Genomic DNA, 45905 nt, shown 5'->3' with positions numbered 1-45905 from the left:
GGTGCGCATTCTACAGAGTTTCTAAACCCTGTCAAGCAATTTCGAAATCGTTTTTAGGAAAACCAAAAAAACAACCACAAAACCACCTGCGCAGTGCCAGCTCGAATCTCTTCAAACCAACACCCCCCTCCACATCACCAAACCCTCTCAGACACTTCTTTTTTTCTGAGAACGTTTCCGCCTGCAGCGAAAGAGCTGCGCAGTATAAACACCCACAGAAAAACGTCAACACTTTTACAGAAACAGGTAGGAGCACTTTTGTAGGAGCGTGTAGAGAGCACATAGTCTATCCAGACTTGTAGCACGTGATCTGTCCGGTTTCATTGCCCGCCCAAGAGGTGGCGATGAGACGGACAGAATTGCTACAGGAGATCCGGGCGATACGGTTCGAAGAGGCGTATTCAGCCTGGCAAGGGGGCGGTTGCGTCAGGAGGAAGCAGCGCGGTTGCTGGGGGTGTGCGAGCGGACGTTTCGGCGCTACATCGACCGATACGAGGCGTCGGAACTGGAAGGCTTGATCGACCGTCGCCTGGCCCAGGTGTCACACCGTCATGCGCTGGAAGATAAGGTGATGGCGCTGTGCGAGCGGTACCAGTGCCGGCACATGGGCTGGAGCGCGAAGCACTTCTACGCCTGGTATTGGCGTGAGAGCGGCGCTCGCAGCTACAGCTGGGTGAAGAGTCAACTGCAGGAAGGCGGGCTGATCAAGAAGGTGCCGGGCCGGGACAAGCACAGGAAGAAGCGCGAGCGCTCGCCATGGCCGGGAATGATGCTGCATCAGGATGGCACTAGAAGCGGGAGAAGACCCAACACTCAGATAGAGCGTGGATCAAAAGCATCACGTACAACATCGGCAAACACATTGGCAGCAAGCACCAGGCCAAACATGAAGATAAACGCAGCGATGAGACTCCACCACACCATCGGCTCGCGCGCCAACTCCATCCGGGCTGCATTGATCATGGTGCCAAAGCTGACAGTACCAGGGTCCACACCGATTCCCACATAGGACAGCACTGCCTCCGCCAATACCAGACCTGAAAAATCCATCACCAGGGCAATCAAGACCAGATGCATCAGGTTGGGCAGAATGTGCCGGGAGAGGATAACCGGTGTGCTTGCTCCGAAGGCCTGGGCAGCTTGAACGTACTCCAGTTCTCGCAGTTTCAGTGTTTCGCCCCGCAGAAGCCGGCACAATCCCGTCCAGCTAGTCATCCCAAGAATGAGACAGAGAGAGAGAAGTCGTGCATCGGCCCGATCCGCCGCCGTCTCGAACCATTCGGGATGTGTGTCGATCAGAACTTGCATCATCAGTACCGCTGCCGCAATCAGCAGAACACCAGGAATGGAATTGAGCACGGTGTAGGTGTACTGGATCGCATCGTCCACCCAGCCTCCCAGATAGCCGGCCAAGATACCCAGAACCACCGCCAGGGGAAGCGTAACGAGGGTCGTCAGAGTACCGATGACCAGCGCGGTCCGGATGCTCTTGAGGGTCAGGAAAAGAACATCCTGACCAACCTTGTCGGTGCCAAAGACATGATATGCAGTGGCCAGACTGGCCACTGGACCGGCCACCACCATGACAGCGGCCAAGGTCAGCAGCACAGCGCGCCAGGCCAATCCGCCGCGCCCCCGCCAAACGGCCCGCCAAGCAGGCCCGAAGGGCACCCCCCGGTGGCGAGCGACGCACACGACCAGCAGGGCTGCCAGCAGCAACCAGCCCAGGCCGGCCAAGGCAAGACCGATGCCGACCCGACCCAACACATCTCCGGAATGATCCGCCTCCGGATACTGCAGATGGTCACCTCCGAACTTCAGACGAGGGAAATCCCTCGCCTGAACACCATCGGGCCGCTCCACGGTCTGCTGGGCAAACAGTTGATAAGCCAAGGGCGCCGAGTAGGTTTTTTCGACTTGATTGCGCAGGGGAGCGGCCAGTGCGTCCAGAGCACTGCGCACCTCCGAGGAAAGAGGACGCGTCTCAGCACCTACCCCCAACTCCGCAGTGGCCGGCAAGCGCTCCCGGTAATGCAGGCTGTCCAGAAATCCTACACATAGAAAGAGACTCAGCAGGGTCAGAGCACTCATGCCCACCGCACTCTGCCCCACCCTTCTCCAGGCTGACCGCATGGGTTCGTTGCGACGGGCGTTCCAGGCAGCAAAAACCGTACAGGCCAGCAGGCCAAACAACAGCAGATCTGTCCATAACAGAACCGGTTGAATCTCAGCCATCACTCCAACCTCACCCGTGGATCAACCAACGTGTAGGACAGGTCAGTCAGGATGAGGCCCGCAATATAGAGCAGCGAACCGATGAAAACCATCACCCGCACCACCGGGAAATCCTGGGCATTGATCGCATCAATCGTATAACTTCCCAAGCCGGGGATGCCAAAAAAGGACTCCGTGATCAGACTTCCCATGAAGAGGGAGGGGATCACCACCACCACGCCAGTCAGGATCGGGATCATGCCGTTCTTGAGAACATGCCGGAACAGGGCCTGGAGTTCCGAGAGCCCTTTAGCCCGGGCCGTCCGCACATAGTCTCTGCCAGCCTCCTCCATGAAGATCGTCCGGTACCAGCGGGTACTGGCTCCAATACCTGCGACCACCCCGATCACCACAGGCAACACCAGAAAGCGTCCCGCATCCACTCCCTGACCATAACCGGAGATGGGCACCAGATGCAGGACCTTGGAAACCAGCCACTGCCCTCCGATGATGTAGAAGAGCCCTGAGATGGACATCATAGCCACGCACAGCACTACCCCCTGAAAATCCAGATAGGAACCGCGAAAGAAAACGAGCAGCAGGGCGAAGGATACCGTGACCAGCAAGCCGAGCACGAAGGTAGGTAGAGCAATCGCCAGGGAGGGCCCCATCCGGGTCCAGATTTCGTTGGCAATATCCCGACCATCATCCGCACGACCAAAGTCGAAAACAAACATCCGGAGGGACTTCTCGAAGAAGATGGTACGGCTTAAACGCTCCCCCCCTTCTGCCCCTGCATTGAAAAAGAGGGGTTTGTCGTAACCCCGCTCAAGCTTCCAGCGCTCAATGGCCTCAGGGGTAACCCGCTTGGCCCCCAACTGCATCCGGGCCATGTCGTCGGGAGTGTTCACCACAAAAAACAAGGCGAAGGTAAGGAGGTTCACCCCAAACAGAATCAGCGGCGCATAGAGCAACCGTCGGACGATGTACGCAAGCATGACTTTCTCCTACATGTGCCAGCGCCAATGACGAAGCCTCCAGTCCGTCAAAGGACGTTTGAAAACTCACCGCCTAGCTATGCTCCCCACCAAACCACGGACGGCCTCCTGCAGGTCAGCGGGTAGCACAACCACCTTGGCATTGTCGTGGGAGCCCAGACGCTCCATGGATGCAATGTATTTTTCCCCCAGCAGGAACATCATTGGGGCCGTCTCTGTTCCTACTGCAGCCGTTACCCGACGGATGGCCTCGGCGGACGCCTCAGCGAGCATCACCTGGGCATTGGCATCCCGCTTGGAGGCCTCCAGCCGTGCCTCGGCTTCCAGGATCGCAGCCTGCTTGGCGCCTTCGGCCCGAGTCACCACCGCCTTGCGCTCCCGCTCGGCAGAGGCCTGCTGCTCCATCGCCTTCTGCATGGACTCGGAAGGACGGATATCCTGAATCTCCACCGACTTCACCGTCAGCCCCCAGTCCACCGCTTCATCGGCGATGCTTTCACGCAGACGTGCCTTGATTTTGTCGCGGTTGGACAGGGCCTCGTCCAGTTCCATCTCGCCGATGATGGAGCGCAGAGTGGTCATGATCAGATTGCGGATGGCCTCGGAGAAATCCACGACCCCATACACCGCCTTGACTGGATCGGTCACCTTAACGAAGGCAATCGCGTTGGTCAGGATCACCGCATTGTCACGAGTGATGACTTCCTGCTCCTGCACGTCCAGGATGATGTCTTTGGTCACCAGTTTATAGGCCACCCTGTCCAGGTAGGGAATGATGATGTTGAGGCCTGGCCGGAGGGTTCCGTTGTACTTGCCCAGGCGCTCGACAATCCATTCCTCCCCTTGGGGCACGATGCGCACCCCCTTGGCAATGGTCACCACCACGAAAACCAGGATCGCCAGCACCACCACCATTGCGTCACTCATCGTCTTCTCCTCAGACCTTGCCCACCTTCAGAAAACTACCCTGCACCGCCAGCACACGAACCCGTTCCCCCGCCTGTATCGGTTCATCCACCACGCACTCCCACTCTTCCGAGCCCAACAACGGCTTCTGGAAGCGCACCCGACCACGGGCAAAGGGCGCTGCAGCCCGCGCCATCAGACCCACCTCACCGATGACCTCCCCATCGGATTGCCCGACCCGCGTCTTCTGTTCGCTGCTGCGGAAGATGCGGAACCACAGGACCACCATGGCCAGGGAGGACGCAATCCATAACAGGACCTGGAGTACCGGCTCTGCGGCGGGCGCCAGACCCAGCATGAGCCCCACCAGCAACGCACCGATCCCGAACCAGATCACAAAAAAAGCCGGGAGGACCAGTTCAGCCAGCACCAGAACCAGACCCAGCACAATCCAGTGCCACCATTCAGGAATCATCAGACGGTCTCCTTCTCCGACTATTGTGCGCCCTTCGGATGGCAGGCTCCAGATTTTGAGAACACGAGATCAGCGCAATGGCCGTCCTGATCTCGGCACACTGCAGCTGGATCCGTTCTAAAAGAAAGAGGCCGGAATGTCCGGCCTCTCGCAACATCAGACGACGTCGGCAGACGCCTGCAAAACTTACTCCTTGGTATGGGCGGCAAGCTTCAGCCAGGTATCCACCACCGTGTCAGGATTGAGAGAGATGGTCTGGATGCCCTCATCCATCAGCCACTCGGCGAAATCAGCGTGATCCGAAGGGCCCTGCCCGCAGATGCCCACATACTTGCCAAGCCTGTTGGCACTCTGAATCGCCATGGAGAGCAACTGCTTGACAGCCGGGTCACGCTCATCAAAGGCATGGGCTACGAGGCCGGAGTCCCGGTCGAGACCGAGGGTCAGCTGGGTCAAGTCATTCGAGCCGATGGAGAAACCATCGAAGTGCTCCAGGAACTGGTCCGCCAACAGGGCATTGGACGGGATCTCGCACATCATGATCAGCTTGAGATCGTTCTCGCCCTTTTTAAGACCATGCTTGGCAAGCAGGTCAACCACCCCGGCAGCCTCATCCACGTTCCGGACGAAGGGCACCATCAGCTGGACGTTGGTCAGACCCAGTTCGTTGCGCACCTTCTTCATGGCGGCACATTCCAGCTCGAAGCAGTCGCGGAAGCTGTGGGCAATGTAGCGGGATGCACCGCGGAAGCCCAGCATGGGGTTCTCTTCCTCCGGCTCGTAGATCTCGCCGCCCAGCAGCTTGCGGTACTCGTTGGACTTGAAGTCGGACAGGCGCACGATCACAGGCTTCGGGTAGAAGGCCGCAGCGATGGTGGCGACACCTTCCACCAGTTTCTCGATGAAAAACTGCTTGGGCGTGGAATAGCCACGGGAGCGACGGGTAATCTCGGCACGCAGGCTGGCAGGAACCTGGTTGATCTCCAGGATGGCCTTCGGGTGGATGCCGATCATGTTGTTGATCACGAACTCCAGGCGGGCCAGACCGACGCCGCCATTGGGGATCTGGGCGAACTCGAAAGCCAGCTCCGGGTTGCCCACGTTCATCATGATCTTGACCGGAATATCCGGCAGGTTCCCCATGTCGGTGGTCACCACCTCGAAGTCGAGCTTGCCGCGATACACGTAACCGGTGTCCCCCTCGGCACAGGACACGGTGACTTCGTCGTTCTCTTCCAGAACTTCGGTGGCATTGCCGCAGCCAACGATGGCGGGGATACCCAGCTCACGGGCGATGATCGCCGCGTGGCAGGTGCGGCCACCGCGGTTGGTGACGATGGCGGCAGCGCGCTTCATCACCGGCTCCCAGTTCGGGTCGGTCATGTCGGTGACGAGCACGTCGCCGGCCTTGACGCGATCCATCTCGGAGGCGTCCTTGACGACGCGGACCTGCCCGGCACCAATCTTCTGGCCGATCGCGCGGCCATGGGTGAGGGACTTACCGTACTGCTTGAGGCGGTACTTCTCCATCACATGCCCTGCCTGCTGGCTCTTCACCGTTTCCGGGCGGGCCTGCAGGATGTACAGTTTGCCGTCATCACCGCTCTTGCCCCACTCGATGTCCATCGGACGACCGTAGTGCTGCTCGATGACCATCGCGTAGCGGCCGAGCTCGAGTACGTCGGCATCGGTCAGCGAGTAAACATTGCGCTCGGCTTCGGACACATCAACAGTGCGGGTGGACTTGCCGGCTTCCTTCTTGTCGGCGAAGACCATCTTGATCAGTTTGGAGCCGAGGTTGCGACGGATCACGGCCGGCTTGCCCTGAGCCAGGGTGGCCTTGTGCACATAGAACTCGTCCGGGTTCACCGCACCCTGAACCACAGTCTCGCCGAGACCGTAGGAGGCGGTGATGAAGACCACGCCGTCGAAGCCGGATTCGGTGTCCATGGTGAACATCACGCCGGAGGCACCGATGTCGGAGCGCACCATGCGCTGCACGCCAGCTGACAGGGCGACTTCTGCGTGGGTAAAGCCCTTGTGCACGCGGTAGGCGATGGCACGGTCGTTGTACAGCGACGCGAACACTTCCTTGATGGCGTGGAGGATGTTCTCGTAGCCGTGGATGTTCAGGAAGGACTCCTGCTGCCCGGCGAAGGACGCGTCCGGCAAGTCCTCGGCGGTGGCGGAGGAACGCACGGCGAAGCTCCCTTCTCCTTCCGCGGTCAGCTGCTCGTAGGCTGCCTTGATCTCCGCTTCAAGCTCGGCTGGGAAAGGCGTCTCAACGATCCACTGGCGGATCTGCGCCCCCGTCTTGGCCAGGGCCACGACATCATCCACATCCAGGCTTTCCAGGGCGGCGCTGATGCGCTCGGCCAGCCCCTGATGGGACAGGAACTTGCGGTAAGCATCGGCGGTGGTGGCAAAACCACCCGGAACGCGGACGCTGGAGGGCAACTGGCTGATCATCTCGCCGAGGGAAGCATTCTTGCCACCGACCTGATCCACGTCGGACATGCGCAGTTCTTGGAAAGGAATGACGTTACGAGTCATGGAGTGTTTCCTGGAAGAAAGGGACAAATTAAAAGTGCAGAAATATTATTGATCTGAACGTATTGTAAGGGGTTTTGTTGCTGTGCCGCATGCAGGGTTTATCCTAACTCCCTAGAAGTGCGCGCGCAGTCAGGAGAATCCTGGGCACAGCCGGGTGGCAGCCTGGCGGAATTCCACGCGTCCTTCCAGAGGCTGCCGGACCAGAATGGGATAAGATGCGCAACCGGGCCCGCCAGGCCGGGCCGGCGACAACGTACTTTCCTGTTGGCACTTCCATGACCCAGACCCGCCCTGTCTTTTTCATTTCCGATGGCACAGGCATCACTGCCGAAACCCTCGGGCACAGTCTTCTGGCCCAGTTCCCGGAGACCCGCTTCCGTCACCATCGCCTGCCCTTCGTGGACTCCCCCGAAAAAGCCCGCGACTGCGCCTACAAGATCCAGGATGCCGCAGCGGAAAGCGGCATCCGCCCCATCGTCTTCAACACCCTGGTGGATCCCGCCGCCGTGGCAGCCCTGCGGGAAGTAGACGCGCTCTTCCTGGATCTGTTCGAGAAATTCATAGAGCCCCTGGAGAGTGAGTTGGGCCAGCGCTCGACCCACACGGCAGGCCGTTTCCATGGAATCGCCGACAGCCAGGACTACAAGCGCCGGATCGAAGCCATCAACTTCACCCTCGCCCACGACGATGGTGTTTCCAGCACGGATCTGGCCGAAGCGGATGTGATCCTGGTAGGTGTCTCCCGCTCCGGAAAGACGCCCACCAGTCTGTACCTGGCCATGCAGTTTGGCATCAAGGCGGCCAACTACCCCCTGATTCCCGAGGATTTCGAACGCAACAAGCTGCCTGGCGAACTGGCCCGCTACCGCCACAAACTCTTCGGCCTGACCATCGGCCCGGACCGCCTGTCCCAGATCCGTCAGGAGCGCCGCCCCAACAGCCGCTACGCCTCCATGGAAAACTGCCTTGCCGAGATTGAGGCAGCCCAGCGCATGATGAAGCGCGAAGGCATCAAATGGCTCGACTCTACCGCGAAGTCCATCGAAGAAATCTCCACAATCATCTTGCAGGAAGTACGTCTGGATCCGCCCTCTTACTGAGGTCCGGGGATCCCTGGACGCTCCGACCTGTCCAATTCCCATCAACAAGGAGAGCCCCGATGAAACGCAATCGACTCGGGCGCCGCGGCGGACTGCCGCGTGACGCCGAAAACCTCCTGTGGCTCGCCAATGGTCTTGCCGACTCCAACAGCCGTGCCGAGGACCACTTCTGGGACCTTCGCCTCGCCGACGCCGTGGATGGACTTCTGCGTGGCGAAGATGAGGACGCACTGACCACGGCCCTCGACCACCTGAGTGCAGCTACCTCAAGCATCCACGCCTACGATGAACTGGCTGACATGATCGAGTCCCGGGCCGAGGGAGCCCTTGAGTCGGGCGAAAACCACGACCTACTGCTGATCGCAGCCCCGGTGATGGCCTGGTCCCGCTACCGGATTCCTGCTGCGCCGATTTCCGCAGCCGTGATGGCCAACCTTAGGGTCCAGCTCAAGGCTCACATCCTGGCCAAGGACGTCAAACTGGCTCTGGCCGACTTCCTGTTCAGCCCGGATCAACTCCCCCAGGGTTACTGTGCAACTGCCGACTTCGCAACCCACCTCGGCCAGGCCGCCGAAAGCGATGCAGACCTGCACATCAAGACTGACAACCTGCCGGAAACTGCCCAGTTCCTGTCTGACAACCGCTACCTGCTGGGTGCTGTCGTCGTCCCCAAGGGTGCCCCCATCTTTCGCTGGCAGGAAGTGGACTGCAGTCGGGACCAGGCCCTCGAGCAATGGCGAGCCCAGGGAGGAGCCTGCTTCGCCCCGCTTCTGACCGGTTGCGCCTTTGAAGTGGTACTGCCCAACGCCTACTTCGCAGCCAGCCGGGAGGCCGACAAGGCCTCCCGGCCCTACTCGATCCAGGCATCCGTCGCCTTTCTGAGCACCACGCTGGACGCGCCAGCCACCGGCCTGCGTGCGGTGGTTGCACCGTTCTTCGAACGGCAGGTGGAGGAATACCGGATCGGCTTCACCCTGCGTGGGCAAAACGACGTGGTGCACGGCGTCGTCTGGCCCCTGCTCGGTGCGGAAGATGAAAGCAACGAAACCCAGGGCCAGATCGAAACCACCCTCCAGACCTGTGGCATCACTGACATCCAGGTGCTCGACAACGAATTCCCGATGGAATACTGCGACGACTGCGGCGCTCCCATGTATCCCTCGCCTGAAGGCGAGGCTGTTCATGCCGAACTGCCGGAAGAGCAAGCGGAGCAGATGCCCAAGCACCTCCACTGAGGAACCCGGGGCGCCCCTTGCACAGGCCCCCCACCAACGGAGATCTCCATGAGCCGAAAAATTGAAAAGAGCGATGCTGAATGGCGTGAGCTCCTGAGCCCCGAGGAATACCAGGTGGCCCGCCAGAAGGGCACTGAGCGCGCCTTCACCGGGCGTTACTGGAATTGCCACGAACAGGGGCAATATGTCTGCGTGTGTTGTGGCGCCCCCCTCTTCTCGTCCGAGCACAAATTCGACTCCGGCTGTGGCTGGCCCAGTTTTTACACCCCTGCCGCCCCCGAAAACATCGAGGAGGCAGAGGACCGCAGTCATTACATGCTCCGCACTGAAGTGCTGTGCAGGGACTGCGGGGCCCACCTGGGGCACGTTTTTGAAGATGGCCCCGCCCCCACCGGCCTGCGCTACTGCATCAACTCGGTGTCGGTGAAATTCACCGGGGACGAGTGATCACCGTTTCATCGCAGCGAAGGTTCTGGAGAGGAAATCCCGGCGATACAAAACCGCCACGATCAGCGTGGTGACGGCAATGAACAACCAGGGCTGGATGAACCAGAAAACGGCCGCCAAACCAAAATAGTAGGCCCGGATTCCCCGGTTGAACTCATCTCCTGCCAGCGAGTTGATCCCGGCAAAACGCCGGGCGTCCTCCGGGGTCCCTTCGCCAGGCAGGGGTGCAGCACCGATCAGGATGGACAGCATGTTGAACTGGCGCAGGGCCCAGGTGAACTTGAAATAGGCCACCACGAAGACCGTCAGCAGCAACAGCAACTTGACCTCCCACACCTCCCGGGACACCTGACGGGCAAAAGGCAGGTCGGAGGCGGCATCGATCAGCTTGTCGATGGTCCCCAGCAGCGCCAGCAGGCCGGCAATCACATAAATTGTGGTGTTGGCGTAGAAGGATACGTTCTGCATGAGGTTACCAATCAGCGCCGCATCGGCCACCCTCACTTCCCGACGCAACATCTGACGCCCCCACTCCTCACGGAACCAGTGGCTGGCCCCCAGCAATCCTCGCATGGAGCCTCCCGGACCGTGCTCCACCACCCAGCCATAGCCAAACCAGCACGCCAGAAACCAGGTCAGGGCCAGCCAGTCCACCGCACTGAACGCAGTCAGCCAAACCCCCTGCATCAATCCCCCGCCAGCAAGAAATCCCGGATCGGGACAATCTGGGCTGTATCCATCAACACCGGAGCATGGCCAACCCCTGCCACTTCAAACAGTTCAGCCCGAGGACCACGGCGCGTCATTTCCCGTGCGGTGGCGGAAAGCAGGAGATCAGATTCGGCCCCCCGGACCAGCAAGGTCGGGCAACGGATCGCTTCATAAATGGACCACAGATCAATGTCGGTCCCACCGGCAGCAGCCCGGTAAGGCTCGGCCAGACCAGGGTCGTAACGCATGGCCCACCCTCCCTCCACCTCCTTGATCGAATGAAGGGTCAGGTGGCGCCACTGCTCATCATGCAAGGGGCCAAAGGTGGCGCTCACCGCCCGGGTGTAAGCCTCCGCGGCCTCAACACTCGGAAATAGCGGAGCATTACCCAGGTATTCGCCAATCCGCTGCAAGGATGCAACCGTGATCTCGGGCCCCACATCATTCAGGACCAGCCGCCGGATCGGTGTATCGGGCAAGCTCGCCAGGACCATTCCAATCAGCCCCCCCATCGACGTACCCACCCAATGAACGGTCTCCACATCCAGTCGGGCAATCAACGTGACCATGTCAGCCACGTAGACCGGAAACTGGTAATCGGACTTTACGGGCAGCCAGCTGCTCCGCCCTCGGCCCACCACATCCGGGCACACCACACGGTAGTCTGCAGCCAGAGCCCGGGCCAGATCATCGAAATCCCGCCCGTTACGGGTCAACCATGAACGCACAGGAGGACCCGGGGATTACGTGAATCCCCCCACTCCGTATAGGCCATGCGGTGAAGTCCATGGGGACCAGCACACTGAACACTACGAAATCGAGGCCCGACGGAGGTTTCGGAAGAGCGAGCAACAAGGGAATCCATGATGTTTTTCGAAGCCGGGATGTTCCTTGAAGGATAACACTCCGGTCCAGCATCAGCGTCCGTGCCAGTAGCGGGGACGCACCTCTCTCCATCCCACCGGCGAGATCGTACCTCCCCCCATCTGGAAGCGGACCGCTCCGCTGGCATCGGTACGCAACAGGCCCGCTCCTGTCACAGCCCAGCGAGTCCAGACATCCGGATTGGGATGACGGAAGCGATTGCGGTAGCCCACAGGAAAAATCACCCACTGGGGTGCTACCGCAGCAACGAAGGCCGGGGATGAAGACGTCCGGCTTCCATGATGGGGAGCGATCACCACCTGACTCACCAATCGACGTCCCTCGCCAGACACCAGACGGGATTCCGTGGCCGCCTCCATATCGGAAGTCAGGAGCAGGCGCTGCCCACCCACCTCCATCTGGATCACACAGACAGTCTCGTTGTCCCGGCCCTTGAGCGGTTCAGCCCCCTCCGGCGGATGCACGACACGAAAGACAACCCCGTCCCACTGCCAGGCCAGATCCGCCGCACAGGCCCGGTTACGCAAACCGGCCATCAACCGTACCGGATGATTGACGGGCAGCACGCTGTACACCTCACCCACCGGGAGTCCCGAGAGCACGGCCTCAGCGCCACCCGCGTGGTCCGTGTCCTGGTGGGTGACCACCAGGACATCCAGGCTGCGCACACCGACTGCCCTCAGGTAGGGCAGCAGGATCCGGTCCCCACTGTTGGCATCAGAGGAAAAAGCGGGCCCCGTGTCATAGAGAAGATCGCGGGAGGCCGTCTGCACATGGACTGCCAGCCCCTGTCCAACATCCAGGACCGTCACCAGAGCCTCTCCCGGCGCAGGGCGGGGCGGAGCCCAAAGCAACAGGGGCGCCAGGGCCAGCAGGCCAGTCGCCCGAACAGGCGTACCGCAGGGAAGCAGCGCCCACAGACACCCCAGGCACGCCACCAGGGCCAAGGGCACCGGCGGAGCCGCCTGCTGCCAGGTTGCCCAGGGAAGTTCCGCGAGCCAGCGCACCGGGACCATGGTCAAGGCAAAAGCTCCGTGAGCCAGGTCGGCGAAAATCTGGAAGGGAAGGATCGCAAATACCAGCGCCAATGGGGTGACCACGAAACTCACCAGGGGAATCGCAAGAGCGTTGGCCAGGGGCGACACGAGGGAAAACTGCTGAAAGAGAAGCAGGAGTACCGGGATCAAACCCAGGGTGACCGCCCACTGGGTGCGCAGCGCCTGACGGAGTCGTCCCTCCGTTGCCAGCCGGCCACTCCCCACCAGAAACAAGAGGCCCACAGCTCCAAAAGACAACCAGAACCCTGCGGCCGTCACCGCCCAGGGATCCATCAGCAGGACCACCGCCAGAGCCAGGGCCAGCACCCGGGTCGGTGCCGTTTCCCGCCGCAGGACCAAGGCAAGGGCGACACATCCGAGCATGTACAGAGTCCGCTGGGCCGGCACGCCCCACCCTGCCAGCAGGCAATACCCCAGAGCCGTCACGAACCCCGCGACGACAGCCGCCTGCTGGGCAGGCATCCTCAAAGCCAGCCCAGGCAGCCGGCGCCACCCCCAGCCCACCACGCCGGCACACAGGGCAGCGATCATGGTCACGTGCATGCCGCTGATGGCCACGAGATGGGAAATGCCGCTGCGCGCAAAGATGCGCCACAGATCAGGATGAATGGCACGCTGATCACCGATCGCAAGGGCTACAAGGACACCGGAGTAAGGCGCGTCGGGCAAGGCCTGCTGGAAACGGGCACGAATGGTTTCACGCAGACGCTCCACCACCGCACCTGGGCCGGGAACAAAAGCGGCGAGGCGCCGGTTGTCCGGCACGGAGCGCACATAACCGGTCGCCCGCACCCCCTGCTCCAGCAACCATCCCTCATAGTCGAAGCCGTGGGGATTGAGATTGCCATGGGGTCGCTTCAGCCGGACCGTCAGGTGCCAACGCTCACCCGCACGGATTTCTCCAGGCCCAGGGGCTTGTCCCTCCCGGAAGCTCCGGTACCAGGCCAGGGAGAGCCTGGAGGGCAGCGGAACAGGCGCCTCCTCAAGATGAAACAAAAAACGCTGTCCCCGCTCAAAACTCTGGGGTAAGGATTCAATGACGCCAACAACCGGGATATCCTGCCCCTCAAGCTCAGCAGGAAGGAACTCCGACAGGCGAAGTTCAGCACGCCCGGCAGCAAACAAAAAACCAAAGAGGGCTGCAGTCAAGCCGATCGCCCCACGCCGGAGCCAGTCGGCAGGAGGACGAAGATACAGTCCCAGGACCAGCAGTCCTGCCACCACTCCCCCAGCCGACAGCTCGGCCAGCGTGGGCAAGCGGGGGGAGAGCTGGATCGCAAGAATCCCGGCTAAAAATCCCAATGACATTATCCGCATCTCTGGAATCTAGCCTGCCCGGTGGAAAACACCAAGATTTTCCCTTGGACTGGAATCTGGTTGAAGCGCCCTGTGCCCAGACTGACGACCGATGAAGAAGCTTCTCAAGCACTATCTGCCCACCCACGAGAGTCTCGCCCGCAACCGCTGGCTGGCCCCCTTTGGCAACACCTTGTTTCACCCCCGCCTGTGGCATCTGAACCGTCACTCGGTGGCCGGAGCCGTAGCGGTAGGCCTTTTCTGCGGATTGATCCCCGGCCCTTTCCAGATGCCCAGCGCTGCGTGCTGCTGCATGCTGCTGCGGGTTAACCTCCCCCTGGCGCTGCTCACCACCCTGTACACCAATCCGCTGACCATCGTGCCCCTTTACCTCCTGGCCTTCTCCATCGGTGCATGGATCATCGGCGGGGAAGTAGGACAGTTCATTGCGCCTCCGGCGCTGGCCGACCAGGGACTGCTGGCCTGGGCCCACAGCCTCGGAGACTGGATGGCTCACCTCGGGCAGCCACTTGTCATCGGACTAATTGCACTGGCCGCCGGGCTGGCCATGACCGGCTACCTGTTAACACGCCTCGCCTGGCGCACTTACCTCGTCCGGAGCTGGCGCCAGCGTCGCCTGAAAAGGAAAAAATCCTCGTAAGTAAGAAGTCCACATGACAAGCCCCCCGGCAGACTCCTCCGCCGGGGGGCTCTCACTGTCCATCCGGATCCGGTTTAAATGCGGAAATGGGCCACATCCGCCCGCAACTGCTGAGCGAGTGCCTGCAAATGGTTGGCGGTCTCGGAGGTATCCCGGACGGCTGCCGAATTCTGCTCCGCCATCTGGGCAATCTGCTCGACATTGCGCGCAATGTCAGTGCTGGCGGCCCCCTGCTCCCGCAGGGCAGAGGAAATGTCGGTAACGGCATTGACCACGTGACTGGCCCCTTCCCGGATCTGATCCATGGAGGCGCCCGCCTGAGCCGCCAGGGTCACCCCTTCCTGCACCCGTACAACCTCCTCGTTCATGGTCTCCACCGCGCGGGTGGTGCCCCGCTGGATCGCCACGACCATTCCGGTAATCTCATCGGTGGCCTTTGCCGTGCGCTCCGCAAGCTTGCGCACTTCATCCGCCACCACTGCGAAACCACGCCCGGTCTCCCCGGCCCGTGCCGCTTCGATCGCGGCGTTGAGGGCCAGCAGATTGGTCTGGTCAGCAATCTCCTTGATGGAATTGACGATGGTGGAGATGCGGGAAGACTGTTCCCCAAGCTCCTGGATCACCGCTGCAGACTCCCTCACCGAACCGGCAATCCGCTCCATTTCAGCCACGGTGCGGGAAACCACCGTACCCCCTTCAGCCGACAAGTGGCCCGAATCGGCGGACACACCTTCGGCCGAGGACGCACTGCTGGCAATCTCCTCGATGCTGACCGTCATCTCCTCCACAGCCGCAGCCATGTTGGAGGCAGCAGCGCTCTGCTGATCCGACCCTTCGGAAACCAGGGAAGCCGACCGGGCCAGCTGCACAGCGGATCCAGCCACGTCGTTGGCACCCCGCTGCACCTTCGCAATCACATCGGAAAAGGATTGCGCCATCTCATTGAACTGATCTGCCACCTGACGCAATTCATCTTCAGCGGTGAAGGCGATGCGGGCGCGCAGATTCCCGGCAGCCAGTTCCCGGGCACCTGCCCGTAGCTGATTGACGGAGTCCATCACGGCAATGCAGAAGGCGATGGCCAGATAAAGAAGCACCAGCAACGCAACCGCAGACAGCACCGAAGCGATCATGAAGTCCCGCTGCATGGCATCAAGCCGACCCTGCAGCAGGGTCCTCACCTCGGGGATCAGATTCTCGTAGGTCTTGCTGAAGACCACATCGATCGCCTTCGTCGTCATGTCGAAATAGGCGGGCGGCGCCATCTCGAAATCGCTCTTGAGAATGTGGTTCTGGAGCTGGTCGATGACCAGGGCGGTGGCACTGTTGAAGTCCTTGCCCATCGTTTCAAGCACCGGACGGATCTTGCCGTTGGCATTGGCAGAGCGATCAAGGTTCTCGTTCAGGTCGGCCAGTGCCATGTTCAATTCGCCAAGCTGGGAGCTGAGTTCAAACCGACGCTGGTCATCCATGCTTCGGGTTGCCAGCACCCCGGTACCCATGGCCCGCAGACGCCCCAGGCGCTCCGAGACATCCGGCACTCTGCGCAGCATGCTGTCGATCAGATAGTAGGACTCGGCCGCCGGATCCAGGCTCAGATTGCCGTCATCCCCCAGATCATGGAGCGCCAGCATGGCCTTGCGGATCATCGCCGTGTGGGCCGCCAGGTTATCCCGGGGAGGCATCTGAAGCCCGCCGCTACGCAGCGCCTCCCAAGCCGCCCTGACATCGGTCCAGCGTTGTGCCGCCGTGGGCGCAGCCCTGGGATCCAGCACCCTGTCCACCTCGGCAAACGCTGCCACCAGTTCGCCCGTCTTCTTTTCGAGGCGCGGACGCATCTCCTGATTACCGTTCAAAACACCGGATGACATCCCGCGGTGCTGCTGGGCCAGCTCGATCACCTTGAGCAAACGGGGGATCCGCTCCAGGGCCTCCAGTTCCTTCTCGGCAAAAACGATATTTGACCGCAAAGACAGCGCCAGTTGCGCCAGAAGGAATCCGATCACCACGAAGGCAATGACGCCCAGGAGGACGAATTTGGCTGGGTAACGCATGCGGCTGAGCATGGTCACTGCAGGGGCAAAGAAGGCTTTCATGGTCTCTCCGACGGATTTATCTGCCGATTGTGCAATCGTATTACAGATCGTATCGGCCCAATCGCCTGGAAACTTGAGGCACGTTTGCTAAGATCGCGACGCCGGAAACCCCAGTACCTCCAAAGAGATAACCCCGTTCAGCCGTCATCACCCAGCACGCCATCACGCAGGTTCAGCACTCGGCTGGTGCGGGCGGCCAGTTGGGGATCATGAGTCACGATGACGAAGCTGGTGCCCTGCTCCTCCGCCAATTCCAGCATCAACGCAAAGACCTTCTCGGCGGTCTGCCGATCCAGGTTGCCGGTAGGCTCATCCGCCAGCACACACGCCGGCCGGGTCACCAGAGCCCGGGCAATGGCCGCCCGCTGACGCTCGCCGCCCGACAATTCACCTGGCGTGTGCTCCAGCCGGTGCCCCAAGCCCACCGCCTTGAGCGTCTCCGCCGCCCTGGCCAGGGCCTCCTCCCTCGGCATGCGGCGCACGAAAAGAGGCATGGCCACATTCTCCAGCGCAGAGAACTCGGCCAGAAGATGATGAAACTGATAGATAAAACCAAGGGACTTATTGCGCAGCTGTCCGCGCTCCCGATCCGAAATGGCCGAGAAACTCTTCCCCAGCAAGCGGACCTCCCCTGCGCTGGGGACATCCAGCCCTCCCAACAAATGCAGCAGGGTGCTCTTGCCGGAACCGGACGCTCCCACCACGGCCACCCGCTCGCCCCGGGTCACCTGCAGAGTCACCTCACGCAGTACGTCCACGGCATCCGTCCCTTCCCGGAAAGACTTGGACAAGCCGCAGCATTCGATCACCGGCGGCTGGAAGGTCGTGTCACTCATAGCGGAGGGCCTCAGCAGGATTGAGACGGGACGCCCGCCAGCTCGGGTAAAGCGTTGCTACCAGGGTCAGCACGAAGGACACCCCGGTAATCGTGAAGACATCCGCCCACAGGAGCTCGGAAGGCAGATCGGAGATGTAATACACATCCTTGGCCAGGAACTGGATGCCCAGGGCCCGTTCCAGTGCTGGCACCACCACATCGATGTTGAGGGCCAGGGTCACCCCGCCGAGCACTCCCATGCCCAGCCCGATGAAACCGATCAAGGCCCCCTGGATCACGAAAATTCCCATGATGGAGGCCGGACTCGCCCCCAGCGTACGCAGGATGGCGATGTCCGCCTGCTTGTCCTGAACCGCCATCACCAGGGTGGACACGATGTTGAAGGCCGCCACGGCAACGATCAGCAACAGAATGATGAACATCACGTTCTTCTCGATCTGCACCGCCCGGAAGAAATTGGCGTGACTTCGGGTCCAGTCGGACACCAGGGTGTCGGCATCCACATAACCGACCAGTTCCCGAGCTACCCGGGGTGCCTGAAACAGGTCGTCGAGCTTGAGGCGGACCCCGGATACCCGATCCTCCATCCGGTAGAGGGTCTGGGCATCATTCAGATGGATGAGGGCCAGGCTGGAATCGTATTCATACATACCCACCTCGAAGATGCCGACCACCCGGAACTGCTTGAGCCGTGGCAGGATGGCTGCCGGCGTCACCAACCCCTGGGGCGCGATGAGGGTGACCTTGTCGTCCATGCCCACCCGCATGGCCCGGGCCAGATCAGCCCCCAGGACAATGCCAAACTCCCCCGCCCGCAAGTCCTCGAGACGCCCGAAACGCATGTGCTGGGCAAAGTCGGCAACCTTGTTCTCCGCATCAGGCAACACCCCCCGGATCAGGGTGCCACGCACCACCTGATCATAGGAAAGCATGCCCTGGGCCTGAACAAAGGGAGCAGCAAAGCGCACCTGGGGATGCCTGGAGGCCTCGTCCGCGACGCGCTGCCAACTGGACAGCTCCCCATCAAAGCCGCTGATCTGCACGTGGGAGGCGACCCCCAGGATGCGGGTTCGCAGTTCCTTCTGAAAACCGTTCATCACCGACAGCACGACGATCAGGGCCGCGACACCCAGCGCGATGCCCAGCATCGACACCAGGGAGATAAAGGAAATGAAGCGGTTTCGACCCTGCGCCCGCCGCTTGGAGCGGGTGTAGCGCAGGCCGACAAGAAATTCATAGGACATCAGCAGGCAACCATAAACGCCCTGAACGGCGCGAGGCCGCATTGTGCCGGAGTTGTCCCGCCCCGGGTATCCCGCCACAACATACGCTCACAATTCCGGCATCTGGCTGCGCCCACAGATCATAATGACCCGTTCTCCACCGTGCGGCCTGCCAATGCGCCTCCCTGCCCTGCTCCTGCTCGCCCTGTTCGGGATCCGGATAATGCTGACGCCCTCCCCATCCCTGGCCTCGGAAGCCTATCTGATTCATCCTGCCCCCCTCCGGGAGCGCCCCTCGGCAGCCGGACGGAGCGTGCTTGATTTGCCGCGACGCAGCACCGTTCACATCCTGGAGACCCAGGGAGGATGGACCCGGGTGGAGACACTTGGCCTCAGACAGGGCTGGCTCCCCCGCCAGCTTCTGGATGTGCCGCCATCCCACGGTGCCGATCTCCGCCCGGCCGATCCCGCGTCAGCCCACCTCGCCTTCGACGGTCACCGACGTGCCAGCAACCACGCACTGATCCTGAACCTCGCCCTGGGCAGAGAACAGGCAGAGCTGTACGGCGTGAGCGAGAACAGGGAGCCAGCAGCAGGCATCGCGCGCCGAATGGGCGTCCCCGATGGCAACATCCATTTCCCTGATCCTTCAAGCCTCACGCTCGAGGAAATACGGGGAGCCTTCGCAGCGCTGGAGGCCCGGATCGGTGAGGGCGACAGAATCTTCATTCACCTTTCCGGCAACGGCACCCTCGCCCAGGACGGACGCACCTGCAGCGAAGCATTGATGACCCGGGCTGGAGAACCGCTGTTCGCTTCGGAACTGACCCGCTACCTGAACAGCCTGGCGGAGCACAGTCAGGGAGTGTTCGTACTCATTGACGCAGGTCGGAGACCCACCACCGGAGCCCTGCCCGGCAGGCGCTTCCTGCCCGCACCAGGCAAACTCGCCTGTACACACGCCACCCATCATTTCGACAGCCAGTTCCCCAATAGCCATCTGCAACTCATTCTGGCGACTCACCCTGGACAACCCGCCTTCGACGGCCCGATCGACGGACACGCCACCCGGGCCATATACCAATGCCTGACAGCCCCGCCGCAGGACAATTTTTCGCTCATCCCCGATGGTCACGACCTGGTCGCCTGCGCCCGCGGCCTGACTTCTGCCGCCACCCTTCAGGTTGCCGGCAACGGCGCACTGGCGCCCGCCCCGTCCCTCCCCCCGACCCAGCGCCACACAGCCTCGCCCGGGGAAATGGAAGCACTTCTGAACAAGCTTCACGCCCAGCGTGACAGCCGACGCCCTCTACGCGTGCGATGGCAGCGCAGCGCAAACGGCGGACATGCACTCAGCCTCCCGGGGGAAAGCCGCGGCCATCTGTATGTACTGGGCCTGGCACCGGAGGGTGTGCAGCTCCTGCACCCGGAGCAGGCGGGCCAGGCCAAGCTAACACCCGGCGCGCTGATCGACTTGCCCGACAATGCCCCCTCCCGACTCCTCGTCCTGCTCAGCGACGCCCCCCGCCAACTGCACCGGGCGGGCTTTCGACCTCGGGGAACGACGCTGTACGTTCCTGCCGAACACACCAGCCTGCATCCTTTCGTCATCGAGATGGTGCTCGGGGACGTAGACCGGAACTGCCTGTTCAGCGAGACCCGGCACCTCGGCGCAGAACGCCGCATCGCCTGCTCCAGCGCCTACCGTGGGACATTCGTCATCCTGGAAGATCCAAAGACCTCTCGATAAGCCTGCAACAGCTGGCTAAAATGAGGGAGTTTACAGGCTGCATGCGCGGCACCGACACCCGATCATCACCGCTGACTTCACCAGGGAGACCCAAAAAATGACTACCTGTCACGGCCTTTCCAAGCCGGCCGGCAAGCTTGCTCTGCTCGCCGCCCTCGTCGCCCTTTCGGGCTGTGCCAACATGCAGATGGGCTCCGAGGAAGCCAAGACGGCCGCCACGGGCTCCGCTGGCGGGGCCAACACCCAGAACGCCAACTCCAAGCTGGAGAAGTGTGAAGCCCCTCTGGGCACCATGGCCGTGGTCGAGGACACCAGCGCCCCCTGGTACGGAATCCTGACCGGGCAGATGAAGCTGGGCTCCACCGTACCCGTGCTCAAGCTGCTGATCCAGCAGTCCAACTGTTTCGTCGTGGTGGAGCGGGGTCGCGCCATGAACAACCTGATGCAGGAGCGGGCCCTGCAGCAATCCGGTGAGCTGCGCAACAAGTCCAATTTCGGCAAAGGCCAGATGGCCGCCGCCGATTACTCCATCAGCCCCTCCATCACCTTCAGCAACAACAACGCAGGCGGCATGACCGGAGGCCTTGGCGGCATTGGCGGTGGCGTCCTGGGTGCGGTGATCGGCAGCGTGAATGTCAAGGAAGCCAGCACCATGCTGACCCTGATAGACAACCGCTCGAGCGTGCAGCTGGCTGCCGCCGAAGGCAGCGCCCGCAACATGGACTTCGGAGGCATGGGCGCCCTTCTCGGAGGCGGCATGGCTGGAGGCCTGGGCGGCTACACCAACACCGCAGAGGGCAAGGTCATTGTTGCCGCCTTCACTGACGCCTACAACAACGTGGTCAAGGCGGTCAAAAACTACAAGGCTCAGGAAGTGAAGGGCGGCCTCGGCACCGGCGGCCAACTGGGGGTCCAGGGCAGCGAATCGTCGGCATCCGCCAGGAGTGCCGCACCCCGCAAGAAAAGGAAGTAAGACCACACCGCTCCCATGAAGCCGGACCCGGGTCCGGCTTTTTTCTTTTATCCTTCACCCCCTGTCTTTCCGGCCCCCCTGAGCCCCATCCCCGACACCATGCATTTCGAGCTGATCCTCCCCGGGCTGAACTGGCCGACCGGCCCAGGCCCCCACCCGGCAAGCCGGTCAGGGCTGCCCGCTCTCGGCACCTTGCTGGGCTTCGCCAGTCACCGCTGGGATGAACAATGCACCCTCGAAGCCCTGCTCACGCGCCGCTTCGGGATGCATGGCCCGATTCCCCATGCGCGCCTCCGGCGCCTGGGGGAAATGGACGGGACGGATGCGCCGGGGCACTGGCTGTGCTGTGACCCGGTGCATCTCCACTTCGCCCGGGACAAGCTGCTGCTGGCGGACGCCAGCGGTCTGGCCATCACCCGCGTCGAAGCCGACACCCTGATGGCGGGCCTCAACGAGACCTTTGGCGACATCGGCCAGTTCGAAGCCCCTGCGCCCGACCGCTGGTACCTCCGGGTCGCCGAGGCGCCAGTGCCACGCTTCCACCCCATCGCCGACGTGAACGGCCGCCCTGTCCAGCTCTTTCTCCCGGAAGGCGATGACTGCCCCCGCTGGGCCCGGCTCTCCAACGAGATCGAGGTCTGGCTGTACAACCACCCGATCAATGAAGCACGCGAAGCCAACGGACAGCGCCGCATCAACGGGATCTGGCTATGGGGCGCGGGAGAAACCGACCTGAGGACCCGGCCACCTGTCCAGCGGATACTGGCCAACGCGCCCTACCCCCGGGGGCTGGCGCGCCACGCGGGGATTGCCTCGGGCACGGCAGAACACTTCCAGCCGTCACCGGAGACCACCCTGGCCGTGGTGGACACCCTCCACCGCCCACTGCTGCACATGACCCCGGACGCCTGGACCGCAGCCCTGGAAACACTGGAGAAGGACTGGTTCGCCCCCCTCCTGCAGGCCCTGAAGGCCGGACAACTCAAGCACCTAAGGATCACCGTCCCCGGTGATCGACACCTGCTGGAGCTCGAGATCGGACAGCGTGGACTCTGGAAATTCTGGCGCAAGCCACAAGGTCTGGATGCGCTGCTCGCCACGGCTCCCTCTCTGGACTCACCGTCATGACCCGCATCCTTCCCCGCGCCATCCCCAGCCGTTCCGTAACCCGTCTTCTGGAGGCCGGCACACATCCGCTGCTGGCCCGGCTCTACGCCGCCCGGGGGATCGAGAGCCAGGGCGAACTGGAGTACGGTCTCAAGGCCCTGATGCCCCCTGGCCAGCTCAAGGGTGTCCAGGAGGCAGCCGAGCTGCTGGCCGATGCCATCGAGGCAGGTGCCCGCATGATCATCGTCGCCGACTACGATTGTGACGGCGCCACCGCCTGCGCAGTCGGCGTACGCGCCCTGCGGGCCTTCGGGGCAGACGTGGGCTACCTTGTCCCGAACCGCTTCGAGTACGGCTACGGGCTGACCCCCGCCATCGTGGCGCTTGCCGCCCGCAGTGAACCGGACCTGCTGATCACCGTGGACAACGGGATTGCCAGCATCGAAGGCGTGGCCGCAGCCCGGGAGCACGGCATGGCGACCGTGATCACCGACCACCACCTCCCGGCTGAAACCCTGCCGGACGCAGACGTGATCGTGAACCCCAACCAGCCCGGATGCCCCTTCCCCAGCAAGGCCCTGGCCGGCGTCGGGGTGATGTTCTACACCATGCTGGCCCTGCGTGCAGAGCTGCGCAACCGGGGCGCCTTTCAGGACAAGAAAGAGCCGAACCTGGCGGAACTGCTCGACCTGGTCGCCCTGGGCACGGTGGCCGACGTAGTCAAACTCGATCACAACAACCGCATCCTGGTCGCCCAGGGACTTCAGCGCATGCGCGCCGACCGGATGCAGCCAGGGGTACGCGCCCTGTTTGCCGCGGCCGGGCGGGATCCTGCCCGGGCCACGACCTTCGACATGGGCTTCGCCCTCGGCCCCCGTCTCAATGCAGCCGGTCGTCTGGCCGACATGTCCCTGGGTATCGAGTGCCTGATCACGGATGACATGGGACGCGCACTAAATATCGCCCAGGAACTCGACAAGTTGAACCGGGAACGCCGGACCATCGAAGCCGGCATGCGGGAAGAAGCACTGGCCAAACTGGACACCATCGACCCCGGTACCCGAGCCAGCCTGGTGCTGTTCGAACCTGGCTGGCATCAGGGCGTGATCGGCATCCTGGCCGGGCGGATCAAGGAAAAATTCCACCGTCCGACCATCGTCTTTGCCCGCGGCGACGAAGGGCAGCTCAAAGGCTCTGGCCGCTCAATTCCGGGGCTCCACCTGAGGGATGCCCTGGATCTCGTCACCAAGCACGATCCCCGACTGATCCTGAAATTTGGCGGCCACGCCATGGCAGCAGGCCTGACCATTGAGGAAAACCAGTTAGCCCGCTTCCAGACCCTGTTCGAGGAAGTAGTGAGCAGCCTGATTGATCCTGCCGACCTGACCCGCCGGCTCGATACCGACGGCCCCCTGGAGGACAGCCTGTACAACCTGGCGACCGCCCGCCTGCTGGAGCAGGAGATCTGGGGACAGGGCTTCTCTGCGCCAATCTTCGACGACGTGTTCCAGGTGGAAAACCAGCGAGTGCTGAAGGACAAGCACCTCAAGCTGCAACTGAGAAAAGGCAACACCCGGATCGACGCCATCCAGTTCAACCGGGCCGACCCGGCAGGGCCGGCGATCCACGCAGCCTTCCGTTTGTCCGTGAATGAATACAATGGCGTCTCGAGCATCCAGTTGATGCTCGAGCACTTTGAAAACGCCTGAGAAATCTGGGCGTCAAGTACATCAACCAGCCTAAAGCGGCTCCCGGAAAAGGGAAATCCTCATTCACCCGCAGCAACAGCAGGAAAATGAGGATTCATTCAAGCTTGGCAAGCGTCCGACCTGTCACCGCGGACACGCGGACACGCGGGCAGGATGGTCAGTAGCGTCCGCCGCCCCCAAAACCGCCGCCGGACCCACCACCCGGGCCACGACGTCCTCCGCCACCAGAGCCACCACCCGGCCCCCGTCGAGGGCCACCAAAGCCACTGCGGGGCTCCTGCGGTCGCGCTTCGTTGACGGTCATGCTACGGCCTTCGAAGGATTTTCCGTTAAGGGCTGCGATGGCGTCCTGGGCACCCTGGTCGGAGCCCATTTCGACAAAACCGAACCCCTTGGAGCGACCGGTCTCGCGATCCATGATCACCTGGGCGGAAGCCACGGTGCCGAATTCGCCGAAAATCTGTTCCAGACGATCCTTGTCCACACTATAGGGCAGATTGCCCACATAAAGCTTAGTACCCACTTGACGCGCTCCATGAAGTAAGGCGGCCCTGAAGGCAGTCCGCGCACCCACACAATAGCAAGGCATTTTGACGCCGTCGATGGTTTTTCATGCCCGTCATAAAGCCTCTCCTCCCTCCTGCATTGCGGTACTCTGAACAGCCCCCGACGGCCCGGACCAATTCATTCAAGGTGAGACTCAAGGGGCGCCATGACGCTCACCTGCGAGCTGCCCGAGCAGAACAGCGCAGGCGGCGATGTTGTCCTCGTGGCTCTGGCGCATGTCCTGGAGCATCTGCCGGGTCGCCTCATCCTCGACAAGCCCCAGTGCCTCATCAATCTTGCGTACAACCCAGGCCTGCCCCCTGTTAATGAAGGCCAGGCGGGGAAGCAGCCCATCTATGGCGATGGTCTTGGCGACGAAAGCGCCCGTCTCGTGGGATGCCACGCCACCGAGGCGATGAATGGTCTTGTAGAGAATCACCGCGTTCCGGCCTTCGTCGGTCTGGAGCCGAGCCAGCAATGGAAACACCGGCAAGCGAGGATCGATGGTGTCCCGCAGGATCGCCAGGACCTTCGCACCAGCCCGCTCCGCCTCCAGCAGAGCATTCAGAAGGTCAATCAATACATCCGGCGGCGTCACTGGTGGCGTCTTCTCACCAAAGTGGCCTGGAAAATCCGTGGCATAGCAAGGAGGAGAAGCGTAACCGGTCAGGTAGACCGCCGGATCAACGGGCTTTCGGCTCATGCAACCTCCCCATGCGGATGGACGTGACGGATTATGAAAACTGCCGGATCGTCCCCATGCTCGAGCAGGATGCGGCGCACCCGATCCTGCCACAGGGCCTGAAACCGCAGCCGCTCCTCGGGGCCCGCCTCACCGGCCAGACAAAGCTTGAGCAGGGGCATCACCTCCGGGCTGGCAGGAACCCTGCGCAGATCCGCCATCGCATCCACCGCCCGCCCTGAATCCCGACGACGGAAACGAAGGTCCAGGGGCTGATCGGCGGAAAAGGTCAGCAGCCCCCGGCGGCCAAACTGACCCGCCAGCCCCTGAAAGCCACCTTCGCCCGCAGCCCCTGTCAGCAAGCTCACCACACTGGCCACCACACCTGTCGTGCCATCGGCCTGGCCATCCCGGAAACTTGCTTCCACGCCGCCACGCTGCGGCAGCTCATGCGGATAAAGGGCCTGGAGCGCCAGAGCAGTCAGGCGGTAGGCGCCAGCAACCGTAGGGCAGGAATGCCCAGCCAGACGGACCGCATCCCGGTAACGGTATTCGATTCCTCCCTCCTCAGCAGCACCAAGCAAGTCGGCTAGGGGGTCCCGGACCCGAAGGACGGGTACATCATCAAAAAAAGGAGGGGATTTCACGAGGGACTCCAGCGGGAGGAAGGCACTTAGCCGACGGTGACCCACCCTACCCCTCCTTTGTTCAGGCAACCTTGATCCAGGATATGCAAAAGACAATCCCGGCAAACATGTCGCTAATGGACCTTGCCATCCACCCGTGGTGCCATCAGCCGGGGCAGCATGCGCCCACCAAGGATCAGGAAGCACAGCGACCAGCCCCCCGCAGCCAGATGAATCCAATGGGGGTAGGCATCGGGAAATAACTGGGGCAGCACGATCCTCACGAAAAACGCCAACAGCATGATCCAGATCAGCATCTTGTCGCCCGTATCGAAGACCACCTTGCGCCCGGTGTGGCCCTTGGAAATCCGCACCAGCATGGGCGGGATCACCAGCCCCATCACGCCGAAGGCAAACACATGCACCGACACACTTCCCATCCAGGCAACCGGCATCACCCGCGCCAGGACTTCCAGCAAGAGCTGACACACAAGGGCCAGGTAGCCCAGATACATCACTGCCAGTTCGATACGCCCGAAGGCCCGGAAGGGCGACCAGAACAGGAAGCGGAACAGCAGGAGGGTGGCAAGGGCCGCATACAGCACGGCGGCCAGGCCATCCGGCAGCCAGGCCACAAGTACCAGCACCAGGGCCAGCCCCTTGATCGGGAGATCCAGCCGCCAGTCCCGCAGCAGGTCCACCTGGAAGACGCCCTTCATGAACTGGCTCAGGGTCCGCTCCATCATCACCAGGAAGGCCAGGCGGAACAGTCCGAGGGTCATGGCGACGCCCGCCTCAAAATGAACCGGGCTCAGCACCAGCATCTTGGCCACCAGAAAGGCGGGCAAGGCGACCAGGAAAAAAACATTGTCCCGCTGGAAGCTGTCCTGATCCCGATGCCGCAGCAGGGTGATCAGCAGCATGCCCACGATGGCAGCGCTGAAGCTCACCGCAGACAGCCAGAACAGATAAGCCGGCCAGCCGCCGCCCCAACTCATGCCCAGCCGCTCAAAACACCAGGCCAGCACCAGGGCCATCAGCGCGCTCCCGTGATATCCCCGGACGGACACCCAGTTTTTGGTGGCCGTCAGCAGAAAGCCCCCCATCACCGCCCAACCGAAACCGAAGAACATCTCGTGGGCGTGCCATTGGGTGGGAGAGAGCCTCCCGGGAGGCGCCGACAGCGCACCGGAGAACATCAGGGCCCAGGCCACGGGAAGACCGACACCCGCCAGACAGGCCAGCAGGAAGAACGGGCGAAAGCCCACGAGCCAGAGGGGATGGGAAGCGATCTTCATCTGGAGTCCGGAAAAGGGAATGTCGTTCAGTGTGGAGGTCCATGCTAGCCTGGCCCTCTCTTCGAGGCCTTGACCCGGGACAGGTAGCCCACCAGATCAAAATCATGATTTTCTTGAGGCGCTTGTCGGCCCGCTGGCCCTAGAATCCGGGCACTCCGGCCATCTTCCGGGCCTTGACAAGAATATTTGGAGACAGGATCCATGCCCCCCCGCTTTACGCCACACCCCCTGGATACCGCCCTGCACGCAGCCTTCCTTGCCCTCCTGGGCAGCGCCCCGCTGACCTGGGCTGCCGATGCCCCGCCCCTGACCCTCAATCCGGTGGTCGTCACCGGCAGCCGTGCCGAAGCCGCCAGCTTCGACATGCCCGCCGCCATCGACGTGCTGGAGCGGGAGCAGATCACCGCCGGCCAGCCCCGCGTGAATGCCTCCGAAGCCCTCATCGCCGTGCCGGGGGTGGTGGCCAACAACCGCCAGAACTACGCCCAGGACCTGCAGATCTCCACCCGCGGCTTCGGCGCCCGCTCCGCCTTTGGTGTCCGCGGCGTGAAGCTGATCGCCGATGGCATCCCCGCCAGCATGCCGGACGGCCAGGGACAGGCCGCGACCTTCAACCTGGACGTGGCCGAGCGAATGGAAATCCTGCGGGGCCCCTATTCGGCGGTGTACGGCAATCACTCCGGCGGCGTGATCCAGCTGTTCACCCGCGCACCCTCCGAGCGCCCCAGCGTGGAAGGCGGCTTTGCCGCTGGCAGCTACGGCACCACCAAGGCCGACCTGGGGGCCAGCGGCACGGCCGGCGCCCTCGGCTACGTGTTCAATGCCTCCCGCTTTGACACCAACGGCTATCGGGACCACTCGGCGGCCACCCGCGACCAGGCCTTCCTCAAGCTCACCGGCAAGCCCGATGAGGACAGCAAGCTGACCTTCGTGATGAACGGGATGTGGCAGCATGACACCCAGGATCCCCTGGGCCTGTCGTGGGCAGGCTACAAGGCCAACCCCCGGGCCGTGGACAGCGCCGCCCTCAGCTACAACACCCGCAAGAGCATCGATCATCTGCAGGCGGGCGTGGCCTACGAGCGCAAGCTGGGCCGGGATCTGATCCAGCTCTCCGCCTACAGCGGACAGCGCAGCGTGATCCAGTTCCAGTCGATCCCGGCCAGCGTCCAGGGCAACCCCCGCCACTCGGGCGGGATCATCGACTTCGACCGGAATTTCTACGGCTTCGGCGCCCGCTACATTGCCGTAAACGACCTGGCCGGCGGCCGCCTGACCACCACGGTGGGCGTGGACCTGGACAGCAGCACCGACCAGCGCCGGGGATATGAGAACTTCGTGGGCAGCCGCCTGGGCGTCAAGGGACGCCTGCGCCGCAACGAAACCGACAGCGTCGAGAGCCTCGACCCCTACCTGCAGGCCGAATGGGCCCGGGGCGCCTGGGCCTTCACCGCCGGCGTCCGCCACAGCCAGGTCAAATTCAAGGTGGATGACCAGTACATCGTCGGGGTAAATGGCGACGACAGCGGCCGCCGGGACTATCGCAAGACGACGCCAGTGCTGGGCGTGGTCTACAAGCTCAACCCGGCGGTCAACCTGTACGCCAGCGCCGGACGGGGCTTCGAGACCCCCACCCTCAACGAGATGTTCTACTCGGGCACCGCCGGTGCATTCAACTTCGGGCTAAACCCCTCCAGGAGCACCCACTACGAGGTGGGTGCCAAGGCCTTCATCGGCCACAGCAGCCGCCTGAATGTGGCCGCCTTCCAGATCACCACGGAAGACGAGCTGGTGGTGGACGCCTCCAGCGGCGGTCGCACCAGCTACAAGAACGCCGGGAAGACCCTGCGCCAAGGGGTGGAAGCCTCCTTCGACACTGCCTGGCGCCAGAACCTCACCAGCCGCCTGGCGGTTTCCCACCTGCGGGCCATCTACGATGAGGACTTCCGCACCGGCAATGCCAACACCCTGGTCTCCGCCGGCAAGCTGATGCCAGGCATTCCCCGCACCACGGTCTTCGGCGACCTGGCCTGGAAGATCACCCCGGCCGTCACCGCCACGGTGGAAGGCGTCTACCGCAGCCGGATGTACGTGGAAGACACCAACCTGCAACGGGCCGCCCCCGCCTACTTCGTGGCCAACCTGCGCCTGACCGCCCAACAGCAGATGGGCGCCTGGCGCTTCACCGAGTTTGCCCGACTGGATAACCTCTTCGACCGGGACTACCTGGGCTCGGTGGTGGTGGGCGACACCAATGGCCGTTACTACGAGCCGGCACCGGGACGGAACTGGATGGCCGGCGTCAGCGCCCGCTACACCTGGTAAACCTTCAGGGCCACGCCTGCAGCAAAATGGCCCCGCGCACGGGGCCATTTTTTTACGGGAAGCGCGCGAAAGTCTGCTCAGTCTGCTCAGCCGGCATCTACCACACGGGCGATGAGGGCCTTGATCGCCTCCGCATCCACGTCCATCACCTCAACCCGCTGGGGCAAGGCCTCGATGTTTTCCAGGCCGGCCGGCCGCGCCGGCTTGCGGCCCAGGGCCTCGACGATGGTCTCCTCGAACTTGGCCGGCTGGGCGGTCTCCAGCACCAGGGTCGGCACGGCCGGATCGCGCAGCTCCAGGGCCACCTTCAGACCGTCAGCAGTGTGGGTGTCCACCACGGTGGCGTAGTCCTTGTCTGCCCGCCGGATGGTGGCCAGACGATCCGCGTGGTTGCTGCTGCCGGAGGTGAAGCCATACTGGCCGATGCCTGCGAATTCGGCAGAGCCGGACAGATCGAAGGCCCCGCCCGCGTCCACCTTGCTCCACAGCTCGCGCACCTTGGTGCCATCGCGGCCCACCAGGTCGAACACGAAGCGCTCGAAGTTGGAGGCCTTGGAGATGTCCATGGACGGGCTGGAGGTGGCGTGGGTCTCGGCGGTGTTGCGGGGGCGATACACGCCGGTGCGGAAAAACTCATCCAGCACATCGTTCTCGTTGGTGGCGAGGATCAGGCGGCCCACCGGCAGGCCCATCTGGCGGGCGATGTGACCAGCGCAGATGTTGCCGAAGTTGCCCGACGGCACCACGAAGTCCAGCTGCTCGTCGTTGCTCCCGGTGCCCGCAAAGTAGCCCTTGAAGTAGTACACCACCTGGGCGGCCACGCGGCCCCAGTTGATGGAATTGACGGCGCCGATCTTGTACTTTGCCTTGTAGGCGTGGTCGTTGGAAACCGCCTTCACCACGTCCTGGGCGTCGTCGAACATGCCGCGCACGGCGATGTTGTAGATGTTGTCGTCCTGCAGGGAATACATCTGGGCGCGCTGGAAGGCGCTCATCCGGCCGTGGGGCGACAGCATGAAGACCCGCACGCCGTGCTTGCCGCGCATGGCGTACTCCGCCGCCGAGCCGGTGTCGCCGGAGGTGGCACCGAGGATGTTGATCTCTTCGCCGCGCTTGTCGAGGACGTACTCGAACAGGTTGCCCAGCAGCTGCATGGCCATGTCCTTGAAGGCCAGGGTCGGGCCATTGGACAGCTCGAGGAGGCCGAGCTTGCCCGGCTCCAGCCAGTGCACCGGGGTGATGTCCGACGCCTTGGCGCCGTCGCGTACGTAGCCGTAAACATCGGCAGTGTAGGTCTTGTCGCAGATGGCCTTGAGGTCGGCGGCGGGGATGTCGTCGATGAAGCGCGACAGGATCGCGAAGGCCAGTTCGGCATACGAGAGCTTGCGCCAGGCATCAAGGTCGGCGCGGCTGACCTGCGGATAGCTCTCCGGCAGGTAGAGGCCGCCATCGGGCGCCAGGCCACCGAGCAGGATGTCACAGAAGGATTGGGGGGCAGACTGGCCGCGGGTGGAGATATAGCGCATGGTTGTCGCCGAGTGGAAAACGAAAACCCCGGAAGATAGCACAGCCCGCCCCCTTCAGGCCCGCCCTGCCCCCCCGGCGGTGAGGGCCCCCCCCAGCGCCGCAGCGAACAGCAGCACCCCCGCCGCAGGCAGCGCCACCGCGGCCTCGAAACCGGCCAGCATCAACCCCCCGCCCGCCAGGAAGAGCGCCGCCCGGAGCACCCCCAAGCGCACCAGCCGGGCCCGCATCGCCGCCCGTGCCGGGCTCATCGGCCCGGGGAAACGCCACACCGGCAGCAGCTGCGCCAGCGCCCCGCTGACCAGGGGCAGCAGGAAGAGTACGAAGAAGCCGCCCACCGCCGGCCGGCCCGGCAGCCAGCCCAGGCCGTGGGCACCGCCCGCCAGCACTACCGTCAGCAGGCCCAGCCCGGCGCCGAAGAGGGATGCCGCCGCCCCGTCGCCCAACAAAAGCGCAGCCCCCCAGGTGCGCCACCAGCCCCACAGGGTATGGACGAGCACCCCGCCGATGATGAGCGCGGCCGGCACGCTGAGCCACGGCAGGACCCCCGCCAGCGCAGTACACGCGACGCCGGCCAGCGCCCAGGGCAGTTGGCGGCGCAGGCGCAGCGCGGCCTGGGGGTCGGGCTTGCCGAGCACGGTCGGCATCAGCACGTGCAGGGTGCCGATGGCGGTGAGACCGATGAAACCGAGGGTGTTGAGATGCAGATGGACGCGGCGTAGCGCGCCATAGGCCGCCGGCCACAGCAAGCCCACAAAAATCGCCACCAGCGCCAGCGCCAGACAGCCCAGCGCCGCCAGATACCAGGCGAGGCCCGGGTGCGGCTTGCCGAGGCTGGCCCGCCCGCGTCTGACGGCCCAGGCCAGAAAGACTCCCATCGCCCCCAGCCCGGCCACCAGCGCGCCATGCAAGGCCCAGCCCGGCGCCCAGCCAGCGAGCACCGCCACCACCGCCACGCCGGCCGCCTGCAGCACGAGGGGCAGGCGGTGGACAGCCGGCTCGGCGCCACCGCTACGGGTAAGCACCGGCACGAAGTGGCTCATCGCCGCAAAGATCAGCGGCATCGCGCCGATGGCGAAAGCCGCGTGGGCGACGGCGGCCGGTGGGGCCTCCGCGAAGCCGAGGGCAATCGCCAGGGCAAAGGCGGCGATCGCGGAGCAGCCGAGATAGATCAGGATCATGGGTATATGAAGGACAGGGATTTTGGGGCCGGCTTTTCCGGGGTCAAGGAAGCGGGCATGGCCGGCAGGCTACAGTCGGGCCATGGACATTCTGACCCGTTTTGCCCGGCGCTACCTGTTTGCCGATGCGGCACCGCTCTCGCCTGCCGAGCGCTGGCGCAGTGCGGTGGCGGCGCTGCTGGGCGTTTTGATCTTCGAAGGGGTGCTCTTCGTCGCGCCGGTCGCGCCGGACGCACACCGCCTGCTCGCCCCGCTGGGCGCCACCTCGGTGATCCTGTTCACCCTGCCCCACAGCCCCCTCGCCCAGCCCTGGTCGGTGATCGGCGGCCTGATGCTGCCGGCGCTGGCGGGGCTGGCCTGCGGCAGCGGGTTGCCCAGCGGCTGGCTCACGCCGGCCCTGGCGGTGGCGGTGTCGATCTGGATCATGGGCTGGCTGCGCTGCATCCACCCGCCCGGCGGTGCGATGGCGCTGGTGATGGCCATCGCTGCCGGCCAGGGCCTGGCGCCGGGTACCAGCCTGGCGGCCGTGGCGTGGAACATCGCCGCAATCCTGATCGCCGCCACGACGGTGAACAATCTGATCCCCGGGCGGCGCTACCCCCTGTGCTCGCCGCCGGCCGCCACGCCGCAGCGGGCGCGACAGAGCCCGGTAGGCGTGCAGGAGCCCGACCTGGCCGCCGCCCTCGCCGAGATCGACGCCTACCTGGACGTCAGCGCCGACGACCTGTCGCAACTGTTCCGGCGCGCCGCCCACCACGCCTTCCGGCGCCACGTGCTGCTGAGCTGCGGTGAGGTGATGGAAACGGCGCAGCCGAGCCTCACGTTCGCCACCGACCTCAACGCAGCCTGGGACCTGATGCGCCGCCACGCCCGCCAGGCGCTGCCGGTGGTGGACCGCGGCGGGCGGGTGATCGGACTGTTGAGCCTCGAAGACTTCCTGCGTCATGTGGAGGCCGGCAAGGGCCCGCGGGTCGGCGAGCGCGTCCGCCGCCTGCTGCGCCCGAGGCCGGGCAGCCATTCGGACAAGCCGGAGGTGGTCGGCCAGATCATGCTGACGCCGCAGCACGGCCTGCGGCTGGCCCGCAGCGACGACAGCATCGCCGTCGCCGCCCAGGTGCTGGGCCAGGGTGAGCAGACCGCGCTGCCGGTGGTGGATGAGAGCGGGCGCCTCGTCGGCATGCTCGGCGCGGCGGGGCTCACGGCGGTGCTGTTCCACCACGAAGCCCTCGGGCATGTGCGAGGTGGTGTGGAAGCCTGAAGGGAGGGCCGGGCACCCTCCCCCGCGCAACCGCGCTCAACCCACCCGGGCGAAGTCGATGACGATGGCGCCCGGCTCGCGCTGCTGATAGGTGATCGTCACCTTCTCGCCGTAGCGCTGCTGGAGCTGACCCAGGAGCGGCAGTGGATCGTGGTCATTGCAAAAGCGCATCGTCTCTCCCGGCATCAGGGCATCCAACGCGCCGAAGATCGCGGCATGGCGGAAACGCTTGGCGATGCCACGGGCGTCGAACGGGTAGATGGCTTCCGGGGTGGTGTGGTTGCAGACGTGGATGGTTTGCATGCTGACGAGCTCCTGAGGGTCGATAAAAACCGACTGAATTGGTCGGGTATCGTCAGTGTGCCGCCCGCGTGCCCCACTTTCCTTGACCTGGATCGGATTTGGAGATCTTTCGAAGGATAGCGCCAGGCCTAAGCGCCCCCTGTGAGCATCTGTTCAAACCCCTGGGCTGGCGATGCATGCAGGCAATCCGGGCAGATCGATGCGATCTCCACCTCCTGGCAGTCGAGCTGGTAACCGGCCGCCTGCGCACGCCTGGCCAGCTCGCCCATCAGGTCGGGATCGTGGAGCTCGCTGACCTTGCCACAGCGCCGGCAGACCATGAACAGCCCCGGAAAGGTGTGCGCCCCATGCCGGCAGACGACGAACTGGTTGAGGCGCTCGATCTTGTGCACCAGCCCCTGTTCGACGAGGAAATCCAGTGCCCGATAAACCGTCGGCGGCGTGGCGTTGGCACGTAGTGCCTTGATCCTGGCAAGCAGATCGTAGGCCTTGAGCCCGTTCTCGGCGTTGTGGAGCAGGCCGAGCACATCACGCCGAATGGGCGTGAGCTGCGCACCGCGGGCCTTGCAGCCCGCGCGGGCAAGATCAAGGAACGCGTTGCAGGCAGCGCTGAAGGGGGTGGCAGTGGAATTCATGCACCAATTTTAGACGCGGGGGCTTGGAACACACAAACGCAATAATATAACATTGCAATTAAGTAACGGACTAACCCCCTCGACCTGGCGACAAGTTTGCCGCCCGGCATCAACGCAGCCTCGGCGAAATCTCAACTCCAGCCCAACCTGGGCTCCCTCCCCATTCTGCCATGCCCCCTCCCCTCAACGAACGTCTCGCCAGCATCGACATGCTGCGCGGACTGGTGATGCTCCTGATGCTGGTCGATCACGTGCGGGAGTTCTTCTACCTGCACCAGCAGGTGTCCGACCCGATGCTGATCAGCTCGACGCCGCCGGCACTGTTCTTCACCCGTCTCAGCAGCCACTTCTGCGCGCCGGTGTTCGTCCTGCTGACCGGACTCGGTGCCTGGCTCCACGGCAGCAAGTACGGGCGGACGCGTGGGGAGGCGGCCACCTACCTGGCCAAGCGGGGCCTGCTGCTGATCGCCCTCGAGCTCAGCGTGGTCACCTATGCGTGGAGCTTCGCCTACCCGCCGAAGATGTTCTACCTGCAGGTGATCTGGGCCATCGGCCTGTCGATGCTGGCCCTCGCGGCCCTGCTCTGGCTGCCGCGCACGCTGCAGGTCGCACTCGCCAGCCTGATCCTCTGCGGTCACAACGCGCTCGACGGCATCCGCTTTGCCCAGGACGCGGCGGGGTTCATCCCCTGGGCCATCCTGCATGACCGGAGCGTCATCGACGTCGGCTTCGGCATCCAGGCCCGCAGCTCTTACCCCCTGCTCCCCTGGATCGGCATCATCCTGCTGGGTTACGCCCTCGGCCCCTGGTATGCCTCTGGGATGGATCCGCAGGCCAGGCAACGCCGCCTGACCACAGTCGGCTGCGCATTGCTGACGGGCTTCGCCGTGCTGCGCGTCCTGAACACCTACGGCGACCACCCGTGGCTTGCGGGCGGCACCACCGTGCAGACGGTGATGTCCTTCTTCAACCTCACCAAGTACCCACCCTCCCTCCAGTTCAGCCTGCTCACCCTCGGCACTGGGCTCCTGATGCTCGCCTGGCTGGAGCGCGGGCGCCCGTGGCGGAGGCTGGCCGGGATCGGCAGCGTGCCGATGTTCTTCTACATCACCCACCTGTACGCACTACACCTGCTTTATCTGCTGTTGAGTGCAGTCTTTGGGCCCAACCAGGGCAACCGCTACGGCTTGACCGATGCCTGGCAGATCTGGGCCCTGTCCGTGCCGGTCATGCTGGCCATGTACTGGCCGTGCCGGTGGTTCGCCCGGATCAGGCACAGCTCTTCCGCCAGGTGGCTCAGCTACTTCTGAACCCGACCTCCAGTCATTTCATTGCGTAATCCCGAGTAGAAACGATGAGACTCAAAGTACTGCCGCTCACCCTATCCGCTCTCTTCGCCTCCAGCACTCAAGGTGCAGAGTCCGGAGAGGCCACCCTCACCCTGGGCGCCGTCACTGTCAGCGCAGCCCCCGGCCCCCTGCCGATCCACACCCTCCTCACGTCGGTGGACATCCTCGGGGGCGACAAGGTGGCCGACAAAAACGTGACCCACAGCTGGGAGCTCCTGGGCCAGATGCCCGGCATCCAGCTCACCGAAACACGGATGGGAACGGAGTCCGGCAAGGCGACCTTTCGGGCCTTCAACGGCGAGGGCTACATCAACGGCATCAAGGTGCTGATCGACGGCATTCCCAGCAACGTCAACAGCGGCAACCAGCGCTTCATCGACATGATCTTCCCGCTGGAGATCGAGTACATCGAAGTCGTCCGCGGCACCAACGACCCGCGCTACGGCCTCCACAATATCGGCGGAAACATCAACATCGGCACCCGCCAGGGCGGCAATTACACGGATGGGCGGCTGAGCTACGGCAGCTACAACACCCGTGAGGTGCAGTTCGCGGTGGGACGCGAATCGAACGGCTTCGCGCAGAATTATTTCGTGGCCAAGCAGGATTCGGAGGGCTTCCGGGATCATGCCCGCTCCGAAAAATACGCGCTGGGTGGCAAGTGGTTTTACACCAGCGACGACAACCGCATCCGGCTCGGGCTGACCGCCCGGCTCTACGAACATGCAGCGGAAGAACCTGGTTATCTGAGCGCGGCGGAACTGGCTGCAGGCAGACGCCAGTCTCCCTCCAAAAACGCCAACGACGGCGGCGACCGAGACATGCAGCAGATCAGCGCGGACCTCGACTGGCAGATCCATCCCAATCTGATGCTCAGCAACAAGCTGTATTACAACCGCTACATTGAAGACCGGCGAATCACGTTCACCCGTTACGCCGCTGGCAATGCACCGCGCCAGCGCCGCCAGTGGGATGAGACCCAGAGCGGACTGCTGAGCACGCTGACCTGGCGGGCCGGCAAGGCGCTGACCCTCGACGGGGGCATCAATCTCGAACGTCAGGACAACGAATACCGCCGTTACCGCTACGCATATGGCGACCCAACCGACTTCTCGGCCCCTCCGGCCAGGGTCCAGAACGACGATCAGCACACTTTCAACAACGCCGGAGCCTACATCCAGGCAATCATCAAACCGCTCGATGGCCTGAAGATCATTCCAGCCTTCCGGGCGGACCGCTTCTCCGGCAATACCCGGCTCAACACAACCGGTGTTTCCGCTCCACTGCAGGACTCCGGCTGGATCAACCAGCCCAAGCTGAGCATGGTGTACGCCATTAGCCCTGGTGCCCATCTATATGCCAACTGGGGGAAAACCTTTCAGGTCCTGACGGGCTCCCGCGAGCCGGCCTATCTGACCGGAGGGCAGGCGGCCTACCGGCCCTCGATCAATACCGGCAAGGAAATCGGGATCAAGGTGAGTCCTGCGCCTGGCACGGAGGCCCGGCTTGCCCTCTGGCAACAGGATGCGACTGACGAAGTGGCCAACATGCCGAGCACGGGCACCACTGTCGGCCTGGGAGAAACCCGGAGAAAGGGCATTGATCTGCAGGTCACCGGCCGTCTGAACGAACAGTGGACGGTCTGGCTCTCCCACGCCCTGCAGGAAGCCAGAGTCGTCCGCGCCTACACCTCGGGCGGTCTCTCCCTCGCCGGCAAGGAAGTTTTTTCGACGCCTCGCTTCATCACCAACGTGGGCGCCGAATATCGGGTCGATGCCGACTGGCGACTCGGGCTGCAGGGCCGGGCCCAGGGCGACTATTACATTGATGAGCTGAATGCCAAAGGCAAGTACGGCGGCTTCATGGTACTGGACGCCAGCGTTCGCTACACCCTGACACCCACAACCAGCGTTGATCTGCAAATCAGGAACCTGACGGACGAGAAGTACGAATACGTCTGGTACGACAACTTCTTCTGGGGCGGCAACGATCAGCCGATGTTCTCCCCCGCTGCGGGGCGCTCGGGATACCTGTCACTCAACCTGAAGATGTGAAGCGCCCCGGGGCCCAGTGACGCACCCACATGAAAGCCGCCCGCAGGCGGCTTTCATCACAGTCGCTGAACCCGCGGATTACAGGTTCTCGAGGCGCAGACGGGTGACCTGACCAGTCACTGAATCGAGACTCTCGATCTTGGCAATGGCGGTATCCACGTTGCCCTCGATGGTCAGGTGGGTCAGGATGATGATATCGGTCTGGGACTCACCCTCCTCCGGCTCCCGCTGAAGCATGGCATCAATGGAGATGGACTGATCGGCCAGGATGCGGGTGATGTCCGCCAGCACCCCGGGGCGATCGACCACGCGAAGGCGCAGATAATAGCTGGTCTCCACCTCTTCGATCGGCAGGACCGGCACGTCGGTGATCTGATCCGGCTGGAAGGCCAGATGCGGCACCCGGTGCTCGGGATCAGCAGTGTGCAGGCGGGTCACGTCCACCAGGTCGGCGATCACCGCAGAGGCGGTCGGTTCGGCACCGGCGCCCTTGCCGTAGTACAGGGTGGCGCCGACGGCGTCGCCCTGCACCAGTACCGCATTCATGGCGCCTTCCACGTTGGCGATCAGGCGCTTCTCGGGGATCAGGGTGGGGTGTACGCGCAGCTCGATGCCTTGCGGACGGCGACGGGCGATGCCCAGCAGCTTGATGCGGTAGCCGAGCTGCTCGGCGTACTTGATGTCGGCAGCCTCAAGCTTGGTGATGCCTTCCACGTAGGCCTTGTCGAACTGGACCGGCACACCGAAGGCGATGGAGGCCATCAGGGTAGCCTTGTGGGCGGCATCCACGCCTTCGATGTCGAAGGTCGGGTCGGCTTCGGCATAGCCCAGGCGCTGGGCTTCCTTGAGCACTTCGGCAAAGGGCAGGCCCTTGTCGCGCATCTCGGACAGAATGAAGTTGGTGGTGCCGTTGATGATGCCGGCGAGCCACTGGATGCGGTTGGCCGACAGGCCTTCGCGCAGGGCCTTGATGATGGGGATGCCACCGGCGACGGCGGCCTCGAAGGCCACCATCACGCCCTTCTTCTGGGCCGCGGCGAAGATCTCGTTGCCATGCACGGCGAGCAGCGCCTTGTTGGCGGTGACCACGTGCTTGCCGTTCTCGATGGCCTTCAGGACCAGTTCCTTGGCGATGCCGTAGCCGCCGATCAGTTCGACCACGATATCGATCTCGGGGTCGGTCACCACCGAGAAGGCGTCATCGGTGAGGCGCACCCCGCTGCCAGCCACGCTCTTCGCCAGCTCCAGGTTCTTGTCGGCCACCGCAGTGATGCGGATCGGCCGGCCGGCGCGGCGGGTGATTTCTTCTTCGTTACGCTTGAGAACGGTAAAGGTGCCACCGCCGACGGTGCCGATGCCCAGGAGGCCAACATTGATGGGTTTCATTGTTCGGGTAGGAGTAAGGAGTAAGGGGTTAGGAGTAAGCGCGAGGGGGCGGAGCGGGCGGGAGCGTACTCCTCCACCTCACTCCTGTCCCCTCACTGCCCATGACGCTTGCGATAGTTTTCCAGGAAGCGGGCGACCCGCCCGATGGCGACGCGCAGGTCGTCCTCGTGGGGCAGGAAGACCAGCCGGAAGTGATCCGGGTCAGGCCAGTTGAAACCGGTGCCCTGCACCAGCAGCACCCGCTCCTCCTCAAGGAGCTCGGCGATGAACTGCTGATCATCCTTGATCGGGTAGATCTTGGGATCAAGACGCGGAAACATGTACAGGGTGGCCTTGGGCTTCACGCAGGTCACGCCGGGGATCGCGGTGATCAGCTCGTGGGCCAGGTCACGCTGACGGCGCATCCGGCCGCCGGGCGCCACCAGGTCGTCAATGCTCTGGTAACCGCCCAGGGCGGTCTGGATTGCATACTGCCCGGGCACGTTGGCGCACAGGCGCATCGACGCCAGCATGTTGAGCCCTTCGATGTAATCCGCCGCCGGACGCTTGTCACCGGACACCACCATCCAGCCCGCCCGATAGCCGCAGGAACGGTAGTTCTTGGACAGACCATTGAAGGTGACGGTGAGCACATCCTCGGAGAGGGACGCCACCGAGGTATGCTTCACCCCGTCGTAAAGCACCTTGTCATAGACTTCATCGGCATAGATGATCAATCCGTGCTCCCGGGCGATGGCCACGATGGCTGTCAGGATCTCGTCCGGGTAGACGGCACCGGTGGGGTTGTTAGGGTTGATCAGGACGATGGCGCGGGTACGCGGGGTGATCTTGGCGCGGATGTCGTCCAGATCCGGCAACCATTCATTGGCCTCGTCGCAGATGTAATGCCGCGGGGTGCCGCCGGACAGGCTCACGGCGGCCGTCCACAGGGGGTAATCGGGCGCCGGCACCAGCACCTCGTCGCCGGTGTTGAGCAGCGCGTTCATGGCCATCACGATCAGCTCGGACACGCCATTGCCCACATAGATGTCCTCCAGCGTGACACCCTTGATGTGTTTCTGCTGGGTGTAGTGCATGATCGCCTTGCGGGCCGCGAAGATGCCTTTGGAGTCCGAGTAACCGGCCGCGTTGGGCAGGTTGCGGATCATGTCGAGCTGGATTTCTTCAGGCGAGTCGAAACCGAACGCGGCCAGGTTGCCGATGTTCAGCTTGATGATCTTGTGGCCCTCGTCCTCCATCTGCTTCGCCTTTTGCAGCACGGGGCCACGGATGTCGTAACAGACGTTGGCGAGCTTGTCGGACTTGCGAATGGGTTGCACGGTACTTTCCGTTTCCTGGCTGGTGGGCGCCGGCTTTTGCGAAGCCTTGCGTGATTTGGCGTGGCGGCTCATGAAGTGGCCCCGTATGCCCAGCCTCGCGAGGGAAGTTCCCGCGTGGGCAGACAACGACGCAAAGCTATAATAGTACCCAAGCCTTCCGGGCCGGGCAAATCGCCCTCCCGGGGCCCGACAGACCTGCCCCCTCCGAGAGCCCCACGATGAAACTCCACCTCGACAAGAACGACCGGTATCACACCATTGCCCGCTACGACGCCACCCACGTGATGATCGGCCAGGACCGGCATGAACGGCCCATCGTCGTGATGCCCGAGCGCCTGGATCTCGAATGGCACCAGGGAGGCTTCGACACCCTGGACGAAAGCGCCTTCGAACGCCTGGCCGGCCTGGGCTGCGAAATCGTGATTCTGGGCACCGGCCGCCGCCAGCGCTTTCCCCAGCCGCAGCTCGTGAAATCCCTGATGAACGCCGGTATCGGCCTGGAAGTCATGGACCTGGGCTCTGCCTGCCGGACCTACAACATTCTGGTCGCGGAGCATCGCAATGTGGCTGCCGCCTTGCTTTTCGACCCGACCTGACCTGTTCAGCCCCCCTTCTTCATGGACTGGCGCGGCTTTCCAGCCATTCTTCACATAGTCCGGATTGCCAGCCCGGCGGCTTGGGATTAGGCTGATGCCCGAAACCCCTCGTTTCGGAGAGAGCATGATCGACCAAGCCGCACCCGACTTCAGTCTGCCGGCCACCGGCGGCCAGACCCTCACCCTCTCGGCCCTGCAAGGCCAGAAGGTGGTTCTGTACTTCTACCCCAAGGACAGCACACCCGGCTGCATCACCGAGAGCCAGCAGTTCCGCGACATTTACCCCGAATTCCTGGCCTCAGGAACCATCGTGCTGGGGATCTCCCGGGATGGCATCAAGTCTCACGACAACTTCCGCCTCAAGCAGTCCCTGCCCTTCGACCTGATTTCAGATCCGGATGAGCTCGCCTGCACCCTGTTCGGCGTGATGAAGCTGAAGAACATGTACGGCAAGCAGGTTCGGGGGATTGAGCGCAGCACCTTCGTCATCGACGCCGGCGGCGTGCTCCGTCGGGAATGGCGCGGGGTCAAGGTACCCGGCCACGCCCAGGAAGTGCTGGAGTACGTGAAGACCCTCTGACCCGCCGACAGCCCCCTCCCAGCGCCCCCACCACGACAGCAGAGACCGACGACCATGGCCACCCGACGCCCCGCAAAGCCCCGGAAAATCACCACCAAGCTGTTCGTTCTCGACACCAACGTGCTGATGCACGATCCGACCAGCCTGTATCGCTTCGAAGAGCACGACATCTTCGTGCCGATGATGACCCTGGAGGAGCTGGACTCCAACAAGAAGGGCATGTCGGAAGTCGCCCGCAACGCCCGCCAGGCCAGCCGGACCCTCGACGAAATTGTCGACAGCTGCCCCGACGGCATCGACGAAGGGATCGACCTGCTGGGGCCCTCCTCCGGCCTGGCCAGCGGCCGCCTGTTCCTGCAGACCGAGGCGATCAACATCCAGCTGCCTGCAGCCCTCCCCACGGCCAAGGGCGACAACCAGATCCTCGCAGTCGTGATGCACCTCTTCGAGAAATTCGAGCGCAAGCGCCCGGTCATCCTTGTCACCAAGGACATCAACATGCGCATCAAGGCGCGTGCCCTGGGTCTGGCTGCGCAGGACTATTTCAACGACAAGGTCCTGGAAGACACCGACCTGCTCTACACCGGCACCCGGGAAATTGACGCTGCCTTCTGGGAAGCCAATGGCAAGGATCTGGAATCCTGGAAGCAGGAAGGCCATACCTACTACCGGATCAAGGGGCCGGACACGGCCGAGCTGCTGAACAACGAATTCGTCTTTCAGGAGGGCGAGCAGCCCCTGCAGGCCTGGGTACAGGAAAAATCCGGCAAGTCGGTCACCCTTCAGACCCTGGTGGACTACTCCCACCACAAGAACAATGTGTGGGGAATCAGCGCCCGCAACCGGGAACAGAACTTCGCCCTCAACCTGCTGATGAACCCGGAGATCGACTTCGTCACCCTGCTCGGCCAGGCCGGCACCGGCAAGACCCTGCTGACCCTGGCTGCCAGCCTGACCCAGGTGCTGGAGACCAAGCGCTACTCCGAGATCATCATGACCCGGGTCACCGTGCCGGTGGGAGAGGACATCGGCTTCCTGCCCGGCACAGAAGAAGAAAAGATGGCCCCGTGGATGGGCGCCCTGGAGGACAATCTTGATGTCCTGAACGGAACCACCGGCGAAGGGGGCGAGTGGGGCCGGGCAGCCACCCGCGACCTGATCAGGAGCAGGATCAAGATCAAGTCCCTCAACTTCATGCGCGGGCGCACCTTCATCAACAAGTTCCTGATCATCGATGAAGCCCAGAACCTCACGCCCAAGCAGATGAAGACCCTGATCACCCGTGCCGGCCCCGGCACCAAGGTCGTCTGCCTGGGCAACATCGCCCAGATCGACACACCTTACCTGACCGAAGGCTCTTCCGGCCTGACCTATGTGGTGGATCGCTTCAAGGGCTGGCCCCATTCCGGTCATATCACCCTGCAGCGGGGCGAGCGCTCCCGTCTGGCAGACCACGCCGCCGAAGTCCTTTAACCTGCCATCAGGAGGCGCAACGCCAACGATGATCCACTGGAATGAACTGGAAGCCCGCTACCCCGGCAAAACCGAGTTTGTCCGAAAATTGCTGCAGCTCTTTGCGGACAGCCAATCCGGCCTGCCTGAGCAGCTCCGGGCCGGAGTCGAAAATGGCGATCTCATCCACCTTGCGCGACTGGCCCATGGTCTCAAGAGCTCCGCCGGCAACGTAATGGACCTGGTCCTGATGGAAGCCGCAAGACAGGCAGAGCAGCTGGCCCGGGCAGAAGACCCCGCAGCCTTCGATGCGGCCCTGGACCTGGCGGATCAACTCACGGACACCCTGGCCGGGATCCGTACCCGGCTGGAGGCCTGATCAGCCCTGCACCAGCGCCCGGGCGATCTTGAACAGCTCGGGCGCCTCAAGGGAGGCCAGCGTCAGCACACTGGCCGCGGCCACCCCACGGTACAAGCCATCTCCGCCCCGCCGGTAAGCGGGATCATAGTGCTGGGTCACCAACTCGCGGGCCAGCTCGCGCCATTCACCCCGGGCCACCCGGAGGTGCCAGCCCTCCACCCGTTCACGGCCATGCTGCTCGATCAGGCGGGTCAGTTTGAGCTGAAAGGCCGCCGGATCAGCAATCAGATCTGTATAACGCTCCAGCAGATGGTCCACGCGTGCCTCCAGGGGCGCAGCCACACGCCAGCAAGCCCCATCGCGCATCCGCCCGAAGAGCGCGCCCGGCAGGTGGAGGCGACCAATCCGCCGGCTCTCCGACTCCACCCAGACCGGCCGGGCCGGATCCAGCGTGCGCAATGCCTCCCACAGGGCCGTCTCAAACGCTTTCTGCCCCGGCTGGGCACGCTCCGCAGCGCCCCCCAGTACCGACCCCCGATGGCAGGCCAGAGCCTCCAGGTCCAGCACCTGCCCCCCTTCTGCAGCCAGCACATCCAGGAGCGCGGTCTTGCCACTGCCGGTGGGGCCACACAGCACCCGGAACGCCAGGGCCTGGGGCAACTGTTCCAGGTCGTCGAGCACCCGCTGCCGGAAGGCCTTGTACCCCCCCTCCAGGCGTCGCGCACCCCAGCCGACCTGGCCCAGCACCAGAGTCATCGACCCACTGCGCTGTCCACCCCGCCAGCAGTAAATCAACGGTTTCCAGCCCTTTGGCTTGCTGCCAAAATGCGTCTCGATGTGTCGTGCGATGTTTCGCGATACCAGCGCGGCCCCCAGCTTCCGGGCGTCGAAAGGAGAGACCTGCTTGTACAGGGTCCCGACCCGGGCCCGCTCCTCATCGTCCAGCACCGGGCAATTGATCGCCCCGGGGATATGATCTTCGGCAAACTCCGACGGGGAACGCACATCGATGATGTCGTCGAACTGATCGAGCCGGTCGAGACCGACGGAAAAGGGAGCAGGATGGGAGAAGGACAATTGACCAAAGCCTTGAATGAACAGGAAACAGAAGATGACTGAAGCACCCCTGCGACTTACCGAATTGTCTCACGGCGGCGGATGCGGCTGCAAAATCGCCCCCGCCGTGCTCTCTGAGATGCTGGCCCACATGCCCGCAGCCCAACCCTTCGCCAACCTGCTGGTGGGCACGGAGACCGCCGACGATGCCGCCGTCTGGAAGCTCAACGACCAGCAGGCGCTGATCGCCACCACGGATTTCTTCATGCCCATCGTGGATGACCCCTACGACTTCGGGCGGATCGCGGCCACCAACGCCCTGTCCGACGTGTATGCCATGGGCGGGACGCCGATCATGGCCCTGGCCATCGTCGGCATGCCGGTGGACAAGCTGCCCCTGTCCGCCATCGGACGGATCCTCGCAGGCGGTGCCGCGGTCTGTGCCGAGGCGGGCATCCCGGTGGCTGGCGGCCACAGCATCGACTCACCCGAGCCCATTTATGGCCTCGTGGCCCTGGGCCTGGCCCACCCGGACGTGATCAAGCGCAACCGGGATGCCCGGGACGGCGACGTACTGATCCTCGGCAAGCCACTGGGCGTGGGTATCCTGGGCTCGGCCATGAAGAAAGGGCTGCTGGACGCCGACGGGTATGCCCAGATGCTGGCCACAACAACCCGCCTCAACAAGGCAGGACCGGCCCTGGCCGCCCTGCCCGGCGTTCATGCGCTGACCGACGTAACCGGCTTCGGCCTCCTCGGGCACCTGCTGGAACTCTGCCGGGGCGCCGGCCTGGGTGCCAGCCTCCAGGCCGGCCGCCTCCCGGTCATGCCCGCCGCCGTACCTTTTGCCCGCCAGGGGATCGGACCGGGTGCCATCACCCGCAACCTGCAAAGCTGCGGAAACGCCGTACATTTCGAGGAGGGAGTGGAGGCGTGGCAGCGCAACCTGCTGGCCGATGCCCAGACCAGCGGCGGACTTCTGGTCGCCTGCTCTGCCGACGCCGTGGATGCCGTGCTGTCGATCTTCCACCAGGGCGGCTTCACCGAAGCCACCGTGGTCGGACAGATGCAGGCCGGCGAGCCCCGGGTCCACGTGCATCCCTGACCGACCATCGCCCCCTGCCCGGCAGGGGCCCGTG

Annotated in this window: 38 protein-coding genes and 2 pseudogenes; 18 read left to right on the top strand and 22 right to left on the bottom strand. The window is 63.5% G+C overall.

Features of this window, described 5'->3' with window-relative positions; all coding sequences use genetic code 11:
* Positions 1 to 310: 310 nt before the first annotated feature.
* Positions 311 to 517: pseudogene (locus PHD22_RS16900) on the top strand (helix-turn-helix domain-containing protein); the annotation flags it as partial.
* A gap of 296 nt (positions 518 to 813) precedes the next feature.
* Here the strand turns inward: PHD22_RS16900 and PHD22_RS04425 are convergent.
* From PHD22_RS04425 to ppsA, 5 genes are all read right to left on the bottom strand, one after another.
* Complete coding sequence (locus tag PHD22_RS04425) at positions 814 to 2235, bottom strand: ABC transporter permease (protein WP_299862846.1); 1422 nt, start codon at positions 2233 to 2235, stop codon at positions 814 to 816.
* A complete protein-coding gene (locus tag PHD22_RS04420; protein ID WP_299862843.1) occupies positions 2235 to 3212 on the bottom strand; it encodes an ABC transporter permease in 978 nt (325 codons plus the stop codon). The genes PHD22_RS04425 and PHD22_RS04420 overlap by 1 nt, the downstream gene beginning before the upstream one ends.
* Before the next feature lie 66 nt (positions 3213 to 3278).
* A complete protein-coding gene (locus PHD22_RS04415) occupies positions 3279 to 4139 on the bottom strand; it encodes an SPFH domain-containing protein (protein ID WP_299862841.1) in 861 nt (286 codons plus the stop codon).
* A 10-nt stretch (positions 4140 to 4149) separates the two neighbouring features.
* Positions 4150 to 4593 (bottom strand): NfeD family protein, encoded by a 444-nt coding sequence (locus PHD22_RS04410; RefSeq protein ID WP_299862838.1) that lies wholly within the window; start codon positions 4591 to 4593, stop codon positions 4150 to 4152.
* Positions 4594 to 4779: 186 nt separating this feature from the next.
* Positions 4780 to 7146, bottom strand: coding sequence for a phosphoenolpyruvate synthase (gene ppsA / locus PHD22_RS04405; RefSeq protein WP_299862836.1), 2367 nt, complete (start codon positions 7144 to 7146; stop codon positions 4780 to 4782).
* Positions 7147 to 7421: 275 nt separating this feature from the next.
* Here ppsA and PHD22_RS04400 point away from each other — a divergent pair, with 275 nt between their 5' ends.
* From PHD22_RS04400 to msrB, 3 genes are read left to right on the top strand one after another with little or no spacing between them, the layout of a single operon-like run.
* Positions 7422 to 8246, top strand: coding sequence for a pyruvate, water dikinase regulatory protein (locus PHD22_RS04400; protein WP_299862833.1), 825 nt, complete (start codon positions 7422 to 7424; stop codon positions 8244 to 8246).
* A gap of 59 nt (positions 8247 to 8305) precedes the next feature.
* The gene (locus PHD22_RS04395; protein WP_299862830.1) at positions 8306 to 9481 is read left to right on the top strand and encodes a DUF2863 family protein; all 1176 of its coding nucleotides are present in this window, start codon (positions 8306 to 8308) and stop codon (positions 9479 to 9481) included.
* A 48-nt stretch (positions 9482 to 9529) separates the two neighbouring features.
* On the top strand, positions 9530 to 9928 hold the full coding sequence (msrB, locus tag PHD22_RS04390) for a peptide-methionine (R)-S-oxide reductase MsrB (RefSeq protein WP_299862827.1): 399 nt from the start codon (positions 9530 to 9532) through the stop codon (positions 9926 to 9928).
* Here msrB and PHD22_RS04385 read toward each other — a convergent pair whose 3' ends face one another.
* The 3 genes and pseudogenes from PHD22_RS04385 to PHD22_RS04375 all read right to left on the bottom strand — a co-directional run bounded on the left by PHD22_RS04385 (position 9929) and on the right by PHD22_RS04375 (position 13890).
* Positions 9929 to 10615 (bottom strand): DUF599 domain-containing protein, encoded by a 687-nt coding sequence (locus PHD22_RS04385; RefSeq protein ID WP_299862824.1) that lies wholly within the window; start codon positions 10613 to 10615, stop codon positions 9929 to 9931.
* Positions 10615 to 11504, bottom strand: a pseudogene (locus PHD22_RS04380) (alpha/beta hydrolase). The gene PHD22_RS04385 and the pseudogene PHD22_RS04380 overlap by 1 nt, the downstream one beginning before the upstream one ends.
* Before the next feature lie 52 nt (positions 11505 to 11556).
* Positions 11557 to 13890 (bottom strand): DNA internalization-related competence protein ComEC/Rec2, encoded by a 2334-nt coding sequence (locus tag PHD22_RS04375; protein WP_299862821.1) that lies wholly within the window; start codon positions 13888 to 13890, stop codon positions 11557 to 11559.
* 100 nt (positions 13891 to 13990) lie between these two features.
* Here PHD22_RS04375 and PHD22_RS04370 point away from each other — a divergent pair, with 100 nt between their 5' ends.
* Complete coding sequence (locus PHD22_RS04370) at positions 13991 to 14539, top strand: DUF2062 domain-containing protein (RefSeq protein ID WP_299862818.1); 549 nt, start codon at positions 13991 to 13993, stop codon at positions 14537 to 14539.
* 74 nt (positions 14540 to 14613) lie between these two features.
* On the opposite strand, the gene PHD22_RS04365 is transcribed toward PHD22_RS04370, so the two are convergent.
* The 3 genes from PHD22_RS04365 to PHD22_RS04355 form a co-directional block, all read right to left on the bottom strand.
* Entirely contained in the window at positions 14614 to 16635 is a 2022-nt protein-coding gene (locus PHD22_RS04365) for a methyl-accepting chemotaxis protein (RefSeq protein WP_299862815.1), read from the bottom strand.
* A gap of 137 nt (positions 16636 to 16772) precedes the next feature.
* Positions 16773 to 17471 (bottom strand): lipoprotein-releasing ABC transporter ATP-binding protein LolD, encoded by a 699-nt coding sequence (lolD, locus tag PHD22_RS04360; protein ID WP_299862812.1) that lies wholly within the window; start codon positions 17469 to 17471, stop codon positions 16773 to 16775.
* On the bottom strand, positions 17464 to 18717 hold the full coding sequence (locus tag PHD22_RS04355) for a lipoprotein-releasing ABC transporter permease subunit (protein WP_299862809.1): 1254 nt from the start codon (positions 18715 to 18717) through the stop codon (positions 17464 to 17466). Before PHD22_RS04355 ends, lolD begins: the two co-directional genes overlap by 8 nt.
* Before the next feature lie 202 nt (positions 18718 to 18919).
* Here PHD22_RS04355 and PHD22_RS04350 point away from each other — a divergent pair, with 202 nt between their 5' ends.
* The 4 genes from PHD22_RS04350 (at position 18920) to recJ (ending at position 24235) form a co-directional block, all read left to right on the top strand.
* Positions 18920 to 20446: a hypothetical protein gene (locus PHD22_RS04350; protein WP_299862806.1), complete on the top strand. Its 1527-nt coding sequence runs from the start codon at positions 18920 to 18922 to the stop codon at positions 20444 to 20446.
* 97 nt (positions 20447 to 20543) lie between these two features.
* Entirely contained in the window at positions 20544 to 21419 is an 876-nt protein-coding gene (locus PHD22_RS04345; RefSeq protein WP_299862803.1) for a CsgG/HfaB family protein, read from the top strand.
* A gap of 99 nt (positions 21420 to 21518) precedes the next feature.
* Positions 21519 to 22547: a hypothetical protein gene (locus PHD22_RS04340; protein ID WP_299862800.1), complete on the top strand. Its 1029-nt coding sequence runs from the start codon at positions 21519 to 21521 to the stop codon at positions 22545 to 22547.
* The gene (gene recJ / locus PHD22_RS04335; protein ID WP_299862797.1) at positions 22544 to 24235 is read left to right on the top strand and encodes a single-stranded-DNA-specific exonuclease RecJ; all 1692 of its coding nucleotides are present in this window, start codon (positions 22544 to 22546) and stop codon (positions 24233 to 24235) included. The genes PHD22_RS04340 and recJ overlap by 4 nt, the downstream gene beginning before the upstream one ends.
* A 157-nt stretch (positions 24236 to 24392) precedes the next feature.
* Here the strand turns inward: recJ and PHD22_RS04330 are convergent, their stop codons facing one another.
* The 4 genes from PHD22_RS04330 to PHD22_RS04315 form a co-directional block, all read right to left on the bottom strand.
* Positions 24393 to 24758: an RNA-binding protein gene (locus tag PHD22_RS04330; RefSeq protein ID WP_299862794.1), complete on the bottom strand. Its 366-nt coding sequence runs from the start codon at positions 24756 to 24758 to the stop codon at positions 24393 to 24395.
* A gap of 177 nt (positions 24759 to 24935) precedes the next feature.
* Complete coding sequence (locus PHD22_RS04325; RefSeq protein ID WP_299862792.1) at positions 24936 to 25484, bottom strand: DUF6306 domain-containing protein; 549 nt, start codon at positions 25482 to 25484, stop codon at positions 24936 to 24938.
* Complete coding sequence (locus PHD22_RS04320; protein ID WP_299862789.1) at positions 25481 to 26110, bottom strand: hypothetical protein; 630 nt, start codon at positions 26108 to 26110, stop codon at positions 25481 to 25483. Before PHD22_RS04320 ends, PHD22_RS04325 begins: the two co-directional genes overlap by 4 nt.
* A gap of 113 nt (positions 26111 to 26223) precedes the next feature.
* Positions 26224 to 27387, bottom strand: coding sequence for an NnrS family protein (locus tag PHD22_RS04315; RefSeq protein WP_299862786.1), 1164 nt, complete (start codon positions 27385 to 27387; stop codon positions 26224 to 26226).
* Positions 27388 to 27588: 201 nt separating this feature from the next.
* On the opposite strand from PHD22_RS04315, the gene PHD22_RS04310 reads away from it, so the two are divergent.
* Positions 27589 to 29712 carry a TonB-dependent receptor gene (locus tag PHD22_RS04310; RefSeq protein ID WP_299862783.1) on the top strand — a complete coding sequence of 708 codons (2124 nt, stop codon included), beginning with the start codon at positions 27589 to 27591 and terminating at the stop codon, positions 29710 to 29712.
* A gap of 86 nt (positions 29713 to 29798) precedes the next feature.
* Here PHD22_RS04310 and thrC read toward each other — a convergent pair whose 3' ends face one another.
* Positions 29799 to 31238: a threonine synthase gene (thrC, locus tag PHD22_RS04305; protein ID WP_299862781.1), complete on the bottom strand. Its 1440-nt coding sequence runs from the start codon at positions 31236 to 31238 to the stop codon at positions 29799 to 29801.
* Positions 31239 to 31292: 54 nt separating this feature from the next.
* Complete coding sequence (locus PHD22_RS04300) at positions 31293 to 32300, bottom strand: hypothetical protein (RefSeq protein ID WP_299862779.1); 1008 nt, start codon at positions 32298 to 32300, stop codon at positions 31293 to 31295.
* Positions 32301 to 32499: 199 nt separating this feature from the next.
* Between PHD22_RS04300 and PHD22_RS04295 the strand changes: the two genes are divergently transcribed.
* Positions 32500 to 33675: an HPP family protein gene (locus PHD22_RS04295; protein ID WP_299862777.1), complete on the top strand. Its 1176-nt coding sequence runs from the start codon at positions 32500 to 32502 to the stop codon at positions 33673 to 33675.
* 36 nt (positions 33676 to 33711) lie between these two features.
* On the opposite strand, the gene PHD22_RS04290 is transcribed toward PHD22_RS04295, so the two are convergent.
* Both PHD22_RS04290 and PHD22_RS04285 read right to left on the bottom strand, forming a co-directional pair.
* Positions 33712 to 33978, bottom strand: coding sequence for a DUF2249 domain-containing protein (locus PHD22_RS04290; protein WP_141349239.1), 267 nt, complete (start codon positions 33976 to 33978; stop codon positions 33712 to 33714).
* A 128-nt stretch (positions 33979 to 34106) separates the two neighbouring features.
* Positions 34107 to 34613 (bottom strand): Fur family transcriptional regulator, encoded by a 507-nt coding sequence (locus tag PHD22_RS04285; RefSeq protein WP_299862764.1) that lies wholly within the window; start codon positions 34611 to 34613, stop codon positions 34107 to 34109.
* 170 nt (positions 34614 to 34783) lie between these two features.
* Here PHD22_RS04285 and PHD22_RS04280 point away from each other — a divergent pair, with 170 nt between their 5' ends.
* Together PHD22_RS04280 and PHD22_RS04275 are read left to right on the top strand one after the other, a co-directional pair.
* Positions 34784 to 35923 (top strand): heparan-alpha-glucosaminide N-acetyltransferase domain-containing protein, encoded by a 1140-nt coding sequence (locus PHD22_RS04280; RefSeq protein WP_299862761.1) that lies wholly within the window; start codon positions 34784 to 34786, stop codon positions 35921 to 35923.
* Positions 35924 to 35967: 44 nt separating this feature from the next.
* Positions 35968 to 38016 carry a TonB-dependent receptor gene (locus PHD22_RS04275; RefSeq protein WP_299862758.1) on the top strand — a complete coding sequence of 683 codons (2049 nt, stop codon included), beginning with the start codon at positions 35968 to 35970 and terminating at the stop codon, positions 38014 to 38016.
* A gap of 78 nt (positions 38017 to 38094) precedes the next feature.
* Here PHD22_RS04275 and PHD22_RS04270 read toward each other — a convergent pair whose 3' ends face one another.
* On the bottom strand, positions 38095 to 39402 hold the full coding sequence (locus PHD22_RS04270) for a homoserine dehydrogenase (RefSeq protein ID WP_299862753.1): 1308 nt from the start codon (positions 39400 to 39402) through the stop codon (positions 38095 to 38097).
* 92 nt (positions 39403 to 39494) lie between these two features.
* The gene (locus tag PHD22_RS04265; RefSeq protein WP_299862750.1) at positions 39495 to 40721 is read right to left on the bottom strand and encodes a pyridoxal phosphate-dependent aminotransferase; all 1227 of its coding nucleotides are present in this window, start codon (positions 40719 to 40721) and stop codon (positions 39495 to 39497) included.
* Positions 40722 to 40939: 218 nt separating this feature from the next.
* On the opposite strand from PHD22_RS04265, the gene PHD22_RS04260 reads away from it, so the two are divergent.
* From PHD22_RS04260 to PHD22_RS04245, 4 genes are all read left to right on the top strand, one after another.
* A complete protein-coding gene (locus PHD22_RS04260; RefSeq protein WP_299862747.1) occupies positions 40940 to 41317 on the top strand; it encodes an Mth938-like domain-containing protein in 378 nt (125 codons plus the stop codon).
* 124 nt (positions 41318 to 41441) lie between these two features.
* On the top strand, positions 41442 to 41897 hold the full coding sequence (locus PHD22_RS04255) for a peroxiredoxin (protein ID WP_299862744.1): 456 nt from the start codon (positions 41442 to 41444) through the stop codon (positions 41895 to 41897).
* Positions 41898 to 41951: 54 nt separating this feature from the next.
* Positions 41952 to 43370, top strand: a complete 1419-nt coding sequence (locus tag PHD22_RS04250) for a PhoH family protein (protein WP_299862741.1) — start codon at positions 41952 to 41954, stop codon at positions 43368 to 43370.
* Positions 43371 to 43398: 28 nt separating this feature from the next.
* Positions 43399 to 43728 (top strand): Hpt domain-containing protein, encoded by a 330-nt coding sequence (locus PHD22_RS04245; protein WP_299862738.1) that lies wholly within the window; start codon positions 43399 to 43401, stop codon positions 43726 to 43728.
* On the opposite strand, the gene mnmH is transcribed toward PHD22_RS04245, so the two are convergent.
* Complete coding sequence (mnmH, locus tag PHD22_RS04240; protein ID WP_299862735.1) at positions 43729 to 44787, bottom strand: tRNA 2-selenouridine(34) synthase MnmH; 1059 nt, start codon at positions 44785 to 44787, stop codon at positions 43729 to 43731.
* Positions 44788 to 44821: 34 nt separating this feature from the next.
* Between mnmH and selD the strand changes: the two genes are divergently transcribed.
* Positions 44822 to 45871 carry a selenide, water dikinase SelD gene (gene selD, locus PHD22_RS04235; protein WP_299862732.1) on the top strand — a complete coding sequence of 350 codons (1050 nt, stop codon included), beginning with the start codon at positions 44822 to 44824 and terminating at the stop codon, positions 45869 to 45871.
* Positions 45872 to 45905: the final 34 nt, after the last annotated feature.

The organism is Zoogloea sp. (genome assembly GCF_028693495.1).
In the GTDB taxonomy this organism is placed as follows: domain Bacteria; phylum Pseudomonadota; class Gammaproteobacteria; order Burkholderiales; family Rhodocyclaceae; genus Zoogloea.
Note: the sequence above shows the minus strand (reverse complement) of the source record. Positions and strands in the feature narration are given on the sequence as shown.

Bases quoted from the DNA above. Each gene is read 5' to 3' on its own strand.
- PHD22_RS04425 (WP_299862846.1), bottom strand. From the start codon at position 2,235: ATGGCTGAGATTCAACCGGTTCTGTTATGGACAGATCTGCTGTTGTTT.
- PHD22_RS04420 (WP_299862843.1), bottom strand. From the start codon at position 3,212: ATGCTTGCGTACATCGTCCGACGGTTGCTCTATGCGCCGCTGATTCTG.
- PHD22_RS04415 (WP_299862841.1), bottom strand. From the start codon at position 4,139: ATGAGTGACGCAATGGTGGTGGTGCTGGCGATCCTGGTTTTCGTGGTG.
- PHD22_RS04410 (WP_299862838.1), bottom strand. From the start codon at position 4,593: ATGATTCCTGAATGGTGGCACTGGATTGTGCTGGGTCTGGTTCTGGTG.
- ppsA (WP_299862836.1), bottom strand. From the start codon at position 7,146: ATGACTCGTAACGTCATTCCTTTCCAAGAACTGCGCATGTCCGACGTG.
- PHD22_RS04400 (WP_299862833.1), top strand. From the start codon at position 7,422: ATGACCCAGACCCGCCCTGTCTTTTTCATTTCCGATGGCACAGGCATC.
- PHD22_RS04395 (WP_299862830.1), top strand. From the start codon at position 8,306: ATGAAACGCAATCGACTCGGGCGCCGCGGCGGACTGCCGCGTGACGCC.
- msrB (WP_299862827.1), top strand. From the start codon at position 9,530: ATGAGCCGAAAAATTGAAAAGAGCGATGCTGAATGGCGTGAGCTCCTG.
- PHD22_RS04385 (WP_299862824.1), bottom strand. From the start codon at position 10,615: ATGCAGGGGGTTTGGCTGACTGCGTTCAGTGCGGTGGACTGGCTGGCC.
- PHD22_RS04375 (WP_299862821.1), bottom strand. From the start codon at position 13,890: ATGTCATTGGGATTTTTAGCCGGGATTCTTGCGATCCAGCTCTCCCCC.
- PHD22_RS04370 (WP_299862818.1), top strand. From the start codon at position 13,991: ATGAAGAAGCTTCTCAAGCACTATCTGCCCACCCACGAGAGTCTCGCC.
- PHD22_RS04365 (WP_299862815.1), bottom strand. From the start codon at position 16,635: ATGAAAGCCTTCTTTGCCCCTGCAGTGACCATGCTCAGCCGCATGCGT.
- lolD (WP_299862812.1), bottom strand. From the start codon at position 17,471: ATGAGTGACACGACCTTCCAGCCGCCGGTGATCGAATGCTGCGGCTTG.
- PHD22_RS04355 (WP_299862809.1), bottom strand. From the start codon at position 18,717: ATGTCCTATGAATTTCTTGTCGGCCTGCGCTACACCCGCTCCAAGCGG.
- PHD22_RS04350 (WP_299862806.1), top strand. From the start codon at position 18,920: ATGCTGACGCCCTCCCCATCCCTGGCCTCGGAAGCCTATCTGATTCAT.
- PHD22_RS04345 (WP_299862803.1), top strand. From the start codon at position 20,544: ATGACTACCTGTCACGGCCTTTCCAAGCCGGCCGGCAAGCTTGCTCTG.
- PHD22_RS04340 (WP_299862800.1), top strand. From the start codon at position 21,519: ATGCATTTCGAGCTGATCCTCCCCGGGCTGAACTGGCCGACCGGCCCA.
- recJ (WP_299862797.1), top strand. From the start codon at position 22,544: ATGACCCGCATCCTTCCCCGCGCCATCCCCAGCCGTTCCGTAACCCGT.
- PHD22_RS04325 (WP_299862792.1), bottom strand. From the start codon at position 25,484: ATGAGCCGAAAGCCCGTTGATCCGGCGGTCTACCTGACCGGTTACGCT.
- PHD22_RS04315 (WP_299862786.1), bottom strand. From the start codon at position 27,387: ATGAAGATCGCTTCCCATCCCCTCTGGCTCGTGGGCTTTCGCCCGTTC.
- PHD22_RS04310 (WP_299862783.1), top strand. From the start codon at position 27,589: ATGCCCCCCCGCTTTACGCCACACCCCCTGGATACCGCCCTGCACGCA.
- thrC (WP_299862781.1), bottom strand. From the start codon at position 31,238: ATGCGCTATATCTCCACCCGCGGCCAGTCTGCCCCCCAATCCTTCTGT.
- PHD22_RS04300 (WP_299862779.1), bottom strand. From the start codon at position 32,300: ATGCCGCTGATCTTTGCGGCGATGAGCCACTTCGTGCCGGTGCTTACC.
- PHD22_RS04295 (WP_299862777.1), top strand. From the start codon at position 32,500: ATGGACATTCTGACCCGTTTTGCCCGGCGCTACCTGTTTGCCGATGCG.
- PHD22_RS04290 (WP_141349239.1), bottom strand. From the start codon at position 33,978: ATGCAAACCATCCACGTCTGCAACCACACCACCCCGGAAGCCATCTAC.
- PHD22_RS04285 (WP_299862764.1), bottom strand. From the start codon at position 34,613: ATGAATTCCACTGCCACCCCCTTCAGCGCTGCCTGCAACGCGTTCCTT.
- PHD22_RS04280 (WP_299862761.1), top strand. From the start codon at position 34,784: ATGCCCCCTCCCCTCAACGAACGTCTCGCCAGCATCGACATGCTGCGC.
- PHD22_RS04275 (WP_299862758.1), top strand. From the start codon at position 35,968: ATGAGACTCAAAGTACTGCCGCTCACCCTATCCGCTCTCTTCGCCTCC.
- PHD22_RS04270 (WP_299862753.1), bottom strand. From the start codon at position 39,402: ATGAAACCCATCAATGTTGGCCTCCTGGGCATCGGCACCGTCGGCGGT.
- PHD22_RS04260 (WP_299862747.1), top strand. From the start codon at position 40,940: ATGAAACTCCACCTCGACAAGAACGACCGGTATCACACCATTGCCCGC.
- PHD22_RS04255 (WP_299862744.1), top strand. From the start codon at position 41,442: ATGATCGACCAAGCCGCACCCGACTTCAGTCTGCCGGCCACCGGCGGC.
- PHD22_RS04250 (WP_299862741.1), top strand. From the start codon at position 41,952: ATGGCCACCCGACGCCCCGCAAAGCCCCGGAAAATCACCACCAAGCTG.
- PHD22_RS04245 (WP_299862738.1), top strand. From the start codon at position 43,399: ATGATCCACTGGAATGAACTGGAAGCCCGCTACCCCGGCAAAACCGAG.
- selD (WP_299862732.1), top strand. From the start codon at position 44,822: ATGACTGAAGCACCCCTGCGACTTACCGAATTGTCTCACGGCGGCGGA.